At 63.1% G+C, this 44,365-nt stretch carries 39 protein-coding genes, 1 pseudogene and 1 riboswitch (1 of these 41 cut by a window edge); of the genes and pseudogenes, 3 read left to right on the top strand and 37 right to left on the bottom strand.

Annotation, left to right across the window (positions count from 1 at the left end; translation table 11 throughout):
- From JYP46_RS08950 to JYP46_RS08960, 3 genes are all read right to left on the bottom strand, one after another.
- Positions 1-249 carry the 5' portion of a DUF3830 family protein gene (locus JYP46_RS08950; protein WP_113153066.1) on the bottom strand. 228 nt of this gene lie to the left of the window's left edge, so the window shows 249 of its 477 coding nt (coding positions 1-249); its start codon is at positions 247-249; the stop codon falls past the left edge of the window.
- Positions 250-364: 115 nt separating this feature from the next.
- Positions 365-1,123, bottom strand: a complete 759-nt coding sequence (locus JYP46_RS08955) for a gamma-glutamyl-gamma-aminobutyrate hydrolase family protein (protein WP_206547892.1) — start codon at positions 1,121-1,123, stop codon at positions 365-367.
- Positions 1,124-1,257: 134 nt separating this feature from the next.
- Positions 1,258-1,983, bottom strand: coding sequence for a phosphoribosyltransferase (locus JYP46_RS08960; protein WP_206547893.1), 726 nt, complete (start codon positions 1,981-1,983; stop codon positions 1,258-1,260).
- A 145-nt stretch (positions 1,984-2,128) separates the two neighbouring features.
- On the opposite strand from JYP46_RS08960, the gene JYP46_RS08965 reads away from it, so the two are divergent.
- Positions 2,129-3,298 (top strand): M20 aminoacylase family protein, encoded by a 1,170-nt coding sequence (locus tag JYP46_RS08965; RefSeq protein WP_113153068.1) that lies wholly within the window; start codon positions 2,129-2,131, stop codon positions 3,296-3,298.
- Between the two features lie 186 nt (positions 3,299-3,484).
- Here JYP46_RS08965 and JYP46_RS08970 read toward each other — a convergent pair whose 3' ends face one another.
- The 26 genes and pseudogenes from JYP46_RS08970 to JYP46_RS09095 all read right to left on the bottom strand — a co-directional run bounded on the left by JYP46_RS08970 (position 3,485) and on the right by JYP46_RS09095 (position 33,123).
- Complete coding sequence (locus JYP46_RS08970) at positions 3,485-5,263, bottom strand: adenine deaminase (RefSeq protein WP_206547894.1); 1,779 nt, start codon at positions 5,261-5,263, stop codon at positions 3,485-3,487.
- Positions 5,260-6,177: a nucleoside hydrolase gene (locus JYP46_RS08975; RefSeq protein WP_206547895.1), complete on the bottom strand. Its 918-nt coding sequence runs from the start codon at positions 6,175-6,177 to the stop codon at positions 5,260-5,262. Before JYP46_RS08975 ends, JYP46_RS08970 begins: the two co-directional genes overlap by 4 nt.
- A gap of 16 nt (positions 6,178-6,193) precedes the next feature.
- The gene (locus JYP46_RS08980) at positions 6,194-7,219 is read right to left on the bottom strand and encodes an ABC transporter ATP-binding protein (protein WP_206544281.1); all 1,026 of its coding nucleotides are present in this window, start codon (positions 7,217-7,219) and stop codon (positions 6,194-6,196) included.
- Positions 7,212-7,991 carry an ABC transporter permease gene (locus JYP46_RS08985; protein ID WP_025030355.1) on the bottom strand — a complete coding sequence of 260 codons (780 nt, stop codon included), beginning with the start codon at positions 7,989-7,991 and terminating at the stop codon, positions 7,212-7,214. The genes JYP46_RS08980 and JYP46_RS08985 overlap by 8 nt, the downstream gene beginning before the upstream one ends.
- Positions 7,988-8,815 (bottom strand): ABC transporter permease, encoded by an 828-nt coding sequence (locus tag JYP46_RS08990; RefSeq protein WP_113153071.1) that lies wholly within the window; start codon positions 8,813-8,815, stop codon positions 7,988-7,990. The genes JYP46_RS08985 and JYP46_RS08990 overlap by 4 nt, the downstream gene beginning before the upstream one ends.
- 73 nt (positions 8,816-8,888) lie before the next feature.
- Positions 8,889-9,911, bottom strand: a complete 1,023-nt coding sequence (locus tag JYP46_RS08995) for a polyamine ABC transporter substrate-binding protein (protein WP_206547896.1) — start codon at positions 9,909-9,911, stop codon at positions 8,889-8,891.
- A 32-nt stretch (positions 9,912-9,943) separates the two neighbouring features.
- On the bottom strand, positions 9,944-11,026 hold the full coding sequence (locus JYP46_RS09000) for a LacI family DNA-binding transcriptional regulator (protein ID WP_206544283.1): 1,083 nt from the start codon (positions 11,024-11,026) through the stop codon (positions 9,944-9,946).
- Positions 11,027-11,156: 130 nt separating this feature from the next.
- Positions 11,157-13,700, bottom strand: a complete 2,544-nt coding sequence (locus JYP46_RS09005) for a heavy metal translocating P-type ATPase (protein WP_206547897.1) — start codon at positions 13,698-13,700, stop codon at positions 11,157-11,159.
- 76 nt (positions 13,701-13,776) lie between these two features.
- The gene (locus JYP46_RS09010) at positions 13,777-14,001 is read right to left on the bottom strand and encodes a hypothetical protein (protein ID WP_206547898.1); all 225 of its coding nucleotides are present in this window, start codon (positions 13,999-14,001) and stop codon (positions 13,777-13,779) included.
- Positions 14,002-14,004: 3 nt separating this feature from the next.
- The gene (locus JYP46_RS09015; protein WP_206547899.1) at positions 14,005-15,120 is read right to left on the bottom strand and encodes a ribonucleotide-diphosphate reductase subunit beta; all 1,116 of its coding nucleotides are present in this window, start codon (positions 15,118-15,120) and stop codon (positions 14,005-14,007) included.
- A gap of 129 nt (positions 15,121-15,249) precedes the next feature.
- Positions 15,250-18,129 (bottom strand): ribonucleoside-diphosphate reductase subunit alpha, encoded by a 2,880-nt coding sequence (locus JYP46_RS09020; RefSeq protein ID WP_206547900.1) that lies wholly within the window; start codon positions 18,127-18,129, stop codon positions 15,250-15,252.
- Between the two features lie 95 nt (positions 18,130-18,224).
- A riboswitch (cobalamin riboswitch) is annotated at positions 18,225-18,437 on the bottom strand.
- A 90-nt stretch (positions 18,438-18,527) separates the two neighbouring features.
- Positions 18,528-18,704: pseudogene (locus JYP46_RS09025) on the bottom strand (PLP-dependent aminotransferase family protein); the annotation flags it as partial.
- Between the two features lie 86 nt (positions 18,705-18,790).
- Entirely contained in the window at positions 18,791-19,561 is a 771-nt protein-coding gene (locus JYP46_RS09030; protein WP_113153077.1) for an amino acid ABC transporter ATP-binding protein, read from the bottom strand.
- An 11-nt stretch (positions 19,562-19,572) separates the two neighbouring features.
- The gene (locus tag JYP46_RS09035; protein ID WP_206547901.1) at positions 19,573-20,238 is read right to left on the bottom strand and encodes an amino acid ABC transporter permease; all 666 of its coding nucleotides are present in this window, start codon (positions 20,236-20,238) and stop codon (positions 19,573-19,575) included.
- A 4-nt stretch (positions 20,239-20,242) separates the two neighbouring features.
- On the bottom strand, positions 20,243-20,905 hold the full coding sequence (locus JYP46_RS09040; protein WP_025031477.1) for an amino acid ABC transporter permease: 663 nt from the start codon (positions 20,903-20,905) through the stop codon (positions 20,243-20,245).
- A 75-nt stretch (positions 20,906-20,980) separates the two neighbouring features.
- Entirely contained in the window at positions 20,981-21,781 is an 801-nt protein-coding gene (locus JYP46_RS09045) for a transporter substrate-binding domain-containing protein (RefSeq protein WP_371685972.1), read from the bottom strand.
- Positions 21,782-22,047: 266 nt separating this feature from the next.
- Positions 22,048-23,232, bottom strand: a complete 1,185-nt coding sequence (locus JYP46_RS09050; RefSeq protein ID WP_206547902.1) for a glycoside hydrolase family protein — start codon at positions 23,230-23,232, stop codon at positions 22,048-22,050.
- A gap of 59 nt (positions 23,233-23,291) precedes the next feature.
- Positions 23,292-24,887: an N-acyl-D-amino-acid deacylase family protein gene (locus JYP46_RS09055; protein ID WP_206547903.1), complete on the bottom strand. Its 1,596-nt coding sequence runs from the start codon at positions 24,885-24,887 to the stop codon at positions 23,292-23,294.
- Between the two features lie 10 nt (positions 24,888-24,897).
- Positions 24,898-25,911 (bottom strand): M14 family metallopeptidase, encoded by a 1,014-nt coding sequence (locus JYP46_RS09060; protein WP_206547904.1) that lies wholly within the window; start codon positions 25,909-25,911, stop codon positions 24,898-24,900.
- A gap of 54 nt (positions 25,912-25,965) precedes the next feature.
- Entirely contained in the window at positions 25,966-26,310 is a 345-nt protein-coding gene (locus tag JYP46_RS09065) for a RidA family protein (protein ID WP_206547905.1), read from the bottom strand.
- 52 nt (positions 26,311-26,362) lie between these two features.
- Positions 26,363-27,676, bottom strand: a complete 1,314-nt coding sequence (locus tag JYP46_RS09070) for an alanine racemase (RefSeq protein WP_206547906.1) — start codon at positions 27,674-27,676, stop codon at positions 26,363-26,365.
- Positions 27,669-28,625 carry an amidohydrolase family protein gene (locus JYP46_RS09075; protein ID WP_206547907.1) on the bottom strand — a complete coding sequence of 319 codons (957 nt, stop codon included), beginning with the start codon at positions 28,623-28,625 and terminating at the stop codon, positions 27,669-27,671. Before JYP46_RS09075 ends, JYP46_RS09070 begins: the two co-directional genes overlap by 8 nt.
- Positions 28,622-29,563: an ABC transporter permease gene (locus tag JYP46_RS09080; protein WP_206547908.1), complete on the bottom strand. Its 942-nt coding sequence runs from the start codon at positions 29,561-29,563 to the stop codon at positions 28,622-28,624. Before JYP46_RS09080 ends, JYP46_RS09075 begins: the two co-directional genes overlap by 4 nt.
- Positions 29,560-30,525 carry an ABC transporter permease gene (locus tag JYP46_RS09085; RefSeq protein ID WP_206544294.1) on the bottom strand — a complete coding sequence of 322 codons (966 nt, stop codon included), beginning with the start codon at positions 30,523-30,525 and terminating at the stop codon, positions 29,560-29,562. Before JYP46_RS09085 ends, JYP46_RS09080 begins: the two co-directional genes overlap by 4 nt.
- Positions 30,522-32,030, bottom strand: coding sequence for a sugar ABC transporter ATP-binding protein (locus tag JYP46_RS09090; protein WP_206547909.1), 1,509 nt, complete (start codon positions 32,028-32,030; stop codon positions 30,522-30,524). The genes JYP46_RS09085 and JYP46_RS09090 overlap by 4 nt, the downstream gene beginning before the upstream one ends.
- A 28-nt stretch (positions 32,031-32,058) precedes the next feature.
- Positions 32,059-33,123, bottom strand: a complete 1,065-nt coding sequence (locus JYP46_RS09095; RefSeq protein WP_113153089.1) for an ABC transporter substrate-binding protein — start codon at positions 33,121-33,123, stop codon at positions 32,059-32,061.
- A 240-nt stretch (positions 33,124-33,363) separates the two neighbouring features.
- Here JYP46_RS09095 and JYP46_RS09100 point away from each other — a divergent pair, with 240 nt between their 5' ends.
- Positions 33,364-34,152 (top strand): IclR family transcriptional regulator, encoded by a 789-nt coding sequence (locus JYP46_RS09100; protein ID WP_222473977.1) that lies wholly within the window; start codon positions 33,364-33,366, stop codon positions 34,150-34,152.
- Between the two features lie 51 nt (positions 34,153-34,203).
- Here JYP46_RS09100 and JYP46_RS09105 read toward each other — a convergent pair whose 3' ends face one another.
- The 7 genes from JYP46_RS09105 to JYP46_RS09135 all read right to left on the bottom strand — a co-directional run bounded on the left by JYP46_RS09105 (position 34,204) and on the right by JYP46_RS09135 (position 42,186).
- Positions 34,204-35,631 carry a M20 family metallopeptidase gene (locus tag JYP46_RS09105; protein ID WP_206547910.1) on the bottom strand — a complete coding sequence of 476 codons (1,428 nt, stop codon included), beginning with the start codon at positions 35,629-35,631 and terminating at the stop codon, positions 34,204-34,206.
- 72 nt (positions 35,632-35,703) lie between these two features.
- Positions 35,704-36,579: an alpha/beta hydrolase family protein gene (locus JYP46_RS09110; protein WP_222473976.1), complete on the bottom strand. Its 876-nt coding sequence runs from the start codon at positions 36,577-36,579 to the stop codon at positions 35,704-35,706.
- Positions 36,580-36,586: 7 nt separating this feature from the next.
- Entirely contained in the window at positions 36,587-37,627 is a 1,041-nt protein-coding gene (locus JYP46_RS09115) for an ABC transporter ATP-binding protein (RefSeq protein WP_206547911.1), read from the bottom strand.
- A complete protein-coding gene (locus JYP46_RS09120; protein WP_222474008.1) occupies positions 37,624-38,616 on the bottom strand; it encodes an ABC transporter ATP-binding protein in 993 nt (330 codons plus the stop codon). The genes JYP46_RS09115 and JYP46_RS09120 overlap by 4 nt, the downstream gene beginning before the upstream one ends.
- Complete coding sequence (locus JYP46_RS09125; protein ID WP_222474007.1) at positions 38,616-39,524, bottom strand: ABC transporter permease; 909 nt, start codon at positions 39,522-39,524, stop codon at positions 38,616-38,618. The genes JYP46_RS09120 and JYP46_RS09125 overlap by 1 nt, the downstream gene beginning before the upstream one ends.
- A gap of 5 nt (positions 39,525-39,529) precedes the next feature.
- Positions 39,530-40,507, bottom strand: coding sequence for an ABC transporter permease (locus tag JYP46_RS09130; protein ID WP_113153095.1), 978 nt, complete (start codon positions 40,505-40,507; stop codon positions 39,530-39,532).
- Positions 40,508-40,581: 74 nt separating this feature from the next.
- A complete protein-coding gene (locus tag JYP46_RS09135; protein WP_206547913.1) occupies positions 40,582-42,186 on the bottom strand; it encodes an ABC transporter substrate-binding protein in 1,605 nt (534 codons plus the stop codon).
- Positions 42,187-42,323: 137 nt separating this feature from the next.
- On the opposite strand from JYP46_RS09135, the gene JYP46_RS09140 reads away from it, so the two are divergent.
- A complete protein-coding gene (locus tag JYP46_RS09140; RefSeq protein ID WP_113153096.1) occupies positions 42,324-43,217 on the top strand; it encodes a MurR/RpiR family transcriptional regulator in 894 nt (297 codons plus the stop codon).
- A gap of 179 nt (positions 43,218-43,396) precedes the next feature.
- Here the strand turns inward: JYP46_RS09140 and JYP46_RS09150 are convergent, their stop codons facing one another.
- Positions 43,397-43,915: a hypothetical protein gene (locus tag JYP46_RS09150; protein ID WP_206547915.1), complete on the bottom strand. Its 519-nt coding sequence runs from the start codon at positions 43,913-43,915 to the stop codon at positions 43,397-43,399.
- Between the last annotated feature and the right edge of the window lie 450 nt (positions 43,916-44,365).

Raw genomic sequence — 44,365 nt, forward strand, 5'->3', positions numbered from 1 at the left:
ACCAGGCTCCGGGAGAACCGTCTGGTTTTCCGGCGGCAGGCTGGTCGGATCGAAGTTGCGGGCCTCTTCCGGCAGACCCATCATGATTTCCGGGCCGGAGAAGATGGCATGGCTGGCAGGAACCTGAATCGGCTTCTCCAGTGCACCCCAGATCGCTTCGCAGGTCTTGGGCGCGGTATCCCAATAAAGAGAAATGATACCCTTTACGTCTGCCTCGACGAATTTCAGATAGATATTCTTGTCAGTCATGAACCTAAACCCGTTTGTTACGCCCATATTTCAAGGCAAGGCCGGGTGCATGTCCAATCGCAATGCGGAATTCTGCCTATAAAGAAATTTTATCGCCAGTCAGATCAGAGCGCGCTTACGCCTGTGACAATCCCGCCGCACGACGCGCTGCCTCTCCGACGTAACGCCAAAACGCCAGGTCATGCGGCCGTTTTTCCGCTTCCCACTCGGGATGCCACTGCACGGCGAAGACCGGAGCCTTTGTCCCGGCGGCTGCGACTGCCTCGACAACACCATCATGTGAACGAACGGCGGCGGAAAGCCCCTCGCCCAGCTCACCAATGCGCTGATAGTGAACGCTGTTGATCTTCAGGGGACCGGAGACGGCGAGCGCCTTCTCATAGGCCGCACCCGGAACCACCTCGGCGTCATGCCCATAGGCGAACATGGCATCGAGATCGACGCCATCGGGCGCATGGTGCGAGAACTCCGGCGTGCCGGCATCACGCTCGTCGACAAGCGTGCCGCCAAAAGCGACATTGATTTCCTGAAGGCCACGGCAGATGCCGAACAGCGGCGTGCCGCCTTCTACCGCTGCATCGATGAGACGCGCGGTTGCGCTGTCACGCGCTGCATCCAGCATGCCGCGCTGCGCATGGGGCGAGCGATAGCGTGCGGGCGAGATGTTGGAATTGCTGCCAGTCAGAAGCAGGGCATCCATTCTGGGCAGGAGTGCTGCAACATCATCCGCATCGAGATTGCTGGGAAGGATGAGAGGCAGCGCGTCCGCGTGCTGCCGCACGGCGTTCAGGTAACGCTCCTTGACGATCTGGGCATTCTCTCCCTCCACCGCGCGGGTGCAGGCGATGATGCCGATGACAGGCAAAGCGGACATGAATTTCTTCCTTTCGGGAACTGGAAAACGGCAAATAGCGGCGAGGCTCATAACGCCCCGGACAACGCTACGAGAATAAGACAGCCGCGAAAAGCTTCTGGACCAAACGACCAGTCCAGAAATAAATCAACCCGCTATTCGGTCGCAGCCGGTTGTTCCGGCAGCCACCCGCCTTCGGGCGTTGGCGCAAGGGCCGGCGTTTCGAACACACCGACAACGCGGTCGCAGATGCCATCGCTCTCGGCCGAAAGCGCCTCGCGCCAGCGGCGCGTCTGCAACATGGCCGCACCGACGGCGACGGGCTCGATGTTGCACAGTTTGAGGAGTTTCAGACCGGCGAGAATAGAGCTGCCGGTGCTGATGACATCATCCACCAGAAGCACGCGGCGCCCCTCTATGAGGGGCAGCATGCGGGGGTCCACATAAAGGCGCTTCTGCTGATCGGGGCTGGTGACGGAGCGCAGCGGAACCGAGCGCTCTTCCTCGTACCAGAACTTGCGCGACGTGCTGAGCGGCACATAGCGGCTGTGACCGAGCGCGCGGGCGACCTGCGAGGCGAGCGTCAGGCCCAGCGTCGGCAGACCGACGACAACATCCGGTCTGAAGGCGGACGCCTTTTCAGCGAGCGCCTTCGCCAGCGCGTCGGAGACGGAGAAGCTCGCCTGGTTGACGATCAGCGAAGCCAGCGCCCGCTCCCCGCCTGAAAGAACGCGGATCGGGAGGCCGAGCTGACGCCCATCGGGCAGCTCTGCGGGGAAGAACCCCTTATGGCCGCCGCGCGGGGCGCGCTCGTAGGTTCCTGCCGGTTCGAGCTCCTGCCAGAATGCCTGGGGATCGATCTGGAAATCGGAATGCGTCATTGTCTGCCGAAAGGCCCCGCGTTAAGAATGAGCTGTTTTCACCTGGATTTCTGTTCCCGGACAGAGCGTATATCTCCACGCCGGCCGCCTTGTTGCGGAAGGCACCTTTTATCCGGGCAGACGCATAAATGGAAAGGGCGTATTGATGGCTGTTAACGAGGATGTTCGCGCGGAGATGGATTTTCTCGTCGCATTGCGGCGCGATCTGCACGCACATCCCGAGCTGGGCTTCGAGGAAGAGCGGACCAGCCAGATTGTCGCCGAGCATCTGACAGAGACCGGCATGAAGGTGCATCGCGGCCTTGGCGGCACCGGCGTGGTGGGCACGCTGACGGTGGGCAATGGCCCGCGCACGATCGGCCTGCGCGCGGACATGGACGCGCTCGCCATGCCCGAAACCGCCGACCGCCCCTACAAATCGACCGTGCCCGGCAAGATGCATGCCTGCGGGCATGACGGACACACGACGCTGCTTCTGGGCGCGGCGCGCGAACTGGCGCGGACACGCAATTTCTCCGGCACGGTGCACTTCATCTTTCAGCCGGCGGAAGAAGGCCGTGGTGGCGCAAAGCGCATGGTGGAAGACGGCCTGTTCGAGATGTTTCCCTGCGATGCGGTCTATGGCCTGCACAACATGCCCGGCCTCGACACCGACGAGATGGCCGTGGTGGCCGGCCCGCAGCTTGCCTCCTCCGACAGCTGGCAGGTGCGTTTTCGCGGCGTCGGCACCCATGGCGCAAAACCGCATCTGGGCAAGGACCCGGTGACGGCGGGCGGACATTTTCTCGCAAGCCTGCAGACGATTGTCGGCCGCGTGGTGGACCCGTTGCAGCCAGCCGTGGTGAGCGCCTGCTCGGTGCAGGCGGGCGATCCCAATGCGCTCAACGTGATCCCCGATTTCATCGACATCGCAGGAACCGCCCGCGCCTACACGCCGCGTGTGCGCGACCAGCTTGAAGAAGAGATCGGCCGACTGGCGAATGGTGTTGCTGCGATGTTCGGCATCGAGGCGGAATACCGCTTCATCCGCCGCATTCCGCCCGTGGTGAACAATGCGGATGCGACGGCGCGTGCGCTGGCGGCGGCGCAGGCCGTGTGCGGCGACAAGGTGCGCACCGACTTTCCGCCTTCGACGGCGGGCGACGACTTCGCCTTCTTCTCGCAAGACGTGCCGGGGGCTTATGTGTGGCTCGGCAATGGACCGGCAGTTGATGGCGCGCTGCACCACAACACGGCTTATGACTTCAATGACGGGGCAATCGGCACCGGCGTGAAGTTCTGGACGACGCTGGTGGAGCAGGAACTGGCTGCCTGATTTTTGATGTGGGGCGCGCGCCCCACATCCGCCTGCCGGCACCTTCTCCCCGCCTGCGGGGAGAAGGAAAGCGCGGATTTTCTCTCGCTCAAAAACCAAGATGCGGCTTCTATGCCCCCTTCTCCCCGTTCACGGGGAGAAGGTGAGGATGAGGGGCGAGCGCCGACCTGAAAACTGAGACCGGGCCTACTCCAGAATTTCGAGAACCGGCGTTTCCAGAACGGCGGGGCGGGCGTTGTCGGCAATGCCAAGATCGGTCTGGTGCGGGCCGGCATTGCAGGCGAGCGTCGCGCCGAAACAGGCCTTGAACACCAGATAGGGCGGCTCCCAGTCGACAATGCCGTCCATGGCCGAGCGCAGGGCCGCAAAGCCCGCTGCCACATCGGCCAGCGGCTCATCGGAAACGAGACCCGACAGGGGCAGCGCCAGAGAGGCGACGATGCGACCGCCCTGCGCAACGGCCATGCCGCCGCCAGCCTCGATCACCCAGTTGGCCGCTGCCGCCACATCTTCCTCATTGCCGCCGAAGACCGTGACGTTGTGGCTGTCATGGGAAACCGTGGTGCAGAACGCGCCACGCCACGCCCCCCAGCCGGTGAGATAGCCCACACGGGGAATGGCCGGCGCGCGGCCATGACGGTGGATGACGCTGATCAGCGTCGCGCCCTCGGGCGGCACGACGAAGCCATCGCGCACCGTTGTTTCGGCCTCGCCCCACTCGGTGAAGCGGGGCCGGTGAATCGTGGCGACGCGGACACGCTCCCCTTCCGCCCGGACGCGAAAATCATCGGGCGTGAAGGCGGGGCATTTGATCGAGCCTTTGAGCGGCGCGGTGGAATGCGCCTTCACCGGGGCGGTCAAAGCGCCATCGCGCGCGACCACAACGCCATTGGCGATGACGGCGGCGGCGCGGAAATTCTCCAGATCGTCAAACAGCGCGATGTCGGCGCGGCGACCGGCGGCGACAAGGCCAAGATCGGGGCGCGCGAGCCGGTGCGCGGCATTGAGCGTTGCGGCCTGAATGGCCCAGCTCGCCGGCATGCCGTAGCGCACCAGACGGCGCACCACATCGTCAAGCCCGCCCTCGTTCAGAAGCGAGTCGGGAAACACGTCGTCGGTGCACAGCGTGACCGTGGAAGGCAGCCGCCCGAGCGCGTTCAGCGCTTCGACGAATTCCGGCAGGAGATGATCGTGCGAGCCGCGCATCTCGATGGCGAGGCCGGCGCGCAGCTTGGCCATCAGATCATCGCCGGAGACGAGTTCGTGATCGGAGCTGACGCCGGCGGCCATGAAGGCGTTGAGGTCTGCGCCTGCGAGGCTGCGGGCATGGCCGAAAACGGGCTTGCCGCTTTCAAGGCCGGCCTGCACCACATCGCGCATGGGCGCGGTGCGGTCGATGACGCCGCGCATGTTCATGACCTCGGCAACGCCGCCAATGCCAGGACGCGCCAGCATGTCGGCAAGCTCGACTCCGCCGAAATCGGCAGCGGACATTTCAAGCCCCGGTGCTGCGGGAACGCAGGACGGCGCGAGCACGATCATGCGCAGCGGCAGACCGGCTGCCGCCTCCAGCGCCCATGAAACGCCGTCGAGCCCGTGCACATTGGCGAATTCGTGCGGGTCCCACTGAACGGTGGTGACGCCGCGCGGCAGGACAGCCTGCGCATAGGCGGCCGGCGTGATCATGGAGCTTTCCACATGCATGTGCATGTCGATCAGGCCGGGCGTGATGGTGAGCCCTTCCGCCTCGATGATTTCGGCTGCGTCTTCGCGCGCGCCCCGTTCGTGGACGCTGGCGATGAGCGCGCCGACAATGCCGATATCGGCGGGGCGCAGTTCGCCGGTCACCGCATCGAGTAGCGTGCCGCCGCGAATGAGAAGATCAAACGGCGCATCGCCGCGTGCGGCTGCAACGGCGCGGTCGCGCAGGGCGGCATTGTCGAGATCGCGGGGTTCGACGGTCATGAGCGGGCAGCCTCCACAAGGGCATCGAGCGCCAGCGCGCGAACGCGGGCGGCATCGGCGCGCATGCCCCACAGGGCGTTGGGTTTCACATGCGGGCGCTGGTCGACAATGGTGCGGCCGCGCGTGTGCGCGCCGGCAAGCTCCATCGTCACCTCCGCTTCTTCGAAGACGAAGGCGTCAGGCGCGACAAAGGCGGCGGCGGCGGTGGGATCGTAAAGCGCCATGGCGGGACGGCCGCGCGTGAGCGCGATGTCGACATAAGCGCCCAGAAGATCGGCCAGAATGTCGCCACGCTGCGTGCCGGTGGCGCGCACGACATCGACATCTTCGGGACCGACGAGTACCTGGCGGCACAGGTCGAGATCGGCGACGCGCAGCGAAATGCCGCTTGCCAGAACGATGGCGACGGCCTCGGGATCAGCGAAGGCGTTGAACTCGGCGGACGCCGTGTGATTGCCGCGCGTTGCGCCGCCGCCCATCCAGGTCACGCTGTCGATCTTTGAAAGCAGATCCGGGCGGGCGAGCGACAGGATCGCGATGTTGGTGAGCGGCCCGAGCGCCAGGATCTCGCCCGGCGCATCAAGCCCTTCAAGCCATGCGGTCAGGGCCGCAAGCGCATCGGTGCGCGGCAGCGCCTCGGCTTGAGGAAGGCTGCGCCCACGGGTGGGAATGCCGGTGGGGCCGAGAACATGGGCGGGTGTTTCCACCCCGCCCAGGATCGCCCGTTCCGCGCCGGTGTGGATCGGGAACCGCCAGCCCAGCAGCGATGCGGCTCCGGCGGCATTGGCGCGCACCGCATCCATCGGCGCGTTGCCGAACACCAGCGAGACGCCAGCGACCGGCTTCGACGAGGCGGCGACCATCATCACCGCCAGAATGTCGTCGAAGCCCATATCCGTGTCGATCCAGACCAAGGCGGACACTCCCTTTCTACATGCGTTCGAGAACGGCAGCGCGTTCCGGCGGCAGGTCGAAGGCGACCCTGCTGCCCGGCTCGAAAGCGGGTGCGGCGGCATCCATCTCGGCCTTGATGGGGCCGAGCGGGCTCTTCAGAAGGTATTCGCGCGAGCCGCCGGCAAAGGCAGCGCCAAGCACCTCGCCCTCAAAGCGCCCCTCGCCGAGGGTCACCATGTTGGGACGCCAGGCGAGACCGGACGCGCCGGCGGCGGGCTTTGCGGAAAGCTGCATCGCGCCGGCTTCGGTGCGAATGCCGTCACCTTCCACCGGGAAGATGTTCTCGAAGCCGACAAAGTCCGCGACGAAGCGGGACTGCGGCCGGTTGTAGACATCCTCGGGCGAACCGACCTGCTCGATTGCGCCTTCCTTCATGACGACGATGCGGTCGGCCAGCGCCAGCGCCTCGTTCTGGTCATGCGTGACGAAGACCATGGTGACGCCGCTCTCGCGCTGAACACGCTGCAGCTCGGTGCGCATTTCCAGACGCAGGCGCGCATCAAGGTTGGACAGCGGCTCATCGAGCAGCAGAACCTTGGGCTCCATGACCAGCGAGCGGGCAAGCGCAACGCGCTGCTGCTGACCGCCTGAGAGTTCCGCCGGCTTGCGGCTGTGGAACTTGGAAAGTCCGACCATGGCGAGGCCGGCCTCGACCCGCTGGTTGATCTCCACCGTGGGAAGCTTTTTCAGGCGCAGGCCGAAGGCGACGTTCTCGAACACGGTCAGGTGCGGGAACAGCGCGTAGGACTGGAACACCAGACCGACATGACGCTTGTTGGCCGGCACATAGGTGATGTCCGCGCCATCCAGCGTGATCTTGCCGGACGCCGGACGCAGAAGGCCGGTGATGGCGCGCATGGTGGTGGTCTTGCCGCAACCGGAGGGGCCGAGCAGTGCAATCAGCTCGCCCTTGCGGATGGACAGGTTGAGGCTTTCGACCGCGACGGTCTTGCCGTAGGCGAGCGTCAGATTGCTCAGATCGAGATAGGTTTCATCAGACATAGCGGGAGAACCCCAGGAAACGTTCCGCGAGGAAAACGATGGAAATGGAGAGGAAGGCGAGCAGCGCGGCAAGAGCGGCCACCGACGGATCATAGGTGATTTCCATGTACCAGATCATGTCGATGGGCAGCGTGCGCACGCCCGGTCCTGAAAGGAAGAGCGACACCGGCACCTGATTGAAGCTGGTGACAAAGCCCAGAATGAAGGCCGCCAGAATGCCGCTCTGAATGTTGGGCAGCACGATCCGGAAGAAAGTGGCGACCCGCGAAGAGCCGAGGATGACCGCAGCCTCCTCGATGTCGCTGCGCAGATTGTCGAGCGAGGCCGAAACCACGCGTACCGCATAGGGCAGGATCAGCGCCGTGTGGGCGATGAACAGCGCCACGCCGACGCTGACATCAAGCGGGATCACCAGATAGCGCAGGAGCGCCAGACCGACGATGATGCCCGGCACGATGATCGGCGCGGAGACGATGGTGCGGATGGTCTCGCCGAAAGGCAGACGATAGCGCGAGGCGGCATAGGCCACCGGCACGCCAAGCACGAGTGCAGCGAGCGTGCCGAAGATGGCGAGGAACATGGAAAGCGCGAAGCTTGCCCTGAAACTCTCCACCTCGAACACTTTCATCACCCATTTGAGCGACAGGCCCTGCGGCGGGAAGGCGAGCGTTTCGCCGCCCGAAAGGGCCGCCGCGACGATGATGACGAACGGCCCGAGCAGGAAGATGAGGACGAGCGTCAGCGTGACGTAGGACAGAAGGCGGGAGGTCATCGCTTGTTCCTCGCGGTGGCCAGGCGTTTCAGAAGCAGGTTGGCGGAAAAGCTCATGACCATGAGGATCATGGCGATGATGCTTGCCGAGGCGAAGTCATTGGCGACGGTGACGCGCTGATAGAGCAGCGTTTCCAGCATCAGCACCTTGGAGCCACCGAGAATGGCGGGGGTGATGTAGGCGGTGAGCGAGCCGGTGAAGACCAGCGTGCCGCCGATGACGAGCCCTTCCTTGGTGAGCGGAAGGATAACCTTGACGAAGACCTGCAGCCAGTTTGCCCCCAGAACGCGCGCGGCGGGCACGGCATCCTTGGGCATGTTTTCCAGCGCACTGATGAGCGACAGGATCATGAGCGGCAGGAAGAGCTGCAGAAGACCGATGAAGACGGCCGTCTCGGTGAACAGGAACCGGATGGGCGTGTCGGAAAGACCGAGCCAGACAATGGTTTCGTTGACGAAGCCGGTGCGGCCCAGAATGACGATCCAGGCATAGGTGCGGGCGACGGGCGAAATCATCAGCGGCATGACGACGAGGCCGATCATGCGGCCACGCGCGGTGGGCGGCAGCGTGACGATGGAATAGGCCGTGGCATAGCCGATGACCGCCGACACGGCAGTCACGATCGCGCCGAGCTTCAGCGTGCGCCAGAAGACGGTGCGGTTCAGGTCGCTTTCAAAGAAGCTGGCATAGGACGCCAGGGTCCAGCTTCCCTCGGCGCGAAAGCCCTCGGAAAGCAGGATGCCCACGGGAACGAGAAAAACGATCGCCGCGAAGACCGCCGCAGGCAACGCCAGCGCCAGTCCTTCCATCCGATTCTGAAACATGTGTTGGAACCTTGTGTTGGGTTCAGGGGCGGGTCCTCCACCCGCCCCCGGACCATCGCATCAGCGTATCGGCTTACTGGCCGATCTGAGCATTCCACTCCGAGAGCCAGGTCTCGCGGTTGTCGAGGATGACAGCCGGGTCGAGCAGCTGAAGGCTCTCAACGGTCTCGGCGCCATAGGTGAGGTTTTCGGCGATCTCCTCGGAGACCTTCACTTCCGAATTGGCGGGGCTGTCCACCAGCGCCTCGGCAAGCTTGGTCTGGACCTCGGTGGAGAGCCAGAAATCCATGAACTCATAGGCGAGATCTTCGTTCTTCGCGCCCTTGGTCAGGATCATGACGTTCATGCCGCCGGTCTGGCCTTCCTTCGGGGTGGCCCAGGCCATGTCGAAGCCCATCTTGGCGTATGCGCCCCAGGCAAAACGGCCAATGGGTGCTGCCAGGATCTCTTCCTGCTGCATGAGCTGTGCGACCTGCGAGGAACGCTCGTAGAAGGTGACGATGTCGTCCTTGTTCTTGGCGACTTCGGCAATGGCGGCCTTCAGGTCTGCGGAATCGTCACCGATGGCCTTGCCGACCATGTAGAGCGCGGGCGGACCCTGATTGGTGCTGACATTCGGGAACGCAACGCGGCCCTTCAGCTTGTCCTGGAACAGGTCGGCCCAGCTTTCAATCGTCACCTCGTCGGCGCGGTAGGCGATGGAGGTGGCGTAGAAGGTGTAGCCGACAGCCAGATTGTCGCCGAGCGGGTCCTTGGCGATGTCATAGAGCTTGTCGTAGTTCGACAGGCGGCTGACGTCGATGGACTGGGAGATGCCCTTGCGCGATGCCGAAAGCGCGTCGTGCGTGGACATGACGGCCATGTCGATTTCCGGATCGTCCTTGCGGGCTTCCAGCTTTGCCAGACGCTCCACGGAGTTGCCGGTCTCGACCACCAGTTCACAGCCGCACTGGGCCTCGAACGGATCGTAGACGATCTCCTTGAAGGCGTCCTGGGCGAAACCATAGACGGAGATGACGAGGGTCTTGTCGGCTGCCTGTGCTGCGCCGCTGAGTGCGGCCAGCGCGACGCCGGAGGCCATGAGTTTCTTGAACATGTCTAATCGCTTCCTTCTCTGGTGGTGCTTTTCTAGACGGGGTCCGTGGCGGATGATGACGCAGGCCAGCGATGGACCGACGTCCTGTCGCCAGGAGCGGCCCGACCCAACACCGGGCCGCTTGACTGGCGTATGATGAGCTCCATCGGGATGGAACTCTGGCCCTTAAGGGCCGGCAGATCGGACGACGCATCGCGGGCGCCGCCTTGGTCGATCTGGGAAATGAGGTCGGCAATGGCGATCTCGGCAATGCGCTCCATATCCATGCGCATGGTGGTGAGGCTCGGCGCAATGACGCCGGCCCAGATGAGATCGTCAAAACCGGTGACGCTGACATCGTCGGGAATGGAGACGCCGCCCTGCTGCAGCTCGGTGATTGCGCGCAGGGCATGAAGATCGGACACGGCGGCGAAGGCCGTAACGCCCTCCTCCACCAGACCCACAAGCCCGAGCGGGCAGCCGGAACCATGGCTGCGCTCCATTTCGCCGATCCAGATCAGGCGGGCTTCGCCCTTGCCGGCGAAGGCTTCGCGAATGCCGGCAATGCGGTCGTTCTGAACGTTGGAATCGGAATGAAGGCCGATGATCGCCACGGAGCGGTGGCCGAGCTCCAGCAGGTGCCGGCCCATTTCGAGGCCGCCATTGCGGTGATCTGCGGCGACCGTGTTGCCCGGCGTGGAAGGGGAATCGATGACCGCAACGGGACGGCCAATATCGGCAATGCAGGTGCCGTGGCGCGGGACGACGACGATGCCATCCGCGCCGCGCTCGATCAGCCGGTTGATGGCGCGGGACTGGGCTTCGATATCGCCGCGACTGTCGCCGATGAGAACGCCATAGCCGGCCTCGGAGGCGGCGTGCTCGATGGCCTGCGCGAACTGGGGAAAGAGCGGGTGACCGATATCGGCCAGAACGAGGCCAAGCACATGGCTGCGCCCGGTGCTCAGCGCCCGGCCTGCGAGGCTGGGCACATAGCCCAGCTCTTTTGCCTTTTCGCGGATCGCCCGGCCGAGCTCCTTCGACACGCGGCCCTTTCCGGACATCGCGTTTGAAACGGTCGCAACCGATACGCCAAGAGCTTTGGCAATATCGGATAGATTGGCGCGAGAAGCCATCAAAGCCCGATTCAAATGAAGGTTAAGCGTTTAAGCATTATGCCCGGCAAGAACCATCATGTCGAATCGGATTTTGAAAATCCCCAGAAATAGCGGTCAGGACATATCAATATCATGACCGCTATGGCGATCAGGCGGACGCCGTGACCGCCCTCGCCTCGCCGACCTGCGCTCCCTCCTGCCCGGCGGACCGGGCAGGAAGCGGCGCCTGAAAGCGCTTGAGGCGCAGGGCATTGCCCAGCACGAAGACACTGGAGAGCGCCATCGCACCGGCAGCGAGCATGGGCGACAGGAGCGTGCCCGTGGCCGGATAGAGGACGCCGGCAGCAACCGGAATGAGACTCACATTGTAGGCGAAGGCCCAGAACAGGTTCTGCCTGATGTTGGTCATGGTCGCCTGCGAGAGGCCGATTGCATTGGCAACACCGGTCACATCGCCCGCCATGAGAACCACGTCGGCGCTTTCGATGGCGACATCCGTTCCGGTGCCGATGGCGATGCCGACATCGGCTTCTGCCAGTGCAGGAGCATCGTTGATGCCGTCACCGACGAAGGAGACCGGACCTGCCAGACTGCGCAGGCGCTTGAGCGCCTCGACCTTGCCCTCGGGAAGAACCTCCGCCTCGACCCGGTCGATGCCCAGCTTTGCGGCAATGGCTTCGGCGGTGTGGCGGTTGTCGCCGGTGATCATGGCCACTTCGAGCCCCAGCGCATGCAGTGCAGCGATGGCACGCGGCGTTGATTCCTTGACCGGATCGGCAACGGCAACCACGGCGGCAAGCCGGCCATCGACCGCCGCATAAAGCGGCGTCTTGGCGTCGGTTGCGAGCCTGTCGGCATCGGCGGATGCGCTGCCGATCTCGACACCCTGCTGGCGCATGTAGCGGTCCGCACCGATGTGGAGTTTGCGGCCGTCAACGGTGGCTGCAATGCCGAAGCCCGGAACCGCATCGAACGCGGCGACCGGCTTGAGGGTGAGCCCTTCGGCGCGCGCGGCCTCGACGATGGCCTCGGCCACCGGATGTTCGGACATGGCTTCCGCCGATGCGACGAGCGAAAGGATATCGGCGCGCTCGAACCCATTCTGCATCACGAAATCGGTGAGTGCGGGGCGACCGAGCGTCAGCGTGCCGGTCTTGTCGAAGGCGACGACACTTGTGTTGCGCAGGCTCTGCAGCGCCTCGCCATTGCGGAACAGAACGCCGAGCTGTGCAGCGCGGCCGGTGCCGACCATGATGGAGGTGGGCGTGGCGAGCCCCATGGCGCACGGGCAGGCGATGATGAGCACCGCGACCGCGTTGACCAGCGCGAAGGCGAATGCGGGATCGGGACCGAACACCATCCACACGACGAAGGTGAGTGCGGCGGCAAGCATCACGGCCGGCACAAACCAGGCCGTGACCCGGTCGACCACCGCCTGAATGGGCAGCTTGGCCCCTTGCGCGTTTTCGACCATGCGGATGATCTGCGCCAGCACCGTGTCGGAGCCGACCTTGGTGGCGCGGTAGACGAAGCTGCCGGTCTTGTTGATCGTTCCGCCGATCACCTCGTCGCCTTCGGCCTTGGAGACAGGCACCGGCTCGCCGGAGATCATGGCTTCATCGACATAGGAAGAACCGCTTTCGACCAGACCGTCGACCGGCACCTTGTCGCCGGGGCGCACCTGAAGCCGGTCGCCCACAACCACGTCCTCAAGCGGCAGCTCGACAAAGGCATCGTCGCGGAGAACACGCGCGCTCTTGGCGCGCAGGCCCATCAGCCGCTTGATGGCCTCGCCGGTGCGGCCCTTGGCGCGCGCCTCCAGAAGCCGGCCGAGCAGGATGAGCGTGACGATGACGGCGGACGCCTCGAAATAGACGTTGACCGTGCCGGACGGGAGAACGCCGGGCGCGAAAGTGGCCACGACCGAATAGGCCCAGGCGGCGGTGGAACCGAGCATGACAAGCGAGTTCATGTCCGGCGCAAAGCGCATCAGCGCGGGGAAGCCCTTGCGATAAAAGCGCAGGCCCGGCCCGAACTGCACGATGGTCGCCAGCACGAAATAGAGGAGGTAAAGCGTCTTGCGGTCGGCGATCCCCATCAGCCATGCATGCATGCCCGGGATGAAATGGCTGCCCATCTCGAGAATGAAGATCGGAAGGGTGAAGATTGCAGCCAGCGTGAAATCGCGCTTGAGCGAGCGAAACTCGGCGGCCTTGGCCTCCTCATGCGCATCACGGGCGGCAGCGCCATCGGAACGGGCAACCGGCGTGTAACCGGACTTGCGGATCGCCTCTTCAACGCCGCGGCGCGCTTCATCGTTCAGAAGTTCGACGGATGCGCCTTCGGTGGCGAGGTTCACCGCGACCTTTGAAACGCCGGGCACGGCGGCAATCGCCTGCTCCACACGCCGCACGCAGGATGCGCAGGTCATGCCCTCGATGCCGATATCGAGATGGCTCTCCGGCACGCCATAGCCGGCACGTTCCACCGCACTGACGATGCTGGAAAAATCAACGCCGGGCTGCACCGCCACATCGGCCGTCTCGGTCGCCAGATTGACCGAGGCGCTTTCAACGCCATCGACGGCAGCAATCGCCTTTTCCGCGCGTTTGACGCAGGAAGCACAGCTCAGCCCCTCGATGCGGAAGCGTTTTACATTGGCCGAAGACGTGCCGGCAGGAAGGGTATTCATCGCTTTCACCCTGAATGACTATTGTTCAGGATTGCGCTTCTAAACCTTCCAGTCAATGGAAGGTCAAGCGAGAAAATCACTGCATCTTGTCGGAGCCGGAAAAGGCGCTCAGGAGCAGGCGCAGATACTGCACTTCCGGGTGGTTCGGCAGCCGCCGGTCGATCTCGGCAAGCTGGCGGCGCGCCGCATATTCGATATCGGCATGGGGCGGGAGGCTCAAAAGCCACTCCATGAAAGCGCGCTGCTGCGCGGGGATCGAACCCGCGCGCAACAGCTTCATTCTGGTTGCGTCATACGCCATCAATCAGTCCCAGCTCAGCGCGCCGCCGTTCTGATATTCGATGACGCGGGTCTCGAAGAAGTTCTTCTCCTTCTTCAGATCCATCGCCTCGCTCATCCACGGGAACGGGTTTTCGGTTTCGGCGAAGACCGGAGCCAGGCCAAGCTGGGCGCAGCGGCGGTTTGCGATGAAGTGCATGTACTGTTCGCACAGCGCCGCGTTGAGACCGAGAAAGCCGCGCGGCATCGTATCCCGCCCGTAGGATGCTTCCAGTTCGGCGGCATGCGCGATCATGCCCCGCACCTCGTCCTGAAAGGCGGGCGTCCAAAGATGCGGGTTCTCGATGCGGATCTGGTTGATGACGTCGATGCCGAAGTTCAGATGGATCGATTCATCGCGCAGGATGTATTGATACTGCTCGGCGATGCCGACCATCTTGTTGCGGCGGCCAAGCGACAGGATCTGTGCGAAGCCGGTGTAGAACCACATGCCCTCGAAGATGACATAGAAGGCCACGAGGTCACGCAGGAACGCCTGATCGGCCTCCGGCTTGCCGGTCCTGAATTCGGGATCGTCCAGATGCTGCGTGAAGTCGAGCGCCCATGCCGCCTTGTCGGTGATGGAGGGCACTTCGCGATACATGTTGAACAGCTCGCCCTCGTCCAGCGACAGGCTTTCCACGATGTACTGGAAAGTGTGCGTGTGGATCGCCTCCTCGAAGGCCTGACGCAGCAGATATTGCCGGCATTCGGGATTGGTGAGGTGCCGGTAGATCGCCAGAACGATGTTGTTGGCGACAAGGGATTCGGAGGCGGCGAAGAATCCGAGATTGCGCTTGATCATGCGCCGCTCGTCTTCGGTCAGGCCATCGCGCGACTTCCAGAGCGCAATGTCGGCCTGCATGGAGACCTCGGTGGGCATCCAGTGATTGTTGCAGCCGGCGAGATATTTCTCCCAGGCCCAGCGATATTTGAGCGGCAGGAGCTGGTTGACGTCGGCACGGGCGTTGATCATGCGCTTGTCATCCACCGAGACGCGGGCCGCCCCGCGCTCGATCTCGCCGAGGCCCGTGGCGTCGGCCTCGTCAGCGGCAGGGTTCGCGGCAGTGGCGGGCTGCGATTGTTCGTTCCAGTTCAGCATTTTTTTGGCTTCCGATTGGGTTTGGGCGCTACGTACCCACCTTCGTCCTTCGACAGGCTCAGGATGAAGGTGGGGGGCTCAGGCTCACGATGAGGGTTGGGGCGCGGAGCGGGAGATGCGAAGGCCGGGCTACTGGCAGGCTTCGCACTCGGGATCGTCGATGGCGCAGGCCCTGCCCCATGCGGCGTTCGGATCGATGGCGATGGGCGCGGCGGAAACGCTCGTGGCGGAGACGGCGTTGAGTTTGCCGTCGGTTCCCTTGAGCGTGGATTTCTCCACATGGGTGGCCGAGCGCGAGCGCAGGTAATAGGTCGTCTTCAGACCCTTCCGCCACGCCAGCCGGTAGAGTTCGTCCAGCTTCTTGCCACTCGGATTGGCGATGTACAGATTGAGCGACTGGGCCTGATCGATCCATTTCTGGCGGCGCGAGGCGGCCTCGATCAGCCAGGCGGGTGCGATCTCGAACGCGGTCGCATAGAGCGCCTTCAGATCATCCGGCACGCGGTCGATCTGACCGACGGACCCATCGAAATATTTGAGGTCCGACATCATGACCTCATCCCACAGACCGCGCTCTTTCAGATCGTGAATCAGCGCCGCATTCACCACGGTGAAATCGCCCGACATGTTCGATTTGACGAACAGGTTCTGGTAGGCGGGCTCGATGGACTGGGACACGCCGCAGATATTGGAGATGGTGGCGGTGGGCGCGATGGCCATGCAGTTGGAATTGCGCATGCCGGTTTTCTTCACCCGCTTGCGCAGGCTCTCCCAGTCAAGCGTTGCCGCACTGTCCATCTCGACGCCCGGCCGCGCCTCTTCCAGAAGCCGGATGGAATCGATCGGCAGAACGCCCTTCGACCAGAGCGAACCGTCGAAGCTGGCATAGCGCCCGCGCTCGGCGGCAAGTTCCACCGAAGCGGCAATCGCATGATAGCCGATTGCCTCCATGCTCATATCGGCAAAGGCCACCGCCTGTTCACTCTGATAGGGAATGCGCAGCTTTTGCAGGGCATCCTGAAAGCCCATCAGGCCGAGACCGACCGGGCGATGGCGCAGATTGGAATGGCGCGCCTCGGGAATGGTGTAGAAATTGATGTCGATGACATTGTCGAGCATGCGCATGGCGGTGCCGACCGTGCGCGCCAGCCGCGCCAGATCGAGCGCGCCATCGGCAATGTGATTGACGAGGTTCACCGAACCCAGATTGCAGACGGCCACCTCGTCCCTGGACGTATTGAGCGTGATTTCCGTGCACAGATTGGATGAGTGAACGACGCCGACATGGCCCTGCGGCGAACGGATGTTGCACGGGTCCTTGAAGGTGACCCAGGGATGCCCGGTCTCGAACAGCATGGTGAGCATGCGCCGCCACAGATCGACCGCGCGCACGGTTTTGAAGACACGCAGTTCACCGGCTTCCGCCTTTGCCTCATAGGCCTCGTAGGCAGCGCGAAACGCCTTGCCATAAAGGTCGTGCAGGTCGGGCGTCTCGTCAGGCGAAAACAGCGTCCACGAACCGTCCGCCTCGACGCGTTCCATGAACAGGTCCGGCACCCAGTTGGCCGTGTTCATGTCGTGCGTGCGGCGGCGGTCGTCGCCGGTGTTCTTGCGCAGATCGAGGAACTCCTCGATATCGATGTGCCAGCTCTCCAGATAGGCGCAGACGGCGCCCTTGCGCTTGCCGCCCTGATTGACGGCGATGGCCGTGTCATTGGCGACCTTGAGGAACGGCACGACGCCCTGGCTCTCGCCATTGGTGCCCTTGATATGCGCGCCGAGACCGCGCACCGGCGTCCAGTCATTGCCGAGACCGCCGGAATATTTGGCAAGCAGCGCATTGTCCTTCACCGCCTTGAAGATGCCGTCGAGATCGTCGGCCACCGTGGTGAGGAAGCAGGAAGAAAGCTGCGGGCGCAGCGTGCCGGAATTGAACAGGGTGGGCGTGGAGGCCATGAAGTCGAAGGACGACAGAAGGTCATAGAACTCGATGGCGCGCGCCTCGCGGTCGATCTCGCGCACGGCAAGCCCCATGGCGACACGCATGAAGAACGCCTGCGGCAACTCGAAACGAATGCCCCCGGCATGCAGGAAATAGCGGTCGTAGAGCGTCTGGAGGCCAAGGAACTGGAAGTTCAGATCACGCTCGGGCCTGAGCGCCGCGCCAAGGCGCGCCAGATCGAAACGGGCAAGCTCGGGGTCGATGAGCTCGCTGGCAATGCCGCTCGCGATAAAGTCAGGGAAATAGCTTGCATAGCGCTCCGCCATTTCGGCCTGCGTCGCCTGCTCGGGCCTGCCGGCCACAAAGGTAAGCGCCTCGCGCCGCAGCCTGTCGAGCAGAAGACGCGCGGAGACGAACGCATAGTCAGGCTCCTGCTCCACCAGTGTGCGGGCGGCAAGGATGGGCGCAAGCGACAGCTCGTCCTGACGGATGCCGTCATAGAGATTGCGGCGGGTTTCCGTGAGGATCGGTTCGGCGGAAACGGTCTTGAGGCCGGCACAGGCTTCTTCGACGATTGCGGCAAGCCGCGCCTCGTCCAGCGGAACCAGCGTTCCGTCATCCGCCGTCATCTGCAGGGCGGATTGCGGGGCTTCCACACTGGCCGTCCCGGCGGCGCGTTCGCGGGCGCGCTCCTCGCGATAGAGCACATAGGCGCGGGCAACCCGATGATGCTCGCCGCGCATGAGGGCGAGTTCCACCTGATCCTGAATTTCCTCGATGTGGAACAGACGGTCCGCATCGGCCCGGCGCGTGAGCGCGGACACGACCTGTTCCGCCAGCTCTTCGACAATTTCATGGACGCGGCGCGAGCCAGCGGCGGTGGAACCCTCAACCGCCAGAAACGCCTTGGTCAGCGCCACCGCGATCTTTGCCGGATCGAACGGTGTTACACCGCCACTACGGCGGATGACGCGATACCCCGGTTCAAGAGATGTAGTTTCGGTGTTTGTGATGGAATGCGGAACCGTGGCGGTGCCGTTGGTGTGTTGTGCTTCAGTCGCCGGCATGTAGACCCCCGTGGCGGTTGGACGGGGGCGCGGAGACATGCGGCGCGACGGCATTGCCGTAGCGACACACGCACCACCGGGACACCCCGCCCGTGGACGTTTATTTCGTCATGGCAGGTCTCCTGGCTCGCAGGTCATCACCGCTTTCCGGCCTTCCCGATGCGCTGGGGCATCAGTGACACAGAGTGAAAGCGGCTCGCTGCTTACAGTTGCGGGGGCAGCGCCGGCCTTGCCCAGAGGCGCACCGGCTTCCCTTTTCACTTCCGATCCCGCAGGGAATCGAAAGAACCATAACCCCTACAGTTGGTATCTTCTGGATATATGAAGTCAATATATTGTTTCCGGGGAAAGCAGAAACAAACTGCTGGATTATTCGCAACGCCGCTTTGGGCATGGCTCTACGGCGCGCGTGTGATCTCCTCCAGAACGGAAAAAATCCGTTCATCGTCGCATTGAGCAACGTTGAAACGCAGGAACCCGCAGGCCGAGCCTGACAGGCTGAAGGCGTTTCCTGGCGCGAGCACCACGTCCCTCTCAAGCGCATGGCGGGCAAGCGTGGCCGCATCCGGCCCGTCGGTCACTGCCGCCATCATTCTGTGCGTGGCAGGCGCCAGATTTTCCGCCGGGCGCTCGGGCGCACCGGCGGCAGTTGGTCAAGATCTCAGGCGAAGCTCGACGTCTTGAGGAATTCGGCAAGGCGTTCGGTCTGCGGCTTCAGGAACATCACCTTCGGATCCCCCTCCTCGCCGATTACCCCCTGGTTCATGAAGATGACGCGGGAGGAAACCTCGAAAGCGAAGCGCATTTCGTGGGTGACCAGAAGCATGCTCATGCCATCGGCAGCCAGATCCTTGATCACCTGCAGCACTTCGCCCACCAGTTCGGGATCTAGCGCAGACGTTACCTCATCAAAGAGCATGAGGCGCGGGTTCATGGCGATGGCGCGGGCGATGGCCACGCGCTGCTGCTGACCGCCGGACAGCTGGCCGGGGTAGTGATCCGCGCGCTGGCCGAGACCGACGCGCTCGAGCCATTTCTCCGCGACGCTGCGCGCCTCGTCGCGCGCCATCTTCTTCACCTTGATCAGGCCGAGCATGACATTGGATGCTGCGGTCATGTGCGGGAACAGGTTGAACTGCTGGAAGGCCATGCCCGTCAGCGCGCGCTGGCGGGCGATTTCCTTCTCGCTCTTGCGAACGCGCACGCCGTTGCGCTCTTCATAGCCGATGGGTTCGCCATCGATGAGGATGCGGCCGCCCTGAAAATCCTCCAGCATGTTGATGCAGCGCAGCATGGTTGTCTTGCCGGAGCCCGACGAACCGATGATCGAGATCACCTCGCCCTGCTGCATGGTGCAGTCGACGCCCTTGAGCACCTCCACCGAACCGTAGCGCTTGCGCAGGGCCTGAATTTCAAGAAGGTTCTTCGTCATGTCGGGTACTCTCAGGATGGAACAGACACCTTGCGCTCGACATATTTACCGAAGCGCTCGATGGCGTAATTGATGGCGAAGTAGAGAAGGCCGGCCAGGAAATAGAACTCCAGGCTCATGAAATTGCGGGAGATGATCTCCTGCGTGCGGAGCAGAAGCTCGGCCACGCCGATGACGGACAGAAGCGTGGACGCCTTGACCATCTCCGCAGCCGTGTTCACCCAGGTGGGCAGCATCTGGCGCAGCGCCTGCGGCCACAGAACCGAAGTGAAGGTCTGGCTGAAGGTGAGGCCGATGGCCTTGGCCGCTTCTGTCTGCCCGGGCGGAATGGCCTGCAGCGCGCCGCGCACGATTTCACCCACATGCGAGGAGCAGAAGACCGCCAGCGCAAACACACCCGCCTGAAACGCGTTCAGCTCAATGCCGATCGTGGACAGGATGTAGAAGCTGGCGAGCACCAGAACGAGCACGGGCGTGCCACGGATGAAATCCGTATAGGCGCGGACGACAAACCGCAGCGGCCTGTTTCCATAGGTCAGCGCAAGCCCGACCAGAACGCCCAGCACGGAGCCCAGGGCGATGGCCAGAAGCGAGATTGAAACGGTCAGGCCAAGGCCGCGCAGGATCACGAAACGGGCAAGCCAGACCTGATCGAGAAATGCGAGAAACTCGTTCATCGGCTTACCTCGAAATCACAAGACGGCGCTCGACCATGCGCATAAGCGCGGCCAGCACCGTGCAGGTGGCGACATAGAGACAGGAAGCGACGATCCAGGTCTCGACCACACGGAAGGTTTCGACATTGATCTTGCGCGCCTCGAAGGTGAGTTCCGGCACGGCGATGGCTGCGGCCAGAGACGTGTCCTTGAAAAGCGAGATCAGCGTGGATGAAAGCGACGGCAGCACGTTTCTGAACATCAGCGGTATGACGATGGATGTGCGGATCTGCATCGGCGTCAGACCGATGGCGAGGCCCGCCTCCTTCAGACCGTTGGGGATGGACAGAAGGCCCGCGCGAAACACCTCCGCCAGATAGGCGCCGGAATAGATGGCGAGCGTTGCCACGAAGCTCTCGATCTTGCCCAGACGGACACCCATCTGCGGCAGCGCGAAATAGGAAAACAGGATCAGAACGAGAATCGGCAGATTGCGGATCACCGTGACGTAAAGCGCTGCCGGACGGCGCGCCCAGCCGCTTTTGGAGATGAGGCCAAAGGCGGTTACGAGGCCGATGACGGCGCCGATCAGGATCGCGCCAATCGCCAGTTCAAGGCTGAGCAGCAGCCCCCAGAGAAGCTGATCGAAGCTGCGCCAGACGGCGGAAAAATTGAGTGTATAGCCCATATCGGGTCCCAGCCATGCAGGAAGGCCGGCGGATGACGCACCCGGTCACCCGCCGCCCTCATGCAGATGCGATGCTTACTTGTATTCGACCGGGAAGCCGATCTGCGGCGGCTGCAGATCCTTGCCGAACCAGGTCTTGAAAGAGTCCGCATAGAAGTTGAACTCAACGCCCGTCATCGCCTCATGCAGGGCGGTGTTGACGAAGTTGAGCCAGTCCTGATCGCCGCGCGCGACGGCGCAGGAATAGGACTGCGGGTTCCAGCCATAACCGGCATCGCGGTAACGGTCGGGGTTCTGCGTCATGTACCAGGCAAGCGACGACTGGTCGGTGGCGACGGCGTCAGAGCGGCCGGATTCCAGCGCCTGATAGATGAGATCGACGGACTCATACTGGTCGACGCTCGCCTCGGGCAGAGCCGCGTGCACCATGTCTTCCGCGTAGACATTCTGCAGAACGGACACGGTGACGGAGGAACCGGCCTCCTTGAGCGCCTCGTAATCCGCATAATCACCATCGGCCTTCAGCATGAGGCCAACGCCCTCGCGGTAATACGGGATGGTGAAGGCAACCTGCTGGGCGCGCTCACCGGTGACGGTCATGAACTGGCAGGTGACATCGACCTTGCCGGTGGTGATGTTCGGAATACGCGCATCCGAGGACTGCGTCACATATTCGATTTTGTCGGGATCACCGAACAGCGACTTGGCGATGATGCGGCCCATGTCGACATCGAAGCCCTGAAGCTTGTCGTCGACACTCTTGAAGTGCCAGGGCGCGTTGGTGCTGCCGGTGCCAAGAACGAGGTGACCGCGTTCCAGAACCTCGTCGAGCTTGCTCTTGTCCTGCGCGACCGCCGGTGCGGCCGCGACCATCATTGCGGTGGTGAGCAGAAGCGCATGTGCGCGAAACGGAATAGCCATGCTGAGTTCCCCTTTCCCAAATTTGTCAGTTCCACTATTATGGACACATATCCATATTAGTGGATTTCCACATCAAGCCGTATAGCCGGCTTGTTGTCAAGGAATGCCGTCAGCGCTTTTTTGAAACTGCACAGGCCCGGGCAATGCGGAAAACCCGCATGCCAGCGGGCGCCGCGCACAGACATGTGGCGGCGTCTGACACCTCGCGAAATGGCGCTGTCTTACGCCAGGCGGTCGGTGGCGGTGCGCACCCAGTCGAGGCGCTTTTCCGGGATCAGGCCGTAATTGTAGAAATTCACACCATCAGCACCGGCGGCGATGGCGGCCTGCGCCCGCTCGGCAAGGTCGTCGCCGTTTTCCATCTCCGGGTAGAAGACGCGCAGCCCGACGCCCAGGAATTTTTCTGGTCCGACGATGCCACGCGCTTTTTCGAATAGCGCACTCACGGCCTGCGGCTCCATGCAGTAGCAGCAGAGGATCACGCCATCGCAGGCCCCTGCCGCTTCTTCCAGTTCGACACCGCCCAGCCATCCGTCGGCAAGGTCGATCAGGACCACCCTTGTTTCAGGATGTGCAGCCTCACGGATCTCGGCAATCAGCGACGTGACCGGCTCGCTGCGCCAGGCAAGGTAGGCGCGCAGGTCTTCATGAGCGTTGAACGCATCGAGGCCCGCTTCCGGGAAATCCGGGAACTGCTTTTCGGGAATTTCACGCGCGCACATTTCTGCGATGAAGCGGCCAACCGTCTCGCGCGCGCCCTTTGCATTGACGCCAGCCGCCCCGGCACGCGCCATGCAATGGTCGCAGAAGCAGAGCGACAGGAGGAAATCATCCTCCGCATTGAGGCCGACGCCGTCCTTCTCGTGGTGATATTCGTGCGCGAACCCCATGAAGTTGGGGCTTTCGAGCTCGATCATGTCCGGCCGGTAGCGGGTGCTCACATCCTGAACGAGCGTGGTGACATAGGCGCGGGCAGCCGGGCTGGACGGGCAGAGATTGTAATAGTTCGGATTGCCGAACGCGTTGCGGGTCACGTGGTCTGGATGCTCCATGCCCAGACGCGTGTTGTGCAGGCAGACGGTCCAGCAGGAGACTTTCATGCCGGTCTGTGCGCGCGCGTCTGTGAGCACCTTCAGCATGTCGCCACGCTCGGCAACATTGCGCGCCTTGAGCGGCTTGATCTCCCGATCCGCCCAGAGCGCTTCGTCCGGCTCGAAATAGACCGTTCCATCCTCGGGGAAATAGGCTTTCTGATGCGGGCTGCGCGGCTGGAGAAAGCGACCGGCGTGATAGGACGTGGCGAGGCTGACCGTGTTGAGCCCGGCGCGGTCGCGCAGATCGGCGACAAGCCGCTCCAGCCCCTGATCCTGAACATCCCAGGGGTAAGTCCACATCGACAGATGCATGGCGGGCACTCCTTTGAAATCAAACATTATCGGGCCGCCGGGGGCGGCCGCGGAATTGGCTAGAGAACGCGACCAGGACGCGCGCCCGTCTCGCGGCCATCCTCGATGACCATGCCCCCATTGACGAACAGGTGGCTGACACCGGAGGGCAGTTGCGAAGAATCGTCGAAGGTCGCGCGGTCTGTGATGCTCTCCTCGAAGAGCACGACATCGCCGGCCATGCCGGGGCGCAGAAGCCCGCGATCCGTGAGCGAAAAGCGCTGCGCGGCCATGGACGTCATGCGGCGCACGGCATCTTCCAGCGAGAACCAGTTCTGGTCGCGGACAAGCGGCCCGGCGATGCGCGGAAAGGTGCCGAAGGCGCGCGGATGCGGCTTGGAGCCCGGTCGCGGAAGCCCATCGGACCCGGCCATGTAGAGGCGGTTGCAACAGGCGGCGTGCAAATCTTCTTCTGCAAGCTGGAACAGGATGATGCCGGTCTGGCCGTCATCTTCTTCGATGAAGCGCAGCATGAGATCGAACGGATCAACAGCCAGTTTCGCTGCCGCGGCCTGCATGTCGAGCCCTTCAAGATGCTTGAGCGCATCAACGCCCACGGCGGAGAGACGAACATTCTCCCAGCCGATGAGCGACACCTTGCTCTGGCCGGGGAATTCCGGGCCACCCTCGCTGACCCAGCGGCGCAGGAGCGCCTGCTGGGCGGGATCGGCCAGACGCCGGCGCAGCCCGGCAAGCCCGCCTTCCATGACAGCGGCGGGCAGGAGCTGGAGTATCCATGTGCTGCCGGCGGGATAGGGATACATGTCGAAGCTGACATCGATGCCGTCCCGGCGCATCGTCTCCAGAAGCGCGATGGCATCGGGAATGCGGCCCCAATTGGGACGGCCGGCAGACTGAAGATGCGAGAGCAGGCCTGCTGCACCTGACGCCCCAAGCACACGCCCGAACTCTTCGGTGGCGTCGATCAGCCCTGCCTCATAGGAACGGATATGCGCGGCGAGCACCCGACCGTGACGCCCGACGACACGCCCGAGCGTAATCAGCTCCGCCTCGTCGGCAAAGGCGCTTGGCGGATAGACAAGGCCGAGCGACAGGCCTGCGGCGCCCTGCACAAGCTGGGCTTCCAGAAGGTCGCACATGGCCTGCGTTTCTTCCGGCGTGGCCGGGCGGTCGTCATGCCCCATGACGGCAAGGCGAAGTGCGGCATGCCCTACGAGCGACACGAGATTGAGCGCGATGCCAGCGCCCTCTGCCCCGCACAGTGCGTGACGGTAGCCATCGAGATCGGCGAAGATTTCTTCATGCGCCGTTTCGCCGAGAAGGCCGGAAAAGTGCCGGCGCAGATCCTCGTGGGATCCGGGCGTGGCGGGATACAGCGAGAAAGAACAGTTTCCGACAACAATGCTGGTGACGCCCTGAAACGCCTTTTCCGGACGTCCGCGTTCGCGCAGGAAGATCAGGTCATCATGACAATGCGCATCGATGAAGCCGGGTGCGGCGTAGCGCTCTTCGGCATCCACCACATGCGCGCCGGAAACGGGCAGATCGCGCCCGATGCGGGCGATGCGCCCGCCGGATAAGAGAATATCGCCGCGATACCAGGGCGCACCGGTTCCATCGACGATGCGCGCCCCGCGGATGAGCGTGTCGGTCATTCAGATCCTCTCAGGCTTCAATCGGCTCGGCCACTTGTATCAGGCAATCGCCGGACTGGCTGTCGCAATGAAGGCGATGCGAGATGACGATGCCACCCTCGGCGAAGTGCAGTGCTTCCTCGGGTGCGTCGATGCGTTCAAGATCGTGATACCAGCCGGCGAGATCGCCAGCGGCAACGCGGTCGCCCAGACGGGCGGCGGGCTCGAACCAGCCGCGCCGGGTGGCGTAGATGCCCTGGCTGTGGCGCGACAGCGAAAGGAGCTGGAGCGGCGGAGCCTTGTCATCAAGCGCGGCGGAGAGCACCGGTGCGGACACGATGCCCAGCGCAACAAGCAGGCGATCGATTGCGCCCGCCGTGAAGGCCATGCTGTCGGGCGTGACCGTGCCGCCGCCACCAAACTCGCCGGAAAGACCGATTGCGCCAGCGCGGCCCGCAGCGCCCATCGAGGTCGGCGCTGTCGGCCCATTGTCGGCGATGAAGGCGTGGGCGGCGCCCATCTGGCGCATGAGATCAAGCGTGCGCTCGAAGCGCGCCGGATCCGCCTGCCGCTCGATCAGCGTGCAGGGCAAATGCGCCATGGAGGTGCCGCCGGAATGAAGGTCGAGCACCACATCGTGGCGCGGGAACAGCTCATGTTCCAGAAAATGGGCGATGCGCTCGGTTGGCGTTCCGGCAGGGTTGCCGGGAAAGGCGCGGTTGAGATTTCCGCCATCGAAGGGGGAGCAGCGGCGGGCCGTCATGACTGCCGGCTGGTTCACGATCGGCAGGACCGTGACCGTTCCGCTGATGTCGAGCGTCTTCAGGCGGCGCATGAGCCGGGCAAGCTGAAGTTCGCCCTCATACTCGTCGCCGTGATTGCCCGCCATCAAAAGGAGGCTCGGCCCCTCGCCATTGCGGACCCGCAGCCAGGGGATGCGGATCTGGTAATAGGGCGACCGGTCCACCGAATAGGGAATTGCCAGGAAGCCGGACTGAACGCCCCCGGCCTCGAAATCAATGGAATGAACAATGCCCGTATGCATGGCAGAACTCCGGTCGCCAGAAGAAGAGCCGGTGCGCGGGGCACCGGCCAGGTGTCAGACTGCGGCAATAGCCGTCATTTCGACGCGCAGGTCCGGATCGGCAAGGCGCGCCTCGACGCAGGCGCGGGCCGGCGGGTTCTCCGGGTCGATCCAGGCATCATAGACGCTGTTCATCGCGTCGAAATCGATGATGGCCGGCAGGAAGACGTTGACGGCCACGAGCTTGGAGCGGTCGGTTCCGGCTTCGGCCAGGAGCGCGTCGATCTTGCGCAGAACATCTGCCGTCTGATCCTCGATGCTCGCCTTGCGGTCATCGGGAACCTGCCCCGCAATGTGGACGAGACCGCCATAGACGACGGCCTGGCTCATTCGGGAACCCTTCTGGTAGCGCATGATCATTTTCCAAAATTCCTTTTGCTTGGGTAGGGGGTGGGGTGGGGTTGGAACAGTTTCAGCCGAAGCTGGTGAGATAGGCCGAGACAACGCGATGATCGTCGTCCAGACCGTAGAGGATCGCGTGCCGGTCGAGGCAGGTGCAGGGGTGCGAGATGCCGAACTCCACCACATCGCCGACATGCAGATCGACGCCATCGCCCAGTGAGACGAAGGCATGCTGATCGTTCAACGCAGTGACGCGAACCGTCTTAGAAAGAGCGGTGCGCACGCCATCACGATAGAACGCCAGTGGGCGCGGCAGGCCCTGATCGGCTGCCACATCGCGCAGACCCATGCCGCAAACGGCAAGCCCCGGCTCCGGCCTCGAAAGAACCTCGGCCCAGACACGAAGCGCGGGGCGGAACCCGGTGGCCGCCGAAACCGCTTTTCCGCCGATCACGAAACCAGACCGGTTGTCGAGGCCGGTGAGACCGCGCTCATAGATGCCGTGATCATGAAAGAAGATCGCGCCGCTGCGCAAAACCAGAACCGCGTTTTGATCTGCGGCGACCACCGCCTTCAGACCGCGAACCACCATGTCGAAATAAACCGAGCCGCCGGCGGTGACGATCATCGGACGCTCCGGCCCAAGCCGCTGGCGCAGCGCAGAGAAAAGCGTTGCCGTGCGTTCGACCAGAGCAGAAATGCGCAGCGCCGTCTCAGCCGCATCGGGCGTTGCGGCTGCACCTTCGTAAGCCGCGACGCCGGCGAGCCGGAAAGTGTCGGTCTCGCGTTCGAGAATGGCCTCGGCGAGCTGTAACGCGGCTTCACCGGAGCGGAGCCCGCCACGGGCAGCGCCCAGCTCGACCAGAAGTCCGAGCGGCGGCAGATCCGTGGAAGAAGACCAGGCGGAAGCGAGCGCCTCCATCATCTCGCGTGAATCGACGAAGATCGAGAGATCGGCATCGGGATAGGCGGAGACCAGGCGGGCAAGCCGTCTCGCTGCCGCCGGGCCACCGATCTCGTTTGCGAGGATCAGGCGGCGGAAGCCCGCGCGCAGCATGACGGAAGCCTGACGAATGTCGGCCACTGTGACGCCCCATGCCCCGGCCTCGACGAGACGGGCGGCGATGGCCGGCGACATCGGCGTCTTGGCGTGTGGTGCGATCTCGACGCCCTGCTCGCGCACATAGGTCATCATCAGATCGACATTGTTGGCGAACGCCGTTTCATCGAGCGAGATCAATGGCAGGGACATGGCGCCATCAAAGGGCTTCCACCCCTGATCGCCAATGGCGCCGAGGCCAAGGGCTGCATGGCCTGCGGGAAAACCGCGAACGCGGTCATCGATGACGGGATCGCTCGCAGTGGTGAGCGTGGCGTCAGACATGGGAAGCATCCTGTGATGTTTGCGAAGGCGACAGGCCAAGGCGGTAAATGCGGTTCGCCGTCGAGAAGAACAGGGCTTCCTGCTCATCATGCGAATGGCTGGCGGCTGTGGTTCTGAACGCGCCATAAAGCGCATCGAAATCCGCGTGCAGACCGGCAACGGGAAAATCACTGGCGAACATGGCGCGCTGCGGCCCGAAACAGGCGATGCAGTGGTCGATCACCATGCGCAGACTGTCGACTGTCCAGTGGTGATCATAGGCCACGGGATCGGAGATCTTGATGGCGATGTTGGGCGCACTGGAAAGCTCCGAAAGCCCGTTGCGCCAAAGCGCCAAGCCTTCCTCGCTGCGGTCAACCGGGCTGCCGCAATGGTTGAGCACGAATTGCGTGTCGGGATGATCGGCGACAAGGCGCGCCGCCTCCCCCATCTGCCAGGGAAAGAGCATGAGATCGAAGCTGAGGCCGAGTTCGGTGGCGCGCGAAAGCCCCTCGCGCCAGCGCGGGTCGCTCATCATGCCTTCGCGGGAGGCGAAGCTCTTTGCCGGGTCGGGATGCCAGCTGACGATATCGCGAATGCCGACCACAGCGGGATTTGCAGCCTCGCGCTCCACTAGGCGCTGCGCATCCGCACCGGCAAGCGGCACGCGCGCCACATAGCGCGCGGCAACGCCAAAACGCCTGTCGAGACTGTCGAGCCAGCGCGTTTCCTCCAGCGGGAAATCATCCGACCAGCCGGCCTCGACATGGACGGTGGCGACGATGTTCTGGCGGGCCGCGTCCCACAGATATTCGCCCACGCCATAGTCGCGACGGATCGGCGCGATGCTGCCGAACACCATCTCCTCATCAGCGGCTTCAGGCGGCGCAAGCCAGGGGTGCCTGCCAAGCGACAGGTCCCACAGATGGTGGTGCGGGTCGACGACCGGACCCGCATAGGCAGAACTCATCGTCGCGCCTCACGCCCCGAGATCAGGAGCAGCGCCAGAATGAGCGATCCGAACATGATGGACCGCCAGCCGGGCGACGCGTTGACCACGGTGATCAGCGCCGTGGTGGTGACGAGAAGGATCGCGCCGGGAATGGTGCCGGCATAGGTGCCGCGCCCGCCCAGAATGGAGGTGCCCCCCAGAACCACGGCGGCGATGGACGTCAGAAGATAGGGATCGCCGATGCCCACATAGCCCTGACGGTTCATGCCGAGGATCAGGATGCCGGCAAGACCGGCAAAGAAGCCCGAAAGCGTGAACAGGAGCAGCGTGTTGCGCTTGACGCTGACGCCCGAAAGCTCGGTTGCCAGCGGGTTGGCCCCCAGCGCCAGAAAACGCGCGCCGGCCGGCATGCGGTGGATGATGAGCAGCACCACGATCGACACGGCCACCCACAGGAGAACGCCGGCGGGAATGCCGAAGGGCCGCGCCTGGCCGAGCCAGATGACGGTTGCGTTCGTGACGGAGACGGCGCTGCCGCCGGCGACGATGACCAGCATGCCCTGCAGGAAGGTCGCCATGGCCAGCGTCATGATGATGGGCGGCACTCTGAGATAGGCCGCGCCAACGCCATTGAGAAAGCCGATGCTGGACGCGATGCCCAGCGCAAGCACGATGCCCACGAGGCCGGTGGGATCGATGTCGGGCGAGATGAGCGGCAGGAGAATGGCCGTGACCGTGATGACCGCGCCGACCGAAAGGTCGATGCCGCCCATCAGGATCACGAGCGTCTGGCCGGCGGCGACGATGCCGATGACTGCGGAGAGTTCCAGCAGGTAGCGCAGATGGCCGAAGGCTCCGAAGCCACGCAGCGTGAGGCTGGCGACGATCCAGACGAGGATCACCAGGATCAGCGTCAGAAGCGGCGGATTGCGGAAGGCCGACTTGAGAGCGTTCATGGCTTTGCCCTCCACTGGCTGGTCAATTGCGGGATCGCGACGGCGCCGACGATGATGAGGCCCTGCGCCACATATTGAGCGACCGGCGGGAAGCCGAGGAAGAACATGACGTTGATCATGACCGAGAGAAGCAGGCTGCCGCAGATGACGCCGCGCATCGTGCCCTTGCCGCCGAGAAAGGCGACGCCGCCAAGCACCGCGCCGGCGATGGAGTTGAGCGTGAAGGGCGTGCCGATGACCGGATCGCCAGAGCCGGTCTGGGCTGCAACGAAGAGGCCGGCAAGGGCTGCCAGCAGACCCGACAGCGCGAAGGCGAACACCTTGACGCGCTCGACGGGAACGCCCGAGCGGAACGCGCCGACGGGATTGTTTCCGGCGGCATAGATGCCAAGGCCGAGCGGCGTTGCCAGATAGAGTTTCCAGCCGATCAGAAGCAGGACCAGAAGGCCGAAGGCAACCGGCGTATGACCGGCAAGCAGGTCGGAAAACCAGTCGGGGATGTAGCCGCCGGGACGCGGCAGGAGAATGAGCGCGATGCCGGTGATGATGAACGATCCGGCCAGCGTGACGATGATGGCCGGCAGGCGCAGATAGGCGACGATGCCGCCCGTTACCGCACCGATGAACAGGCCGGCGACCGAGACGGCGATCAGCCCGCCCAGAACACCCAGCGGACCGCCCATGGTGACGGCGGCAATGACCGCGCCGAGGCTGACCATCGGACCGATGGCAAGCGAGATGCCGCCATTCAGCATCATCAGGGCCTGCGCCATGGTGACGAGCGCCAGCGGGAACCAGTTCTGCGTGAACTTGGAAAAACCGCCAACGCTGAGAAGGCCCGGAAACAGAATGGCGTAGACCACGAGAAACGCGGCGACGACCAGATAAAGGCCCGTCAGGCCGCGATTGCGGCGCTTCTGGACGGCGGCATAGAGATTTGCCGGAACGGTGGTGGCACTCATGCCGCAGCTCCCTTCGCTGAGACGCCCATGGCGGCGCCGACGATCGCTTCTTCGGAGATGTCTGCGCGCGGCAGCGTGGCCACGACGCGCCCCTCGCGGAACACGGCGACACGATCACAAAGATGGACGAGTTCAGGTGTGTCGGAACTCAGAAGAATGACCAGCTTTCCCTCGCGCGCGAAGGATTGCAGCATCAGATAGATTTCCCGCTTAGTCTCGATATCGACGCCGCGCGTGGGGTCGTTGAGGAGCAGCACCGAAGGATCGAGCGGCAGCCATTTGGCCAGCGCCACCTTCTGCTGATTGCCACCGGAAAGCGCCTGAACCGGACGGGTCACATCGCCCTTGATCGTCAGGCGTTTGGCGAGGTCGGCAACCAGATTGCGCTCGGCCGCGCGGTCGCGCAGACCATGTTTCACCAGATTGCCAAGCGAGGGCAGCAGGAGGTTCGACGCAATGGAATGCGGCAGAACGAGCCCCTCATGCTTGCGGTCAGCCGGCACATAGGCAAGGCCGGCCTGATTGGCCGCCTCGACCCTTTTCAGCGGGCGGTGACTTCCCGAGATTTCCGCCTTCTCTGCGGAAGCGGGAATTGCGCCGTACAGGCCGAGCAGGAAATCCTCCTGTCCCTGCCCCACCAGACCGCCGATGCCAATAATCTCGCCGGCGGATGCCTGGAAATCGACATCAAGGGCCGTGCCTGCGGAAAATTTCTTCAGATGGATGAGTTCGGCGCCGGCGGGATGGTCCTGCCAGGCGGGGAACAGGTCGCCCGCATCGCGGCCCACCATCAGGCGCACGAGACCTTCATCATCGACGCCGGCCAGCGGCTGGTCGGCGGTCACCACGCCATCTTTCAGCACCGTGACATGCGAGCACAGCGCCTGAACCTCGTTGAGGCGATGGGAGATGTAGAGAAGCGCGATGCCTTCATCACGCAGCTTGCGGATGAGGCCTGCCAGAATGCCCGCCTCATGCGCGGACAGGGAGGATGTCGGCTCGTCCAGGATGAGCACACGCGGCTTGCGGAAAAGCGCCTTGGCAATTTCCACCATCTGCCGGCGGCCAAGCGAGAGATCGCCGACGGGCATGTCGAGCGGTTCGGTCAGGCCGACCCGCTCGCAGACCTCCGCGACGGAGGCGGAAAGCGCCTTGTAGTCGATGAGACCAAAGCGCCGTGGCAGAGCGCCAAGGCCGATATTCTCGGCAATGGACAGCTCGGCGGCAAGGCTCAGCTCCTGTTGAACGACGGCAATGCCCGCCTCTCGCGCAGCAGCAGGGCTGAAGCGCGAGACGGGCTTGCCGTCCACGACAATGTCGCCCTTGTCGGGCTGCAAAGCGCCCGAGAGCAGATTGATCAGTGTCGATTTTCCGGCACCGTTCTCACCCAGAAGAGCGTGAACGCGTCCGGGCTCAAGGGCGATGTCCACGCCCTTGAGCACCGGGTTGCCGAAAAACCCCTTGAACACCTGCCTGGCTTCGAGCAGGGGCTTGGTTTTCGTCATCAGGAACCGGCCTTTTCGTCTTCGTGTCTTACTGCGCCAGCAGCTTGTCGAAGAGCGCGCGGTCGTAGTCGGAGTAGATGTATCCGTCGGCCGGGAACTGATCGGCGCGTGCGAGATAGCCGTCGATCGTGTCGTCGCCGATGACCGGCAGCGGCACCTTGATGAAAGCCGGAACGTCTTTGCCCTCAAGCGCCTGAACCGCCGCGTAGACAGACAGGGCGCCCAGCCAGTTCGGCTGCATGGTTGCCCAGCCTTCAAGACCCTTCTCTTTCCAGAGCTCAAGGAACTGACGTGCGTTTTCACCGGTGGTCGGAACCTGCTCGCGGCCCTGACGGTCGAAGGCGAGAACGGAACCGGCCGAAAGCGCGCCGCCGAGCGAAAGAACGCCGTCGATTTCCGGGTTGGCGAACAGAAGGCTGGTCATGGCCTCCTGCGCGGGCGCGACATTGTACTCGGTGTTGGTCTCGGTCAGGATCTCGATGCCGGGATTGGCGTCCAGAACCGGCTGCGCGCCCTTGCGGCGGTCATCGCTGACGGAAATACCTGCCGGGCCGTTCATGACGATGATCTTGCCTTCACCGCCGAGCTGATCGACCATCCACTGTGCGGCAGCCGCACCCCATTCACCGGAATCGGTGTTGATCTTCGCGGTCACCTTGTCGGTGTTGACCAGGCTGTCGAAGTTGACGACGGCGATGCCCTTGTCACAGGCGTCCGAGATCACGCGGTCGAGCGCGTTGGACGAACCGGCGATGACGACGATGGCGTCGACATTGGCGTCGATCATGGACTGGATGTGCTGGATCTGCGTCTGGGCATTGCCCTGGGCGTCGGTGATCATGAGATCGTCGACCAGACCGGCCTTCTTCAGCTCTTCGACCTCGGCAGCGATGGTGCCTTCGGTCTGCTTCATCCAGGTCGGTACGGAATAGATGTTCGCCCAACCGATCGTATAGGGCGCTTCGCGGTCTCCCTGAATGCAGTTGGCCGCAGCCGAAGCCGCTCCGCTGCCGGCAACCAGCATGGATGCCGCCGCAACGCCCATGAGCAGGCCGCGACGACGCCTGGAATTTTCAGAACCCGATAAATGCATGTCTTCCTCCCTCAACAAGATGCGGCGCCCCAAAAGGCTTGCCGCCAATCAATGTCCGCTATAATGTACAAGTGATCTTTATAGTGGAAGTGTATATTATCCGGTTTTGACGCCCCTGCAAGTGGCGGTCGAAAAATCACGGCGAACAACCGTTCCACTCCGGGTGTGACGCCAAGAGCATTGACAGGCTGCAACGAGTTCAGAAGAAGGACAGAGCCAGAAGCGATGGAGACGAGGCCGTTGGATACCGCCGCACCGACCAGCACTGCCAAGCGCGCACGTGGTCTCGACCGCGCATTCGAGATACTGGATTTTCTGCGCGATCAGAAAAGCCCGATGCGCCCCAACGAAATCGCGGTCCAGATCGGCGCGCCGCGCTCTTCGGTCTACGAGCTGGTGAACCTTCTCCTGCGCAACGAGATCCTTGAACTCGCCGGCGGCGACGGGCGGGTTTTCCTCGGGCGCAAGCTCTATTTCCTGGGCGCGGCCTATGAAGAGCAGTTCGATTTCACCCGCGAGTGCGAAGCCGCCCTTGAGATGATCGCGCATGAAACGCGCGAGACCTCGCAGTTCTGCATGCTGGACGGCAACAAATACATCGTCGTTCGCATGAAGGAGGGCGCGCGCCCGTTCCGCATCTCATCGGATGTGGGGCAGTCGGTGCCGATCCCCTGGACGGCGTCCGGCCGCCTGCTGGTCGCGCATCTTTCGGATCAGGAAATCATCGACTTCATCCCGCCGCAGGACTTTCAGCTGCCCAATGGCGAATGGCTGGAACCGGCGGTCTTCATTCGCGAAGTGCGCGAAGCATGGCTCAAGGGCGAGTTCACCTTCGACAGCATCGTGGACAGCTTCACCCATTGTTTCGCGGTTCCCGTTCTCGATGCGAACCGCCGCTGCGTGGCGACGCTCTGCCTTGTCGCGCCACGGGAAGACGGGATCGAGAACAGGGAAGAATATCTGCTCTGTCTCAAGCGCGCCTCGCAGCGCCTGAGCGGCCAGACCAGCGTTCCGCCACTCAGCCGATAGACACCCTGAAATGAAAACGGGCGGCTTTGGCCGCCCGTTTCAGTTTCACGATCAGATATCCGCCGGGCGCGGCTGCAGCGGCGGCTGCACATCTTCCGGGATCGGACAGGTGTAGGGCGTCGCGGCCGTGCGGGCGGCGTGGTCTTCCCTGGCCTTCGCCAGCAGATCGGCGTCGCCGATCAAATCGAGCGCGGTTCCCGCCATCACCTTTGCGGCGTAGACCATGCCCTTGTGGGCTGCGGGCATTTTGCCCTGCGCGGTGATCTGCCAGGAGTGCCCCGGCGTGCCGATGGCATGGGTCGCGACACGCGCCTGAACGGTGGGAACCACCCAGCTCACATCGCCCACATCGGTGGAGCCGATCATCGGCACGCCCTCGAGATCGCGCGGCACCACGCAATCGCACAGCGGTGTGTTGTCCTTCACCGGCAGGCCGATGCGAAGATAGTCGTTGTGAATATCCTCGTCCGACAGCGTGTCCTGAATCTTGGCGGCAAAAGCGCGGTCCTCATCGTCGAAGGCGACGGGGCCGAGACGGTCCATCTGACGCTGCATGGCTTCTTCGAGCGGCGTGTTGCCGAGAAGGTTGGCCACCGCGCTCATGATGGAGATGTCGACCTTCGTTTCGGTCATCATCGCCGCACCGCGCGCCACCTTCTGCACGCGCTCATTGAGAGCGAACATGCCCGGCAGGCTGGTGGAACGGATCGCATAACGAACCTTGGCTTTTGCCTGCACCACGTTCGGCGCGATGCCGCCGGCATCGAGCAGCGCGTAGTGGATGCGGCTGTCGGCCGGCACATGCTCACGCAGGTAATTGACGCCGACGCTCATGAGCTCGACGGCATCGAGCGCGCTGCGGCCCAGATGCGGTGCGGCGGCAGCGTGGGACGAACGGCCCGTGAACGCGAAGTCCATGCGCGTGTTGGCCAGCGACATGGCCTCGTCAACACGGGTGAAGGACGCCGGGTGCCAGGTGATGGCCGCATCGACATCTTCGAACGCGCCGGCGCGCGCCATGAAGCTCTTCGCAGCGCCGCCCTCTTCTGCCGGGCAGCCATAATAGCGCACGCGGCCCGGACGGCCGGTCTCTTCCAGCCAATCCTTGATTGCCGTGGCGGCCAGAAGTGCGGCGCTGCCAAGCAGGTTGTGACCACAACCGTGGCCATGGCCACTGCCCGGCAGGGGACGCGGCTCGGCGATGCCGGCCTCCTGGCTCAGGCCCGGAAGCGCATCATATTCGCCGAGGATGGCGATGACGGGACCGCCCTCGCCTGCCTCGCCCATGACGGCGGTGGGGATGCCGGCAACGTCCTCAACCACCCGGAACCCCTGCTCGCGCAGCATGGCGGTGTGCTCGGCGCAGGAGCGGTACTCGGTGTAGGCGATTTCCGGCATACCCCAGACACGATCGCTCAACGCCTCGAAACCGGCCTTCTTTGCATCAACGAGATCCCAGATCTGATCGCTGTTCTTCATTTTTGGCTCTCCTTGTCGGATGAATGATCGTGCGTCGAATGATGGTCGTGGCCGGGATGGGCCACATATGCGTCAGGCGTTGAAGCCACCGGTGCCAGCGCCGAGCTGGTCGCCGGCCGGCAGAGCGCCTTCGAACCAGAGACCGGCAGCGGCAACCGACATGGCGCAGCCATCGTGAGCGACGCCGGGAACCTCGGTCATCTGCCAGTTGAACGGGACGCCCAGCTCTTCAGCCTTCGCCTTGCCCCTGGCAAAGTAATTGCGGGCGCGGTGAAGACGGCCCGGCCCCTGGGCGATGGCCTCGGGCTGGGTCGGCAGGTTGTCGGCGTTGGACTCGCAGTCGTTCAGACCGGCCATGATGTGCAGCGGCGTGGCGAGCAGCGCCACCAGATCCTGCTGCCCGTAGCCCAGACCGCCAAGACCGGCGGGGAAATTCGCTTCCAGATCGGGGAGAGAATACCAGCCGGCATTGGCCGCGCCGACGGCCTCGAACGGCCCCATGCCGAACAGCGACACCATGCGGTGCAGGAACTGACCACCGGCGGAGTGACCGAAAATCTTCGGCTTCACGCCCTTCATGACGCCGGCCTCTTCAAGGGCCTCGGCGATCAGCGCCGGAGCGCGGTAGATCCAGCTTTCACGCGGGGTCGGCTTTCCCTCGGCATCGAGAACCATGCCGTTGTTGTAGTTTTCCGGCTCGGGAAAATCGCCATTCGGGAAGGTCGGAGCAACGATCAGGAGATCATGCCTGTCGGCAGCCGCAATCCAGAAATCGCGATAGTCGTCACCATTGCGCAGCATGCCGTGCTGGACGAACACGACCGGCTTTCCCGGCTCATATCCGGCAGCCTTGTAGGTGTTCAGGATGACGGTCTTTTCCGGCTGACCAGAGAAGATGAAAGGCAGGGCGTTGGAGCCATTGCCGTCGAGCAGGCTTTGCAGTTCCATGAAGTCCTCAAGAAGGTTCGTGCAGATGACAGGCGACCGTGCGGCCCGGCGCGATCGTCCGGCTGATCGGGCGTTCGCTGCGGCACCGGTCGGTGGCCATGGGGCAGCGCGGATGGAAGGTGCAGCCGGATGGCGGGTTGAGCGGCGAAGGCAGCTCGCCCTTGACCGGCTGGAAGGCGCGGCGACGGCGCTTCACCGAGGGGATCTCGGCAAGCAGCGTCTGTGTGTAGGGATGGGCCGGGCTGTCGAACAGCTCCGTTGTCGGCGCGAGTTCGACGATCTCGCCCAGATACATGATCGCAACCCGGTCGGCGATGTGCCAGACGACCGACAGGTCATGGCTGATGAAGAGATAGGTCAGCGCACGCTGCGCCCGCAGCTCCAGAAACAGGTTGATGACCTGCGCCTGAATAGACACGTCGAGCGCGGCAATGGGCTCGTCGCAGACCAGAAATTCGGGATCGACAATCAGGGCGCGGGCAATGCCGATACGCTGACGCTGACCACCGGAGAACTGATGCGGATAGCGATCCCTATAGGACGGGTCGAGCCCAACCTCATTGAGCGCCGCATCGACACGTTCGCTGATTTCCGCCCGGTTCTTGCATCGATTGTGCACGCGCAGCGGCTCGGAAAGGATCTCGCCGACCGTCTGTCGCGGGTTGAGCGACGCATACGGGTCCTGAAAGACCATCTGCACGGCGAGCGTATAGGCGAGCCGTTCCTGACGGCTCATCTCATCCGTGCGCTTGCCATTGTAGAGGATTTCGCCTTCCGATGGCGGGTTGATGCCCGTCATCATGCGGCCAAGCGTGGACTTGCCGCAGCCGGACTCGCCGACAAGGCCCAGAACCTCACCACGCCGCACGGTCAGATCGAGCGACTTAACGGCCGTGAGAACCGGAATTTCCGGCGCTTTTCCAACCAGACCGAGAAGCTGCTCGGCCAGTACGGGCTTGCGCGAAAAGCGGCGGGAGAGCCTGCGAACCTCGAGGATCGCGTCCTCATCCCTGTCCGGAGCGCTCGTGATGTCGTTGCGCGGGCTCATGGCGTCTTCTCCGGATCAAGCGGATGGTGACAGCGCCAGCTGTGATCGCCGGCCTCCGCCAGCGGCGGCTCCTCGGTGCGACACAGATCGCTGGCGCGGAAACAGCGGGGATGGAAGGGACAGCCGAGCGGCCTTGCCGTCAGCGACGGGGCCGCGCCCTCGATCTGGCGCAGCGCCTCGCCGCGTGGCGTGTCGCCGGGAACGGAGTTGAGCAGGCCAAGCGTATAGGGATGGCGGGGCGAGTCGAGCACGTCATCCACCTGCCCGATCTCGACTATGCCGCCCGCATACATCACGGCAATGCGGTCAGCCAGTTCCGAAACCACGCCCAGATCATGCGTGATCCAGATGAGCGCCGTCCCGGTTTCCTTCTGCAGCGTCTGCATCTCGGCCAGAATCTGGCCCTGAATGGTGACGTCGAGCGCGGTGGTCGGCTCGTCCGCGATGATCAGTTCGGGCTGGTTGAGCAACGCCGTGGCGATGGCGACGCGCTGGCGCATGCCGCCGGAAAGCTCGTGCGGAAACTGGTCGACACGCGTTTGCGGCGAGGTGATGCCCACCTTGGTGAGCGTATCGATGCAGCGCTGGCGCGCGGCGGCCGGATCGACGGTTTCGTGCTCGCTGATCGCCTCCATCATCTGCTCGCCGATGGTGAGCACGGGATTGAGCGTGGTCAGCGGATCCTGAAAGATCATGGAGACGGATTTGCCACGCACGCGGCGCAGCTCCTCGTCGCTCAGCTTGCGCAGATCACGTCCCTTGAAGCGGACCTCGCCGGAGACGATCTCGCCGGGCGCATCCACCAGACCGATCAGGGAGAACCCGGCGACGGACTTGCCGGAGCCGGATTCGCCCACAAGCCCCAGAACCTCACCGGCCCTGAGTTCGAAGGAAAGACTGTCGATGGCGGGATAGGCGCCATCGGCGAAGTGAAACACGGTGCGCAGATTCTCGACCGCGAGCAACGGAGATGAAGACTGATCAGACATCATGAACGCTTTGGATCGAGGGCCGTGCGCAGGCGGTCGCCGGCCAGGTTGAGGGAAAAGATCAGCACCAGAAGGGCAAGGCCCGGGAAGAAGCTGATCCAGTAATCGCCGCTCATCAGGAAGTCGAAACCATTGGCGACCAGAAGCCCGAGCGAAGGCTCGGTGACCGGCACGCCGACACCCAGGAAGGAGAGCGTCGCTTCAAGCGTGATGGCGGAGGCAACCTGAATGGTCGCCACGACGAGCACGGCGCTCAGGCTGTTGGGCATGATGTGGCGGAACATGATCCGCAGGCGCGAATAGCCGAGATTGTAGGCAGCCTCGACATATTCCTTCTTGCGCTCGACCAGCGCGGCTGACCGCATGATGCGCGCGTAGTTCGCCCATTGCACCACGACGATGGCCAGAATGACCTTGTCGACGCCGCGCCCGATGACAGCGAGCATCACCAGCGCCACCAGAATGGTGGGAAAGCCGAGAATGAAGTCGACCAGCCGCATGAGCAGCGTTTCGACCCGACCGCCGAACACAGCGGCGGCAAGCCCCACCGTGACGCCGATGATGAGCGCGATGGCCGTGGCGACAAGACCGACCAGAAGACTGATGCGCAGGCCATAGAAGATGGCCGAGAGCATGTCGCGCCCCTGGGAATCGGTGCCCAGCCAGAAGATCTCGCCATTCATGCCCTCGCTGCCGGGCGGCAGGCGGTTGTCCATGACGCTGAACGACGCGAGGTCATAAGGGTTCTGCGGCGCGAAGAAGGGCAGGAGAAGCCCTGTCGCCACCACGATGCCCAGAAGGAGGAGCGCCTTCCTGACGCTCGGCCGGCGCTTGATGCGGCGCAGATTGGCCCCGCGCTGCGGTGTGTCGGCCAGAGGCGGGCGCGTTTGAGAAGACATGTTCTGCATCTCGCTCATGACATGCGCTCCGACAGGCTGACGCGCGGATCGAGCAGCGCGTAGGTGAAGTCGACCAGCAGATTGACGACGACGAAGATGAAGGTGACGAGCATCACGTAGGCAACCACGACCGGGCGGTCGAGCTGGTAGATGCTGGTGATGAGCAGCTTGCCCATGCCCGGCCATGCGAACACGGTTTCCGTGATCGTGGAGAAGGCGATCAGCGAGCCGAACTCGACGCCCAGCACCGTAATGATGGGAATGAGAATGTTGCGCAGGATGTGACGGCGCACGATGCGCTTTTCGCGCACGCCCTTGGCGCGGGCGAATTTCACGTAATCCTGCATGCGCGCTTCGGAAGCGCCGGCGGCCGTCAGCCTTGTGATCAGCGCGATGTTGGGAATGGCCAGGTTGATGACCGGCATGGCCAGATGGCGCAGGCCGTCAACGGTGAGGAAGCTGAACGGAATGCCGAAGACGGAAACCGTTTCGCCACGACCGGAAGCCGGCAGCCACTGAAGCCAGACGGCAAAGAAAAGAATGAGGACCATGCCCTTCCAGAAACTCGGGATCGAGTAGCCGAAAATGGAGCCGGTCATGATCGCGCGGGCGATGCGGTTTTCCTCTTTCAGCCCCACATAGAGACCGAGCGGAATGCCGATGATGCTGGCGACGAGCATGGCGAGAAACACCAGCTCGAAGGTCGCCGGCATGCGGCTCAGAATGAGCTGAAGCGCGGGTTCGGCATGCACGAAGGAGGTGCCCATATCGCCCTGAACGGCGTTGGACAGAAAGGTGAAATATTGCATCCAGACGGGCTGATCGAGGCCCAGCCGGGAAACCATCGCCTCACGCTCAAGCTGCGTGGCTTCGGGATTGACCAGAAGCTCGACGGGATCGCCGACCGCGTAGACGGCAAGAAACACCGCAACCGACACGGCAAGAAGAACAGCGATGCTTTGCAGCATCCTTTGCAGGGTAAACAATAGCACCGGAAGCGCTCCCGCCCGTTAATGTCCATCGGCGCGAAGACGCGCCGATGGATGGTTCAGACTGTTTGAGGTGGCTACTTGGCCGGGCGGATGTCCTTGGCCATGGTGTACTGGTCCATGCGGCCATCGAACTCCAGACCATCGCGGTAGGCCCACAGCGTGCTCTCGAAATGCACGGGGATCAGGCCCAGCTTGTCGAGCGCCATCTGGCCTGCCTGCTGCAGCATCTCTGCGCGCTTCCCGGCATCGACGGTCTCGATGGCTTCGAGAATGACTGCATCGAACTCGGGATCGGACCAGCCGCCATAGTTCGAACCGCCAACGCCACGCTCCTTGTCACCGGTCGTCACATACTGGCGCAGGAAGGATGCCGCGCCGCCGGAGGTGGAGCCCCAGCCGCCCATGGAGAAGCTGAACTCACGCTTGCTGCGGCGGGAGAAGAAGATCGAGCGGGTCATCGCGTCGAGGTCGGTCTCGATGCCAACGCGCGTCAGGAACTGCGCGATGGCCTGAGCCACCTGCGAGTCGTTGATGTAGCGGTCGTTGGTCGCCGAAAGCGTGACCTTGAAGCCATCGGGATAGCCGGCCTCCGCAAGCAGCGCCTTCGCCTTCTCCGGGTCATAGGTCAGCGGAACCGGGTCCGTCTGTGCGCCGAACATTTCGGACGGAACGAACTGGCTGGCCGGCTCTGCGAATCCGTCCATGATGCGCTCGACGATCGCTTCACGATTGATGGCGTGCGCAACGGCGCGGCGAACGCGCTCATCCTGGAACGGGTTCTTGCCGCCTTCAGCCTCGATGAACGGGCTGTCATCGCGGGCAACGTCCATCTGCAGGAAGATGACGCGGCTCGACGGCTTGGCCGTGTAACCGAACTCTTCGCCAAGCTGCTTCACGTCGCGGGCAGCCGGGCTTTCGATGAAGTCGTAATCGCCGGCGAGAAGGCCTGCCAGACGCGGACCTGCGGAGGGAACGGGCACGAGTTCGACCTTTTCCCAGGCCGGAGCCTCACCCCAATAGGCGTCGTTGCGGCTCATCTTGATCTTCGAACCCTTGGTGAAATCATCAAGGACGAAGGGGCCGGTGCCGATGGTCATGGAACCATTGTTGAAGCTGTCGACGCTCGGCCATTCGCCGGTGACGCCGCAGCCATTGGCCGGGTCGAAGGACAGGTCGCCATGCTCGAGAATGCCGTCGCTGAGAATGTAGATCTGCGACAGGAGTTCCGGCAGAAGCGGCTCGACCTGCTTGGTGGTGATCTTCACCGTGTAGGGATCGCTGACCTCGACGCTGGCGAAGTTTTCAACGTCCGGCGCAAACGAGCCCGAAACGTTGTTCTCATTGTTTAGCACGCGGCAGAAGGTGAAGACAACGTCATCGGCATTGAAGTCGCTTCCATCGGAGAACTTCACACCCTCACGCAGCTTGAAAACCCAGGTGTTGTCGTCCACGCCTTCCCAGGATTCAGCGAGCGAAGGCCCGACATTCTGGTTGGCGTCGGTCGCCGTCAGCGCTTCGAAAATGTGCTGAACGAACGCGTTGTTGGTCGACAGATTGTGGTAGTGCGGATCGGCAGCCGTGGGCTCCGAGGACAACGCGATCTTCAGTTCTTCAGCTTGGCTCGACATTGTTGCCGACGCCAGAATGGCTGCCGTGCCTGCAAAGAGAAACGACTTCATTTTCACCAGTTCACCCTCCCGGTTCATGCGCGCAAAAGCGCTCCATTGAATTTCTGCATCTGATATGCTGAAACGATGAAAGAAAATTTTCATCGAAATGAAAAACATGAAAATTCATTAGGGTCAAGGGGGCTGACATGGACACGATGTACCACTCGGAAGTGGCCAGTCGCATCGGCAGGGCGTATCAGGATCTGAGCCTTGGCCACCGCCGGATTGCGGACTTTATCCTGCGCTCCCCGGCCGAAGCGGCGATGATGACCAATGTGGAACTGGCATCGCGCTGCAATGTCTCCAACGCGACCGCGAATCGCTTCGCCAAGGCCATAGGTTTCAAGGGGTTTCCCGAGTTTCGCGCAAGCCAGATGGACGCGCTGCGCATGGATATGGCAGCCGTGGAGAAACTGCGCACAGAAATCGACGATGATGCGAGCAATATCGACATCATGCGCAACGGGCTCACGCAGGATCTGGACAATCTGCAGAACACGCTCGACGGTCTCGATGAGGCCGGCTGCAGCCACGCGGTCGAGCTTATTCTCGACGCGCAGCGCATTTTCACCTTCGGTTCCGGCATCAGCTACTACATCGCCGGCATGCTGACACACGGGCTGGAGCCCTTCTGCCGCGGCAATGTCACGATGATGGGCGCAACGGGCGGCGCCAATTCAGCCTATCGGCGGCTGGTTCACTGCAATGAAAACGATCTCGCCGTGTTCATCTCGTTCCCGCGCTATTCTCCCAACACGGTGGAGCTGTGTGGTGTTGCCAAGCGCCGCGGCGCGCGCATTCTGTGCATCACCGACAGCCCGACCAGCCCGGTCGCACGCGACGCAGACGTGGTTCTGTTCGCCGAGGCAAAGAGACGCCTGCTCCCCAATTCAGCCACATCAGCCTTCGCGCTTGTCGACGCGCTCGTGGCGGCAATCGCCAATCAGAGCACTGACGGCGCGGACGTTCAGCTCCGCCTGGCAGAACGCTACATGCCCGACATCGGAAAGGTTTCGGGCAAGGACCCTGACGGTTCCTGAAGACAGCTACCGCTTGGACCTGGGTTTCCTGGGGGGCACGCCCCGGTGTTTTCTGAGCGACGTCGCCAGATGGTTCTGGCATGAAAACCTGGAAAGACGGGCGATCTCGCGTATCTGCCCGGGTATCTGCATGTCTCCTTCGGTGAGAAGACACCGGGCATAATCGAGCCGAAGGTTGATCAGATACCGATGCGGGCGCTCACTGAACGTGTTTGTGAAAGCCACGATGAAAGGCCCCGGTGAAGGTCGCAGACGCCGACGAGGTCGGCTACACTGAGCTTGCGTCTGAAATTCTCGGCCAGGTGCTCCCGTATCCTTTTCTCATTGCGAAACGAAAGCCCGCCCGTCGCGCTCTTCTTCGGGCGCGCGGCATCGTCGTATCTCCGCAACACCTCGACCCCGAACTTGGTGAGCAGTGCATCGACATAGAGTTCGTTGACGCCATTGCCGCCCGCCAGCTCATCCCGAAACATGCGCGCCGTCTGCAGGGCCCAGCGATCGGGAGACGTGGCCTTTGTGAGCCGGATATGCGGACGCCCGCCTTTACACTTTTGTTCGGCAAGGGCGGCAAGGTGATCGGGCGAAATAACGATGGCGACGGCCTCGCGGGAAACCGGCAAGGAGATCAGAGCGCCCGCATCGTCATCAAACTCAGGCGAACCGAACACGGCTTGTCCAAACCAGTTTACTGCGGACAACGGAGCTTCGCCCCGCACCGCTTCAAGCAGATATCAGTTTCACCTCTATCACGAAGCAATGCGTATCGACCAAGAACACCTATCAAGTGCGACTGTCATACAATTTTCGGCGGTTGAGAACGCCCGAACTGATCTAGGGTGCCGCCCCCTTCCCTGAGCGCCAACGCGCCCCGCCCGAAGGGATGGACAGATAAAGCACACCAGCTGGCGTTTTTATGCGATTGAGACTGGTTTGTGGGGCGGTCCTTTGGATGCTTTGATTGTTCGTACGATCATCACGGGTAAGATTGAGGGTCGATTTTACGATCTATCTTCGCTTTCGATGACGTTAGGTCTTCCGCTTTCGACGACGCACCGGAAGATCCTTGAGCTTGAGGCTTCTGGATTTCTGGAGCGAGTGCGCAGCGGGCGTTCGACGCATCTTGTCCCGACGCGCCGGAGCTGCGTTGA

The sequence above is a fragment of the Nitratireductor aquimarinus genome (assembly GCF_017255295.1).
Taxonomy (GTDB): domain Bacteria; phylum Pseudomonadota; class Alphaproteobacteria; order Rhizobiales; family Rhizobiaceae; genus Nitratireductor; species Nitratireductor aquimarinus.

Bases quoted from the DNA above. Each gene is read 5' to 3' on its own strand.
- JYP46_RS08955 (WP_206547892.1), bottom strand. From the start codon at position 1,123: ATGTCCGCTTTGCCTGTCATCGGCATCATCGCCTGCACCCGCGCGGTG.
- JYP46_RS08960 (WP_206547893.1), bottom strand. From the start codon at position 1,983: ATGACGCATTCCGATTTCCAGATCGATCCCCAGGCATTCTGGCAGGAG.
- JYP46_RS08965 (WP_113153068.1), top strand. From the start codon at position 2,129: ATGGCTGTTAACGAGGATGTTCGCGCGGAGATGGATTTTCTCGTCGCA.
- JYP46_RS08970 (WP_206547894.1), bottom strand. From the start codon at position 5,263: ATGACCGTCGAACCCCGCGATCTCGACAATGCCGCCCTGCGCGACCGC.
- JYP46_RS08980 (WP_206544281.1), bottom strand. From the start codon at position 7,219: ATGTCTGATGAAACCTATCTCGATCTGAGCAATCTGACGCTCGCCTAC.
- JYP46_RS08985 (WP_025030355.1), bottom strand. From the start codon at position 7,991: ATGACCTCCCGCCTTCTGTCCTACGTCACGCTGACGCTCGTCCTCATC.
- JYP46_RS08990 (WP_113153071.1), bottom strand. From the start codon at position 8,815: ATGTTTCAGAATCGGATGGAAGGACTGGCGCTGGCGTTGCCTGCGGCG.
- JYP46_RS08995 (WP_206547896.1), bottom strand. From the start codon at position 9,911: ATGTTCAAGAAACTCATGGCCTCCGGCGTCGCGCTGGCCGCACTCAGC.
- JYP46_RS09000 (WP_206544283.1), bottom strand. From the start codon at position 11,026: ATGGCTTCTCGCGCCAATCTATCCGATATTGCCAAAGCTCTTGGCGTA.
- JYP46_RS09005 (WP_206547897.1), bottom strand. From the start codon at position 13,700: ATGAATACCCTTCCTGCCGGCACGTCTTCGGCCAATGTAAAACGCTTC.
- JYP46_RS09010 (WP_206547898.1), bottom strand. From the start codon at position 14,001: ATGGCGTATGACGCAACCAGAATGAAGCTGTTGCGCGCGGGTTCGATC.
- JYP46_RS09015 (WP_206547899.1), bottom strand. From the start codon at position 15,120: ATGCTGAACTGGAACGAACAATCGCAGCCCGCCACTGCCGCGAACCCT.
- JYP46_RS09020 (WP_206547900.1), bottom strand. From the start codon at position 18,129: ATGCCGGCGACTGAAGCACAACACACCAACGGCACCGCCACGGTTCCG.
- JYP46_RS09030 (WP_113153077.1), bottom strand. From the start codon at position 19,561: ATGACGAAGAACCTTCTTGAAATTCAGGCCCTGCGCAAGCGCTACGGT.
- JYP46_RS09035 (WP_206547901.1), bottom strand. From the start codon at position 20,238: ATGAACGAGTTTCTCGCATTTCTCGATCAGGTCTGGCTTGCCCGTTTC.
- JYP46_RS09040 (WP_025031477.1), bottom strand. From the start codon at position 20,905: ATGGGCTATACACTCAATTTTTCCGCCGTCTGGCGCAGCTTCGATCAG.
- JYP46_RS09045 (WP_371685972.1), bottom strand. From the start codon at position 21,781: ATGATGGTCGCGGCCGCACCGGCGGTCGCGCAGGACAAGAGCAAGCTC.
- JYP46_RS09050 (WP_206547902.1), bottom strand. From the start codon at position 23,232: ATGCATCTGTCGATGTGGACTTACCCCTGGGATGTTCAGGATCAGGGG.
- JYP46_RS09055 (WP_206547903.1), bottom strand. From the start codon at position 24,887: ATGACCGACACGCTCATCCGCGGGGCGCGCATCGTCGATGGAACCGGT.
- JYP46_RS09060 (WP_206547904.1), bottom strand. From the start codon at position 25,911: ATGCATACGGGCATTGTTCATTCCATTGATTTCGAGGCCGGGGGCGTT.
- JYP46_RS09065 (WP_206547905.1), bottom strand. From the start codon at position 26,310: ATGATCATGCGCTACCAGAAGGGTTCCCGAATGAGCCAGGCCGTCGTC.
- JYP46_RS09070 (WP_206547906.1), bottom strand. From the start codon at position 27,676: ATGTCTGACGCCACGCTCACCACTGCGAGCGATCCCGTCATCGATGAC.
- JYP46_RS09075 (WP_206547907.1), bottom strand. From the start codon at position 28,625: ATGAGTTCTGCCTATGCGGGTCCGGTCGTCGACCCGCACCACCATCTG.
- JYP46_RS09080 (WP_206547908.1), bottom strand. From the start codon at position 29,563: ATGAACGCTCTCAAGTCGGCCTTCCGCAATCCGCCGCTTCTGACGCTG.
- JYP46_RS09085 (WP_206544294.1), bottom strand. From the start codon at position 30,525: ATGAGTGCCACCACCGTTCCGGCAAATCTCTATGCCGCCGTCCAGAAG.
- JYP46_RS09090 (WP_206547909.1), bottom strand. From the start codon at position 32,030: ATGACGAAAACCAAGCCCCTGCTCGAAGCCAGGCAGGTGTTCAAGGGG.
- JYP46_RS09095 (WP_113153089.1), bottom strand. From the start codon at position 33,123: ATGCATTTATCGGGTTCTGAAAATTCCAGGCGTCGTCGCGGCCTGCTC.
- JYP46_RS09105 (WP_206547910.1), bottom strand. From the start codon at position 35,631: ATGAAGAACAGCGATCAGATCTGGGATCTCGTTGATGCAAAGAAGGCC.
- JYP46_RS09110 (WP_222473976.1), bottom strand. From the start codon at position 36,579: ATGGAACTGCAAAGCCTGCTCGACGGCAATGGCTCCAACGCCCTGCCT.
- JYP46_RS09115 (WP_206547911.1), bottom strand. From the start codon at position 37,627: ATGAGCCCGCGCAACGACATCACGAGCGCTCCGGACAGGGATGAGGAC.
- JYP46_RS09120 (WP_222474008.1), bottom strand. From the start codon at position 38,616: ATGTCTGATCAGTCTTCATCTCCGTTGCTCGCGGTCGAGAATCTGCGC.
- JYP46_RS09125 (WP_222474007.1), bottom strand. From the start codon at position 39,524: ATGCAGAACATGTCTTCTCAAACGCGCCCGCCTCTGGCCGACACACCG.
- JYP46_RS09135 (WP_206547913.1), bottom strand. From the start codon at position 42,186: ATGAAGTCGTTTCTCTTTGCAGGCACGGCAGCCATTCTGGCGTCGGCA.
- JYP46_RS09140 (WP_113153096.1), top strand. From the start codon at position 42,324: ATGGACACGATGTACCACTCGGAAGTGGCCAGTCGCATCGGCAGGGCG.